This is a genomic window from Microcoleus sp. B5-D4 (assembly GCF_036705145.1).
Classification (GTDB): domain Bacteria; phylum Cyanobacteriota; class Cyanobacteriia; order Cyanobacteriales; family Microcoleaceae; genus Microcoleus.
Genome location: NZ_JAUBTV010000001.1, coordinates 111,997 through 169,667 on the forward strand (window position 1 = coordinate 111,997; position 57,671 = coordinate 169,667).

The 57,671-nt window shown below is 46.6% G+C and carries 48 protein-coding genes and 1 riboswitch; of the genes, 18 read left to right on the forward strand and 30 right to left on the reverse strand.

All coding sequences use genetic code 11. The features are described from left to right. Positions 1–263, reverse strand: a 263-nt coding sequence (locus QUB10_RS00440; protein ID WP_333198488.1) for a hypothetical protein, incomplete at its 3' end; no start/stop codon positions are given. On the opposite strand from QUB10_RS00440, the gene QUB10_RS00445 reads away from it, so the two are divergent. Next, positions 250–3,465, forward strand: a complete 3,216-nt coding sequence (locus QUB10_RS00445; RefSeq protein ID WP_333198490.1) for a Calx-beta domain-containing protein — start codon at positions 250–252, stop codon at positions 3,463–3,465. The two genes, QUB10_RS00440 and QUB10_RS00445, sit on opposite strands and share 14 nt — an antisense overlap. A 271-nt stretch (positions 3,466–3,736) precedes the next feature. Here the strand turns inward: QUB10_RS00445 and dprA are convergent, their stop codons facing one another. From dprA to QUB10_RS00460, 3 genes are all read right to left on the reverse strand, one after another. Next, the gene (dprA, locus tag QUB10_RS00450) at positions 3,737–4,888 is read right to left on the reverse strand and encodes a DNA-processing protein DprA (RefSeq protein WP_333198492.1); all 1,152 of its coding nucleotides are present in this window, start codon (positions 4,886–4,888) and stop codon (positions 3,737–3,739) included. 246 nt (positions 4,889–5,134) lie between these two features. After that, on the reverse strand, positions 5,135–5,788 hold the full coding sequence (locus QUB10_RS00455; protein ID WP_333198494.1) for a YdcF family protein: 654 nt from the start codon (positions 5,786–5,788) through the stop codon (positions 5,135–5,137). 102 nt (positions 5,789–5,890) lie between these two features. Beyond that, positions 5,891–6,538, reverse strand: a complete 648-nt coding sequence (locus QUB10_RS00460) for a DUF2301 domain-containing membrane protein (protein WP_333198496.1) — start codon at positions 6,536–6,538, stop codon at positions 5,891–5,893. Positions 6,539–6,617: 79 nt separating this feature from the next. Here QUB10_RS00460 and QUB10_RS00465 point away from each other — a divergent pair, with 79 nt between their 5' ends. Continuing rightward, positions 6,618–7,295 carry a calcium-binding protein gene (locus QUB10_RS00465; RefSeq protein ID WP_333198498.1) on the forward strand — a complete coding sequence of 226 codons (678 nt, stop codon included), beginning with the start codon at positions 6,618–6,620 and terminating at the stop codon, positions 7,293–7,295. Between the two features lie 199 nt (positions 7,296–7,494). Here QUB10_RS00465 and QUB10_RS00470 read toward each other — a convergent pair whose 3' ends face one another. Together QUB10_RS00470 and QUB10_RS00475 are read right to left on the reverse strand one after the other, a co-directional pair. Further along, positions 7,495–8,250, reverse strand: a complete 756-nt coding sequence (locus QUB10_RS00470; RefSeq protein WP_333198500.1) for a DUF561 domain-containing protein — start codon at positions 8,248–8,250, stop codon at positions 7,495–7,497. 233 nt (positions 8,251–8,483) lie between these two features. Further along, entirely contained in the window at positions 8,484–9,344 is an 861-nt protein-coding gene (locus tag QUB10_RS00475) for a creatininase family protein (RefSeq protein WP_333198502.1), read from the reverse strand. 180 nt (positions 9,345–9,524) lie between these two features. Between QUB10_RS00475 and QUB10_RS00480 the strand changes: the two genes are divergently transcribed. Further along, positions 9,525–14,474, forward strand: a complete 4,950-nt coding sequence (locus tag QUB10_RS00480; protein ID WP_333198504.1) for a PAS domain-containing protein — start codon at positions 9,525–9,527, stop codon at positions 14,472–14,474. A 397-nt stretch (positions 14,475–14,871) separates the two neighbouring features. On the opposite strand, the gene QUB10_RS00485 is transcribed toward QUB10_RS00480, so the two are convergent. After that, complete coding sequence (locus QUB10_RS00485; protein ID WP_333139083.1) at positions 14,872–15,183, reverse strand: WGxxGxxG family protein; 312 nt, start codon at positions 15,181–15,183, stop codon at positions 14,872–14,874. Positions 15,184–15,505: 322 nt separating this feature from the next. Here QUB10_RS00485 and QUB10_RS00490 point away from each other — a divergent pair, with 322 nt between their 5' ends. Together QUB10_RS00490 and QUB10_RS00495 are read left to right on the forward strand one after the other, a co-directional pair. Next, positions 15,506–16,150 carry a hypothetical protein gene (locus QUB10_RS00490; RefSeq protein ID WP_333042577.1) on the forward strand — a complete coding sequence of 215 codons (645 nt, stop codon included), beginning with the start codon at positions 15,506–15,508 and terminating at the stop codon, positions 16,148–16,150. 20 nt (positions 16,151–16,170) lie between these two features. Beyond that, the gene (locus tag QUB10_RS00495) at positions 16,171–16,917 is read left to right on the forward strand and encodes a pentapeptide repeat-containing protein (RefSeq protein ID WP_333198506.1); all 747 of its coding nucleotides are present in this window, start codon (positions 16,171–16,173) and stop codon (positions 16,915–16,917) included. A 179-nt stretch (positions 16,918–17,096) separates the two neighbouring features. Here the strand turns inward: QUB10_RS00495 and QUB10_RS00500 are convergent, their stop codons facing one another. Further along, positions 17,097–17,624 carry a hypothetical protein gene (locus tag QUB10_RS00500; protein WP_333198508.1) on the reverse strand — a complete coding sequence of 176 codons (528 nt, stop codon included), beginning with the start codon at positions 17,622–17,624 and terminating at the stop codon, positions 17,097–17,099. 669 nt (positions 17,625–18,293) lie between these two features. Here QUB10_RS00500 and pyrE point away from each other — a divergent pair. From pyrE to QUB10_RS00515, 3 genes are all read left to right on the forward strand, one after another. Next, positions 18,294–18,872, forward strand: coding sequence for an orotate phosphoribosyltransferase (pyrE, locus tag QUB10_RS00505; protein WP_333198510.1), 579 nt, complete (start codon positions 18,294–18,296; stop codon positions 18,870–18,872). A gap of 220 nt (positions 18,873–19,092) precedes the next feature. After that, positions 19,093–20,379, forward strand: coding sequence for a DNA (cytosine-5-)-methyltransferase (gene dcm / locus QUB10_RS00510; RefSeq protein WP_333198512.1), 1,287 nt, complete (start codon positions 19,093–19,095; stop codon positions 20,377–20,379). 318 nt (positions 20,380–20,697) lie between these two features. Next, positions 20,698–21,180, forward strand: a complete 483-nt coding sequence (locus QUB10_RS00515) for a hypothetical protein (RefSeq protein ID WP_333198515.1) — start codon at positions 20,698–20,700, stop codon at positions 21,178–21,180. A 227-nt stretch (positions 21,181–21,407) separates the two neighbouring features. On the opposite strand, the gene QUB10_RS00520 is transcribed toward QUB10_RS00515, so the two are convergent. The 7 genes from QUB10_RS00520 to QUB10_RS00550 form a co-directional block, all read right to left on the reverse strand. Continuing rightward, positions 21,408–22,001, reverse strand: a complete 594-nt coding sequence (locus QUB10_RS00520; protein ID WP_333198516.1) for a Uma2 family endonuclease — start codon at positions 21,999–22,001, stop codon at positions 21,408–21,410. Between the two features lie 158 nt (positions 22,002–22,159). Further along, on the reverse strand, positions 22,160–23,533 hold the full coding sequence (thiC, locus tag QUB10_RS00525) for a phosphomethylpyrimidine synthase ThiC (RefSeq protein WP_333102218.1): 1,374 nt from the start codon (positions 23,531–23,533) through the stop codon (positions 22,160–22,162). Positions 23,534–23,540: 7 nt separating this feature from the next. Continuing rightward, positions 23,541–23,637: riboswitch (TPP riboswitch) on the reverse strand. 187 nt (positions 23,638–23,824) lie between these two features. Beyond that, entirely contained in the window at positions 23,825–24,643 is an 819-nt protein-coding gene (locus QUB10_RS00530; protein WP_333198518.1) for a Uma2 family endonuclease, read from the reverse strand. 245 nt (positions 24,644–24,888) lie between these two features. After that, entirely contained in the window at positions 24,889–25,449 is a 561-nt protein-coding gene (locus tag QUB10_RS00535; protein ID WP_333198520.1) for a Uma2 family endonuclease, read from the reverse strand. 319 nt (positions 25,450–25,768) lie between these two features. Beyond that, a complete protein-coding gene (locus tag QUB10_RS00540; RefSeq protein ID WP_333198522.1) occupies positions 25,769–28,045 on the reverse strand; it encodes a tetratricopeptide repeat protein in 2,277 nt (758 codons plus the stop codon). A 204-nt stretch (positions 28,046–28,249) separates the two neighbouring features. Then, the gene (locus tag QUB10_RS00545; protein WP_333198524.1) at positions 28,250–29,122 is read right to left on the reverse strand and encodes a 6-carboxytetrahydropterin synthase; all 873 of its coding nucleotides are present in this window, start codon (positions 29,120–29,122) and stop codon (positions 28,250–28,252) included. 99 nt (positions 29,123–29,221) lie between these two features. After that, the gene (locus QUB10_RS00550; protein ID WP_333198526.1) at positions 29,222–29,455 is read right to left on the reverse strand and encodes a hypothetical protein; all 234 of its coding nucleotides are present in this window, start codon (positions 29,453–29,455) and stop codon (positions 29,222–29,224) included. 108 nt (positions 29,456–29,563) lie between these two features. On the opposite strand from QUB10_RS00550, the gene QUB10_RS00555 reads away from it, so the two are divergent. Next, positions 29,564–31,063 (forward strand): cyclic nucleotide-binding domain-containing protein, encoded by a 1,500-nt coding sequence (locus tag QUB10_RS00555; RefSeq protein ID WP_333198528.1) that lies wholly within the window; start codon positions 29,564–29,566, stop codon positions 31,061–31,063. Between the two features lie 254 nt (positions 31,064–31,317). On the opposite strand, the gene QUB10_RS00560 is transcribed toward QUB10_RS00555, so the two are convergent. From QUB10_RS00560 to QUB10_RS00590, 7 genes are all read right to left on the reverse strand, one after another. Further along, a complete protein-coding gene (locus QUB10_RS00560; protein ID WP_333198530.1) occupies positions 31,318–31,998 on the reverse strand; it encodes a DnaJ domain-containing protein in 681 nt (226 codons plus the stop codon). Positions 31,999–32,318: 320 nt separating this feature from the next. Further along, positions 32,319–32,474 (reverse strand): hypothetical protein, encoded by a 156-nt coding sequence (locus tag QUB10_RS00565; protein ID WP_333198532.1) that lies wholly within the window; start codon positions 32,472–32,474, stop codon positions 32,319–32,321. Between the two features lie 81 nt (positions 32,475–32,555). Further along, the gene (gene cysK, locus QUB10_RS00570) at positions 32,556–33,518 is read right to left on the reverse strand and encodes a cysteine synthase A (RefSeq protein WP_333198534.1); all 963 of its coding nucleotides are present in this window, start codon (positions 33,516–33,518) and stop codon (positions 32,556–32,558) included. A 58-nt stretch (positions 33,519–33,576) separates the two neighbouring features. Continuing rightward, positions 33,577–34,017 carry an Rrf2 family transcriptional regulator gene (locus QUB10_RS00575; RefSeq protein WP_242716025.1) on the reverse strand — a complete coding sequence of 147 codons (441 nt, stop codon included), beginning with the start codon at positions 34,015–34,017 and terminating at the stop codon, positions 33,577–33,579. A 398-nt stretch (positions 34,018–34,415) separates the two neighbouring features. Next, a complete protein-coding gene (locus tag QUB10_RS00580; RefSeq protein WP_333198536.1) occupies positions 34,416–36,614 on the reverse strand; it encodes an iron uptake porin in 2,199 nt (732 codons plus the stop codon). A 292-nt stretch (positions 36,615–36,906) separates the two neighbouring features. Further along, entirely contained in the window at positions 36,907–38,559 is a 1,653-nt protein-coding gene (locus QUB10_RS00585; RefSeq protein WP_333198538.1) for an HD domain-containing phosphohydrolase, read from the reverse strand. Between the two features lie 141 nt (positions 38,560–38,700). Beyond that, on the reverse strand, positions 38,701–38,982 hold the full coding sequence (locus tag QUB10_RS00590) for a 4a-hydroxytetrahydrobiopterin dehydratase (RefSeq protein ID WP_333198540.1): 282 nt from the start codon (positions 38,980–38,982) through the stop codon (positions 38,701–38,703). 493 nt (positions 38,983–39,475) lie between these two features. Here QUB10_RS00590 and QUB10_RS00595 point away from each other — a divergent pair, with 493 nt between their 5' ends. Further along, a complete protein-coding gene (locus QUB10_RS00595) occupies positions 39,476–39,748 on the forward strand; it encodes a hypothetical protein (protein WP_333198542.1) in 273 nt (90 codons plus the stop codon). 135 nt (positions 39,749–39,883) lie between these two features. Here QUB10_RS00595 and psbD read toward each other — a convergent pair whose 3' ends face one another. Further along, entirely contained in the window at positions 39,884–40,942 is a 1,059-nt protein-coding gene (psbD, locus tag QUB10_RS00600; RefSeq protein ID WP_333055206.1) for a photosystem II D2 protein (photosystem q(a) protein), read from the reverse strand. Positions 40,943–42,006: 1,064 nt separating this feature from the next. Then, on the reverse strand, positions 42,007–44,025 hold the full coding sequence (locus QUB10_RS00605) for an NB-ARC domain-containing protein (protein ID WP_333198544.1): 2,019 nt from the start codon (positions 44,023–44,025) through the stop codon (positions 42,007–42,009). 314 nt (positions 44,026–44,339) lie between these two features. Between QUB10_RS00605 and QUB10_RS00610 the strand changes: the two genes are divergently transcribed. The 3 genes from QUB10_RS00610 to QUB10_RS00620 all read left to right on the forward strand — a co-directional run bounded on the left by QUB10_RS00610 (position 44,340) and on the right by QUB10_RS00620 (position 51,527). Further along, entirely contained in the window at positions 44,340–45,530 is a 1,191-nt protein-coding gene (locus QUB10_RS00610) for a patatin-like phospholipase family protein (RefSeq protein ID WP_333198546.1), read from the forward strand. 290 nt (positions 45,531–45,820) lie between these two features. Continuing rightward, positions 45,821–49,681 (forward strand): ELWxxDGT repeat protein, encoded by a 3,861-nt coding sequence (locus QUB10_RS00615; protein WP_333198548.1) that lies wholly within the window; start codon positions 45,821–45,823, stop codon positions 49,679–49,681. Positions 49,682–49,826: 145 nt separating this feature from the next. Next, positions 49,827–51,527 carry a calcium-binding protein gene (locus tag QUB10_RS00620; protein WP_333198550.1) on the forward strand — a complete coding sequence of 567 codons (1,701 nt, stop codon included), beginning with the start codon at positions 49,827–49,829 and terminating at the stop codon, positions 51,525–51,527. Between the two features lie 31 nt (positions 51,528–51,558). On the opposite strand, the gene QUB10_RS00625 is transcribed toward QUB10_RS00620, so the two are convergent. Further along, the gene (locus tag QUB10_RS00625; protein WP_333102243.1) at positions 51,559–51,690 is read right to left on the reverse strand and encodes a hypothetical protein; all 132 of its coding nucleotides are present in this window, start codon (positions 51,688–51,690) and stop codon (positions 51,559–51,561) included. A 221-nt stretch (positions 51,691–51,911) separates the two neighbouring features. Here QUB10_RS00625 and QUB10_RS00630 point away from each other — a divergent pair, with 221 nt between their 5' ends. Then, a complete protein-coding gene (locus QUB10_RS00630) occupies positions 51,912–52,181 on the forward strand; it encodes a hypothetical protein (protein WP_190663726.1) in 270 nt (89 codons plus the stop codon). 23 nt (positions 52,182–52,204) lie between these two features. Continuing rightward, positions 52,205–52,876 carry an ABC transporter ATP-binding protein gene (locus QUB10_RS00635; protein ID WP_333171476.1) on the forward strand — a complete coding sequence of 224 codons (672 nt, stop codon included), beginning with the start codon at positions 52,205–52,207 and terminating at the stop codon, positions 52,874–52,876. A gap of 99 nt (positions 52,877–52,975) precedes the next feature. Here the strand turns inward: QUB10_RS00635 and QUB10_RS00640 are convergent, their stop codons facing one another. Further along, positions 52,976–53,764: a DUF4058 family protein gene (locus QUB10_RS00640; protein WP_333198553.1), complete on the reverse strand. Its 789-nt coding sequence runs from the start codon at positions 53,762–53,764 to the stop codon at positions 52,976–52,978. Between the two features lie 153 nt (positions 53,765–53,917). Beyond that, positions 53,918–54,160: a hypothetical protein gene (locus tag QUB10_RS00645; RefSeq protein ID WP_333198555.1), complete on the reverse strand. Its 243-nt coding sequence runs from the start codon at positions 54,158–54,160 to the stop codon at positions 53,918–53,920. Positions 54,161–54,290: 130 nt separating this feature from the next. Here QUB10_RS00645 and QUB10_RS00650 point away from each other — a divergent pair, with 130 nt between their 5' ends. From QUB10_RS00650 to QUB10_RS00660, 3 genes are read left to right on the forward strand one after another with little or no spacing between them, the layout of a single operon-like run. After that, complete coding sequence (locus QUB10_RS00650) at positions 54,291–54,503, forward strand: helix-turn-helix transcriptional regulator (RefSeq protein ID WP_333198557.1); 213 nt, start codon at positions 54,291–54,293, stop codon at positions 54,501–54,503. Between the two features lie 20 nt (positions 54,504–54,523). Beyond that, the gene (locus QUB10_RS00655) at positions 54,524–54,736 is read left to right on the forward strand and encodes a helix-turn-helix transcriptional regulator (protein ID WP_333198559.1); all 213 of its coding nucleotides are present in this window, start codon (positions 54,524–54,526) and stop codon (positions 54,734–54,736) included. Between the two features lie 20 nt (positions 54,737–54,756). Further along, a complete protein-coding gene (locus QUB10_RS00660) occupies positions 54,757–54,969 on the forward strand; it encodes a helix-turn-helix transcriptional regulator (RefSeq protein WP_333198561.1) in 213 nt (70 codons plus the stop codon). Positions 54,970–55,106: 137 nt separating this feature from the next. Here QUB10_RS00660 and QUB10_RS00665 read toward each other — a convergent pair whose 3' ends face one another. From QUB10_RS00665 to QUB10_RS00670, 3 genes are all read right to left on the reverse strand, one after another. Then, a complete protein-coding gene (locus tag QUB10_RS00665) occupies positions 55,107–55,589 on the reverse strand; it encodes a DUF6887 family protein (RefSeq protein ID WP_333055213.1) in 483 nt (160 codons plus the stop codon). Between the two features lie 16 nt (positions 55,590–55,605). After that, complete coding sequence (locus QUB10_RS34175; RefSeq protein WP_445243058.1) at positions 55,606–55,806, reverse strand: DUF6888 family protein; 201 nt, start codon at positions 55,804–55,806, stop codon at positions 55,606–55,608. A 252-nt stretch (positions 55,807–56,058) separates the two neighbouring features. Beyond that, complete coding sequence (locus QUB10_RS00670; protein WP_333055214.1) at positions 56,059–57,567, reverse strand: UbiD family decarboxylase; 1,509 nt, start codon at positions 57,565–57,567, stop codon at positions 56,059–56,061. Between the last annotated feature and the right edge of the window lie 104 nt (positions 57,568–57,671).

Genomic DNA, 57,671 nt, shown 5'->3' on the forward strand with positions numbered 1-57,671 from the left:
CCGCCGACACCGCCGACACCGCCGACACCGCCGACACCGCCGACACCGACACCGCCGACACCGCCGACACCGCCGACGCCGACACCGCCGACGCCGACACCGCCGACACCGCCGACGCCGACGCCGATAGTTGGAAGTCCTGGCATTGTTATTAGTCCGGCATCGGGATTAGTAACTACAGAAGCAGGTGGCACAGACCAATTCACCATCAGACTCAACAGCCAACCTAATGCTGATGTGAGAATTGATTTGCGTAGCAGCAATGAGGCAGAGGGAGTAATTTCAACGGACTCGATTACCTTCAATTCTGCTAATTGGAATCAGTGGCAGACTATTACGATAACGGGTGTGGACGATCGAGTATTTGACTTCGATAAGACTTATCAGATTGTCACTGCCCCTGCTGTGAGTGCGGATAGTAACTACAACGGCCTCAATGCACCGGATGCGACTGTTGTTAACAGGGGTAACACCATACCGCCATCTAACGATCTGCCTCTTGGTGGTCCTAACAACGATCAGATTCTTGGTATTCCCACGGTAATTTTTTCCCCAGCTACTTACCAAGTCAATGAAAGTCGCACAGGAACCGTTCAGAAACAAATTACCCTCACTCGCACTGGGGATCTAAGCAACTTTTCCACGGTGTGGCTAGAACCTCCTACTGGTTCAGCGACTTTGGGAATAGATTGGAACGTTCCCCCCAATTTCTCTCCTGAACTCACATTTAACCCAGGCGAAAATAGCAAAACTTTCACAATTGACATCTTACGGGATGGTCAATTTGAGGGAACAGAAGAAATTGCGTTTCGGATCGCCAATGGGGGGGTTAATGTCAATATCGGCACCCAAAACACTGCTACTTTGCAAATTTTGGATGCTGAGGGGCCTCCTACAATTAATTTCTCCCCAGCTACTTACCAAGTCAATGAAAGTCCCACAGGAATCGTTCAGAAACAAATTACCCTCACTCGCACTGGGAATCTAAACAACTTTTCCAGGGTGTACCTAGAACCTCCTACTGGTTCAGCGACTTACGGAACAGATTGGAACGTTGCCCCCAATTTCTCTCCTGAACTCACCTTTAACCCAGGCGAAAATACCAAAACTTTCACAATTGACATTTTTCCGGATGGTCAATTTGAGGGAACAGAAGAAATTGCGTTTCGGATCACCAATCGGGATAATTCCATTATTGGCACCCAAAACACTGCTACCTTGCAAATTTTCGATGCTGAGGGGCCTCCTACAATTAATTTTTCCGAAGCTACTTACCAAGTCAATGAAAGTCGCACAGGAATCGTTCAGAAACAAATTACCCTCACTCGCACTGGGAATCTAAACAACTTTTCCAGGGTGTACCTAGAACCTCCTACTGGTTCAGCGACTTTCAGAACAGATTGGAACTTTCCCCCCAATTTCTTTCCTGAACTCACATTTAACCCAGGCGAAAATACCAAAACTTTCACAATTGACGTTTTTCCCGATGGTCAGTTTGAGGGAACAGAAGAAATTGCGTTTCGGATCACCAATCGGGATAATTCCATTATTGGCACCCAAAACACTGCCAGTCTGAAAATTATCGATGCTGAATCTATACTCAACAACAATTCGCCGAAGTTGAATAATCCCATCAGCAATCAACGTGATGCCAATCCCCGCAGCGACTTCAGTTTCAGTTTGACTCTTGCTCCAAATACGTTTATTGATCCCGATCCAGGTGACAGCCTCACTTACTCCTACTCCATCAATCTAAATCCGAACTTCCTCCCCCTCTGGCTGACCCTCGACCCCAATACCGGCACCATCATTCCACCCGATTGGCTTAAGTTCGACCCGAATACGCTGACCTTTAGCGTGGATTTCGATGCGCCCAATGTCCCCCCATCATTCTCGTTGCCAATTACGGTGACAGCAACGGACAATGCCGGTGCCACTGCCAGCGACAATTTCAACCTGTTCCGCGATAGCATTCGTGGTCTCGTAATTGACGGTTATATCTCCGGTGCTACTCTCTTCCTAGACGCCAACAAAAACGGCATCCTCGATGCCAACGAACCATCCACCACAACTAACAGCAGCGGTGAGTTTAATCTCAACATCCCCTTCGACATTTTCGACACCAACAACAACGGAGAAATCGACCCATCAGAAGGCAATCTAGTAGCCATAGGAGGCATTGACACCGCCACCGGCTTACCCCTAGAAACACCAGTCACCGCACCACCAGATGCGAGTGTAGTCACCCTCCTAACCACCTTAGTCGCCGACTTAACCGACCAAGGAATTGCACAAGAAGAAGCACAATCTTTAGTCAAAGCCGCCCTTTCTCTCCCCGCTGACATTGACCTAACTAGCTTAGATCCAATAGCAGCTACCAACAACAACATACCGGGCGGCGTCCAAGTCTTAGCAGAAATGGTGAAAGTCCAAAACTTCATCACTCAAACTGCCGCTTTGATTGACGGTGCATCCAGTGCAGCTAGTCACGATATTGTCAAGGCTGTTGTCAGTTCAATTACCAATCAAATTCAATCCGGTACAGTCTTAAACCTCAGCAATGCCGCAGCCTTAGAACCAATCATTCAGCAAGCAGCCACTAAAATCCAGCAAATAGACCCCAGTTTCAACTCTCAACAAGTCAGCCAAATTACATCGCAATCCGCGACAGTAATGGCAACAGCAAATCAACGCATTGATGCGGCTGTCTCCAACCCAACAGGAACATCAATTCCTGAATCACTTGCCCGCCTCCAACAAGTAGCCTTGGGCCCAACCACTCAAGACTTCAAAGAAGTTGGTACCGGAAATAAACCTATTTCCCAGCTAGTTGCTGACAATACTGGTACTGCTTTAGATAGCAGAATTGAAGCTGTAGTATTGCCTGTTGGGATTGCCACTCCTGTTGTCAGCGGCGATGCTGATTTGGGCAGCAATTCCCCGGATGCAATTCTCGGTACAAATGGCGACGATATCCTGACGGGCGACAGCGGGAATAATGTGTTGATGGGGATGAGGGGCAATGATTCCCTCGATGGCGGCATTGGAAATGACTCGGTTTTCGGTGGCAAAGGTAGCGATACAATCCTGGGAAGTAGCGGTGATGATGTCTTATTTGGCAACCGTGGTGCTGACATTTTGAATGGCGATGATGGTAATGATATTCTTTACGGAGGTAAGGGCGATGATTTACTCAATGGCGGTTTGGGACTTGATACTTTGGTAGGAGGAATGGGAGTAGATAAGTTCCTACTCTCTACCAATTCCGGTACTGATACGATTACTGATTTTGAAGTCGGTAAAGACTTGTTAGTATTGGGTAACGGGTTGAGTTTCTCGCAATTGGCAATTGCTCAAGATAGCGGTTCGACTTTAATCCGGTTGGCACAAACAGGGGAGATTTTAGCTTCTCTCAGTGGTGTTTCTGCTAGCAGTATCAGTGCCGTTAATTTCGGGTTGCTTTAAAGGTTCGTAATGAGGACTTTAGTCCTTATTATTCTTCAGTCTCTTAGAGACGGACTTCGTTTGTATATATGCGGTTTCAACCGCTGACTATCAAGGCCTAGATCCCCCCTAACCCCCCTTAAAAAGGGGAGTAGGGGGTGGGACAAGAATCTTCTCAAAGTCCCCCTTCTTAAGGGGGATTTAGGGGGATCTGGCCTCGGCGGTAAACGAGAGATAAAGAGGGTTTTAGACTTAAGTTGACACCAATAGCCTAAACCCTATTACTTACACATCAGCATCGCTGATATCGCATTCCCGGTAACTGCGAAACTAATCCCAACAATTCCAACTGCAAAAGTATACTAGAAACCGTTCCCGCTTCTAATCCCGCTGCTTCCACAATTACATCAAAAGAAATCGGCCCAGATTCGATCGCACTTAACACCTTAGCCAATTCCGGCTCCAACGGCGGCCCTTGCTTCTCAACCGTCGGATTTGGGGGAAATAGCGACAACTGCTCGGCTCTATCCAATTTTGGCATAGCTCCGAGCATTTCCAATAACCTGTCTTCGCTTAACAGTCGATCGCTATTGGGCAGAATCGGATGAGCACCTTTACTCAGCAACTCCAAACAACCAAAAGAACGCTCATCATCCAATCTTGCCGTCAAAACATACACATCTCGGCAAAAATCATTTGCTTGATAAGCAGTAATTAAAGCGCCCGATTTGTGCGGAGCTTCTATCACGATTGTAGCGCGACTTAAGCCAGCAATTATGCGATTTCGGCGGGGAAAATTAGTTCTATTCGGTTGAGTTCCGACCGGATATTCGCTAATTACCAATCCATGCTGCAAAATGCGATCGCACAACCTCTCATTTTGTTTAGGATATACAATATCTACTCCCGTCCCCACCACTGCAAAAGTCCTTCCTCCCGCCTCCAAACAGCCTGTATGAGCCTCTGTATCAATGCCCGCAGCCAATCCCGAAACCACAGTAAAACCGCTTCTAGCCAAAGCCGTACTAAATTTGCGAGTCCACCTTCTGCCGTATTCCGAAGGGCTGCGAGTACCAACTATTGCCACCGTCGGCGTAATTCCTTGATTCTCTTTTACATCAACTAAACCGCGATAATACAACACTGGTGGCGGATTGGGAATTTCCAATAATAAGCGGGGATAATCTGGATCGGCGGGCGTCCAAAAACAGGGGTTTTTTATAAGATGTTTTTCGATAAATTCTTCAGGATTAAGTTGAGTTCGTTCTTGCAAAATAGTTTCAATTATCTGCTTGCTGAACCCTTGGATTCGCATTAAATCTACTGATTGTGCCGTCCAAGCTTCTGCCAAACTCTTGAAATTTTGGTGCAATCTTTGCAACAAAATCGGCCCGATACCGTTAATTTGCGACCATGCCAACCAGTAAGCGCGTTCTTCTAGCAACGAGTTACCCTCAACTTATCTGAGAATAATTTTATCATCTTCGGTTAAATATAGTAGGGAAACGGCACTGCCGTGTCCTCTATTTCTTGGTTAGGGAAACGGCACTGCCGTGGACTGTATTTTCACAGATAGCCTGGTACAGAAATGGCACTGCCGTGTCCTGTATTTACACGGATTTCAAACTGTTATATAAATATTTTTTTACGAACCGCGAAGGGAATTAAGAGAAAGGTTGACAATTACTGGCTAGGTTTTCCAATCTACGAAACGGGCGTAAATATAAGCAATAATTTCTCCGATCACAGTCCGAAAACCTTCGCTCGATTTCCACCATTCTTGTGAGTTGTAATCTTGCGGTTCCGCCGCTATAATCCCGACTTTAATGTCAGGATTCAGCACTTCTTTGAAAACAATCCAACTTCGGCGGGCGTGAGGGCCAAAGGAATAAAGATTAATTGAGTTAACTTTTAAACCTGAAGTAGAAAACCAATCCCGAAGTGCGATCGCCGAAGCAGCAGTGCGGTGTTTGACAACACTCGCTGCTGGTACTGCTACTACTTTGTTTTTATCAAATCCTAGCGCAATACAAGTCGCGGCAGTTAGTGCGGCATAATTTTTATATTCAGCGAGGTAGAAGCCTTTACTTAAAGGAACTCCTGTGGTAATTAATTGGCGGTATTCGCCTTTTTTGAATTCGGCGATCGCACTTTCGATCGCATAATCGGGCAACCAGCCTTCGACAACCAATATATCTGCTTTAATCGGCGCATTTACCGCCAAAAACGGATGGATATTTGTAATAATTAAGAGCATTAAAATTATCAACCCCGCGCTTGCAATTACCCAACCTTCCCTAGTAATTGCCCAGATTTCTCGACGACGGATTAAACGAATTCTCATTTTAGAGCAATAGGAAGTTCGGCAACGGATTATGTAACGGATGAAAGGGAAAGGGATCACTAAAAGTGTCCAATTCCCTATGCCCCATGCCCCATTCCCAAATTATTGGTGTTTCAGATACTCAAAAACGCTTTTATCCCCGATATCCTGCGGCATCGGTTGAAAAAACTTACGCACAGCAAAGATGATAAACAAAGCGGCCAAAATAGCCAGCAAAAACTGTTCATTTTCCGCTGACAAAAATCCGAAAATATGTCCTAAAATTAAGAGAGGAACTCCCGGAGTCAAAAACTTGGTTTCTAGGCGGTTGAAGCAGAAAGCTTCTTTAAAATAAATACCATTTAAGGCGGCAAAAGTAAAACCAATTCCCCACAACGTGGCGGGATGTTCGTACACTGCTAAAGCTAGAGGTTGGCTGCTTTGTAGGGCGACAAACAGTGCTGCCGCGCCACCGATCGCCCAAAACACCTGTAGTGTTCGGTGTAGCGCAATCATGTAAATGTGAATAGTTGCCAAGCTGACGCCTAAAGCTATCCAGAAACAAGCAAAAACAGGCGTTAAAGCTTGGATTGCGATCGGGTTGTCGCCCTGTTGCAACACCAGAGTAGTGCCGATCGCAAAACACAGCGCCGCCACCCCCAATCCGGCGCGGTAAATCACCACTCCCGTGCGATCGTTTTGAGTAATCGTAAATTCGCCGAATTGTCCTTGATAGACTGGCGATTCATCAGGTGATTTCAGTAGTTGCATTACAGCTTCCTCCTATCAGACACAATGTACTTCTGCCAAGATATACTTTATTGATAAACCGATCCAGCGAGACCGAGCGATGCCTAAATTTAACAAGCCTAAACTTAACCAGCCTAAAGTTAACAAGTCTAAAGTTAACAAGTCTAAAGTGGACGATCGCCCCGATCAAAGCCAATCCCTTCCTTCACAATCCCAACTTCCTCCAGTTCAGCTTGATGAAACCATTGTAGCAGGCAGAAGACCGAAACCGCTAAACGACTTCCAGCACCTCCTGGAGGAATTATCCGAATTGAGATCGGGGTTCGATCCAGAAATGTTAGCGCATCTAGACAAAAATATCCCCTTTAATACCAAGCAATTTGAAACTAAAATCAGCAAAATTTTAGCTTCTAAAAATATTGATTCTACTCTGAAAAATTCAGTCAAATATCTAGAGTACATCAAGCAAAATATTCAACTTCCCTGCCACGTTACCGGCATAGAAGAGTTTGAATGGGAGGAAGAATATACAATGGGTTATGGCAGCAAAAAAGAATATGCAAGACTCAAAAAAACTCAAGCTTCTTATACTGATAGATTCACAATTAATCGGTTAGATGATTTTGTGATTCAGGAAGAAGGCATATTTGTGGAAGTGCAGCGCGTCAGCGATCGCCAAAAGTTTATGTTGCCTTTATTCGAGTTAGAATCAGTTGATGCAAGTTCCCCAAACAATCAGTTATTAGATGATTATGCCGTGTGGTGTATCAATTATTAAGGAAGAGTGGAACAGTGGAAAAGTGGGGGAGAGGAAGAGGGGAAGAGTGGAAGAGTGGGAGAAGGGGAGAGTAGAAGAAGGGGAAAAATATTCCTTCTTCCTTCTTCCTTCTTCCATCGGACTGACATCCGTTACATCCGTTACATCCGTTACATCCGTTACATCCGTTACATAATCCGTTGCCGAACTTCCTTCTTAATTAAATGGAAGCTGGCAAGTGCGATCGCGAAACCAAAGCCAAAGCTTCAACCAAACTGCGAACAGCCGCAATCATCGCCACTTCGCTATTAAGTTGGCTAACAGCAGAACCGACACCAACACCAGCAGCGCCGGCTCCAATAGCGAGGGGTGCAGTGACGCTGGAGATACCGGAAGCGCAGAGTACGGGGACGGATACGGCGCGGGAAATTTCAAAGGCTGCAGCCAAAGTAGGCGCTGCTTTTTCAATTAATCCCAATGTGCCGGCGTGAATTGGTTGAGCGCTAGTACCACCTTCGGTTTGAATGATGTTAGCGCCAGCTTTGACTAATTCAATTGCTAATTGCACTTGTTTGTCGAGTGCCAAAATGTGGGGAACTGTCACAGAAAGAGTGATGTGTGGAAATAACGATCGAGTTTCGCGAGTCAACTGCAAAACTTCCTCAGCTTCAAAGCGGCGGCCTTCTGCGTAGAAAGCATCAAAGTTACCAATTTCAATCAAATCAGCGCCAGCTTCTACCGCAGCCACAAACTTTTCCGGTTCCACCGCCGATACACAAATTGGCAAATTTGTCAACTGTTTTGCCATCAATACCAAATCTCGATCGGCAGCAATATCGACAAAGGAAGCACCGCCGAGATCCGCTGCTTTGACGACAGCCGCAACGTTGGCGGCATCAAAATTATTTAAACCGCTGATAATTTTCAGGGCGCGACCTTGCTCAAAAGCGCGCTGCAATTTAGAATTTACACTCATCGTTAGTTTTCCAACTCAAAAAATTTCTTAGACTCATTTTGACACGAATTAGAACAAATTTTAATTTTTAATTCTTAATAGCGGTAAGGTGCAACCTCAGCACCCTACATAAGTCGATTATGCCTCCAGGACTGTATTTTTTATTTTTATAGCAACCGCCCAGACAGTTAGAACGTTCTTAATTCCTGCAACTATTGTTGTGACTGCATTTCCACATCGATATTCTTCCCTCTTCATTCTTCCATCGGACTGACATCCGTGACATCCGTGACATCCGTTACAGAATCCGTTGCCGAACTTCCCGGCTGGCGAAATTTGTAAACATCTTTGATAACATGTGCCCAGCCGTCAGAGAGAGATTCGAGAATACGAGCTCCCTTTTCTTTCGTCGCCGCCGTCGCATCGCCCAACACACCGCTTTGTGTCAACTCTCGCGTCAGCCAAGCAAAAGGCAAATTCCCTTCCATACTCAGCAAACTGTCTGTTGGTAAACCCTGCGGGTACTCGCAAACTGCGAATTCCATTTTCACCTGCGATGGTAAAATTGACAACATCAAACTCGTTTCTGCATCACCCGCGTGAATTCCAAACTCCAACTCCTTCGCAGTTAATAATTCAGCAGCCACATTCGGAACCCGCCAAACAAACAGCGGAAAAACCGAAAAATCCTGATATTTTTGATGAATATCCCGCGCCGCAATTTCCACTACCTGCGGCTGTCCGCCGTGACCATTCATTAACACTAATTTCCGAAATCCTGCCCGATAAATACTGTCTGCAATTTCAGTTATTACTGCTAAAACTGTCTGAACACTGAGCATAATTGTACCGGGAAAATGGCAGTGTTCGTTCGACTTGCCATAGTACAAAGGCGGCAAAGCATAGGCGGGAATATTTGCGTCTAACTTTGCCAGGGCTTTGCCTGTCACTGCTGTGCTAATTGCCGCATCTACAATTAAAGGCAAATGGGGGCCGTGCTGTTCGATCGCACCTAGCGGCAGAATTATCACAGTATTTTCCTTATCCAGCATAGACTGAATTTCTGTCCAAGTCAGATATGGAAAAAAGCGCGATGCGGGAATAAAATTGTGCATATTGTAGCGACAAGAGCATAGACAACCAAGGCAATTAACTAGCCTGAAAATTAAAAAGTAATTCCCAAGATAGATCACATCTTCTGTCTGTCGGTAGATAATATAATATAGCAGATGCTTTAATAGCGCGCTGATATACGCTCGCCAGCTCAGACAGAAAGACGTAGAGATGACTAATTGATGGAAGCTTGGCAAACCCCACAAACTAATTTAACCGACATTCCGATCGCCGATGAACTGTCGCGCCGCATCCCTCGATCGCACGATCAAAAAGCAGAAAACCGAGCGCTGCAAACGCTGGCTAGACAATTGGCAACCTCACCCCACACCCTGCTCAAAACACTGGTGGCGATCGCTCAAGATTTGTGCGACGCAGGAAGCGTCGGAGTCTGCTTACTAGAAGAAAATGGCAGTTGCGAACAAATCTTTCGGTGGGAGGCATTGGCGGGAGCGTGGGAAGCCGCAGAACACACAAACACACCCCGCACATTGCGTTTGTCGGGAGCAGGTCTCGATCGCCAAACTCCCCAGCTTTACTTCGCTCCCGAACAATACTTCACCGACTTGCAACAGCTAGAATTGCCGATCGCCGAAGCGTTAGTTGTGCCAATGCAAGCAGAAAATCAAACGCTGGGGGCAATATGGATTGTATCTCACGATGCCGATCGCCAGTTCGATGCCGAAGACTTGCGGATTGCGATCTGCCTAGCAGACTTTGCCGTTGCCGCCCTACAAATCGATCGCGCCAATCAAACCAAAGAAGCTTTGTTCGATCGCGCAGAACGCTGGCAGCTAGCCTGTGCCGGCAACAACGACGGCATTTGGGATTACAACCTGCAAACAAATTGCCAGATTCTGAGCGATCGCTGTTTAGAGATTTTGGAACGTCGGCCCGAAGAAGTCAAGGAGTTCAGCCAATTTTTGAGCTACATTCATCCCGATGATGTGGAGAGAATGCAAAGCAATTGGCAGCAACACTTGGATCGAGAAACCTCACATTACTGCGGAGAGTACCGCGTTCGCTGTCCTGACGGGCGCTACAAATGGATTTTAGCCAGAGGGCGAGCAATTTGGGACGAGTCAGGCAATCCCCTGCGGGCCGTAGGTTCCCTGACAGATATCACGGATCGCAAACAAACTGAAATTGCCTTAAAACAAAGCGAAGAACGTTTGAGCGTCGCCATCGAAGGCTCAGGCATGGCAACCTGGGATTTTGACGTGCGAACACATCGAGTAATTTGGTCGGCGACCCATTTCAGCATTTTGGGCTGCGAACAGACACCGGGCGGCGAAGCAAGCGCGGATGTGTGGGAAAAGTGCGTGCATCCAGACGACTTAAAGCAAGTCATGCAAGCAGCCAAAACAGCTCGCCAAACGAGATCGCTCTACTCCCCCGAATACCGGATCATCCGGGCCGATAACGGAGAAATCCGCTGGTTGAGAGCGTTCGGGCGCTATCTCTACGACGCTGCAGGCGAAGCAGTGCGGTTTATCGGAGTATTATTTGATGCTACCGATCGCAAAAAAGCCGAACTCGCTTTGGAAGAAAGCAACAACCGCTTTCAGTTAGCTACAAGAGCGATCGACGGCATGGTGTTTGAGTGGGATTTGGCAGCAAACTCAGTTTACCGTTCCGAGGGATTGTGCTCGATCGTCGGTGTCTGCCCAGAGGATGCACCCGCAACAGCAGAGTGGTGGAGAGAACGCATCCATCCCGTCGATTTGGCACGCATCCAAGCCGGGGGGCAATCAATCTTGACTATTCCCGATCGCTATGAAATCGAGTACCGAGTTCAGCACGAAGACGGGCGCTGGATCGAGGTTTCGGAGCGCGGCTGTTTGATCCGCAACCAGCAAGGTGAAGCGACCAAAATAGTCGGCTTCACCAGCGACATTACCCAGCGCAAACAAGCAGAAGCAGCACTGCGCGATCGTGAAACCCACCTGCAGTTGATTCTCGACAGCGCCAAAGACTATGCCATCTTCACCCTCGACATCGGCGGACACATTACCACTTGGAACGCAGGGGCCGAGAGAGTGCTGGGCTATTCCGAAGCTGAAATCGTCGGGCAGCACGGACGAATCATCTTCACCCCAGAAGACTCAGCAGCCCGAATGCCGGAAGCAGAAATGCACATCGCCCTGACTCAGGGAAAGGCAGAAAACGAGCGCTGGCACCTCCGCAAAGATGGCAGCCGCTTTTGGGGCAGCGGGCTGGTGATGCCCCTGCGCGACGCAGCCGGCGAGGTGCAAGGTTTCCTGAAAATCATGCAGGACAAAACCGAGCGCCGGCAAATAGAAGAAGCACTGCGGCACAGCGAAAATCTCTACCGCACCCTCGCCGATGGCGTCCCGGAATTAATGTGGATCAACACCGCCGACGGCAGGTTAGAGTTTTGCAACCAACACTGGACAACCTACACGGGCATGATGCCAGAATTGCCGCTGCCTGCACCGGTGCTGCAATTATTTCATCCTGATGATCTGCCAGCAGTTGTGGGGACGCGCACTCCTGCGATGGAAGCAGGGGAAGCCTACGAATTCGAGTGTCGGGTACGCAGGTTTGATGGTAATTACCGCTGGCATCTAGCGCGACTTGTTCCCGTCAAAGACAGGAAGGGAAAGGTGGTGCAATGGGCTGGGATTGGCATTGATATTGACGATCGCAAACGAGCCGAAGAAAGCTTAGCAGAAAGCGACCGCCGCTTCCGCTTCTTGGCTGAGTCGCTGCCCCACCTGATTTGGAACGTAAGTTCCGCCGGGGAAATTCGCTTTACCAATCAACAACAATGGTTGGAATATCTGGGAATGTCTTACGAGGAAGCCGTTCAAAGCAATTGGGAATCCCTAGTCCCGCCCTCGGATTTGGCAGAATCTTGGGCCCGCTGGGAAGAATGTCAAATCACCGGAGAAGTTTATCAACTTGAGCTGCGCCTGCGGCGGGCAGCAGACCAGATGGAACGCTGGCATTTGTCCCGCGCCGTGCCAATTCGCGACGCAGGGGGCGAAATTGTCGAGTGGATCGGCACGAATACTGATATTCACGATCGCAAACAAGCCCAACTCAACGAGCAGTTTCTCTCTGATCTCGAAGTCCGCTTGCGGCAGCGCTTCAACCCCGCAGAAATGTTGTCGGAAGCCATGAACTGTCTGGGAGAATATTTAAAAGTCGATCGCTGCATCTGGCACGAAATCGATGTAGAAGCCGATCGGGCAATTGTCCGGCAAGACTGGCACCAGTCCGACCTCGCCAGCACCGTCGGCACCTATCAAATCTCAGACTTTAAGACCCCAGAACTGAAAGCTCTCTCTATAGCAGGTCAAACACTTGTCATCTCAGATATCGCTAATGACCGCCATACAGCGCATTTATTCGATAACTACGGTGCCGTGTCGATTCGTGCTTTGGTCGATGTTCCCTGCCTTCAGGAAGGGCGCTGGGTGGCTCTTTTGCTGGTGACATCAAAGGTGGTTCGGCACTGGCGGCCCGATGAAGTTTGGCTGATGCAAGAAGTGGTGGCTCGCCTCTGGGTGGTGATCCTGCACGCGCGAGCCCTGCATGAGCTGCACGAAAGCGAGGCTCGGTTCCGCGCTCTAGCTGACAACATCGCTCAGTTGGCCTGGATCACAGATCCCACTGGCGGGAGTTTATGGTATAACCAGCGCTGGTTTGAGTACACGGGCCGGGCGCTAGAAGAAATGCTAGGCTGGGGCTGGCAACTGGTACACCACCCGGAACACCTCGATCGCGTTGTCGAAAAATTTAGGCGCTGCATTGAAACAGGGGAACTCTGGGAAGATACTTTCCCCTTGCGCGGCAAAGACGGATCGTACCGCTGGTTTCTCTCCCGCGCCGTGGCGATCCGCGACGATCAAGGCAAGGTACTGCGCTGGTGTGGCACCAACACCGATATTACCGATCAAAAAGTTGCAGAAGCGGAACGGGAACGCCTTCTAGCACGGGAAAAGGCAGCGCGGGAAGAAGCAGAACAGGCTAACCGCATCAAAGACGAATTTTTGGCTGTTTTGTCCCACGAATTGCGGACTCCCTTAAACCCGATTGTGGGGTGGACGAAGCTGCTGCGATCGAACATTTTGACACCGGAAAAGCAGCGTTACGCCTTAGAGACGATCGAGCGCAACGCCAAACTGCAAACCCAGCTTATCGAAGATTTGCTCGACGTGTCGGGGATTCTGCAAGGCAAGGTCAGCTTGAATATTGCACCTGTGGATTTAGCCGAGGTAATCGGCGCTGCTATTGAAACGGTGCGTCTGGCGGCCCAAGTCAAGTCGATTCAAATCAGCACTCAATTTGCACCGAATCTCGGCCCGGTGTTGGGCGATGCGGGCAGACTTCAGCAGGTAGTCTGGAATTTGCTGTCAAATGCCGTCAAGTTCACCCCGCCATCCGGCAAAATCGCAGTTGTTCTCGATCGGGTGGACACCTTGGCCCAAATTACTGTAACTGATACGGGAAAAGGTATCGAACCTGATTTTCTGCCCTATGTATTCGACTACTTCCGGCAAGCTGACAGTACGATGACGCGCAAGTTTGGCGGATTGGGTTTAGGATTGGCGATCGTCCGCCATCTCGTCGAACTCCACGGCGGCACAGTGAAATCCGACAGTCCCGGCGAAGGACAAGGTGCAACCTTGACTGTCAGGATACCTCTGATGCCCATCCCATCTCAGACAAGTCCTGCGGGAACTGCGTCGCCGGGCCAATCCTTCAATTTGAGCGGTATCAAGGTGTTAGCGGTGGATGATGATGCCGATGCGCTAGATTTAGTTGTTTTTCTGCTTGAGGATTGTGGGGCAAGCGTTACAGCAGTTTCTAACGCGGCCGATGCCTTGGCGGTTTTAACTGAGTCTGTGCCGGATTTGCTGTTGAGCGATATAGGAATGCCCGATACCAACGGTTATCTGTTGCTGCGGCAGGTGCGGGCTCTGGCGCCTGACAAAGGGGGACTGGTTCCGGCGATCGCCCTCACGGCTTATGCTGGAGAAATTGACTATCAGCAGGCCCTGGCTGCGGGGTTCCAGCGACACATTTGTAAGCCTTTAGACCCCGACAAGTTGGTGCAGGCGATTGGGGAGGTACTCGATCGATCGGGCAAAAACATTATTTAAGCTTTTTTTGTGTCTGAAAAGTCTTTATTTAATGAACCGCGAAGGCGCTAAGAACTTGAAGGAAAAAAGGAAGAAGAAAGGAAGAATTTAATAATCTCAATTCCGGTTAAATCTGAGATATGGCACCATTGTCAATCAGCGTTTTATTGACGGGCTAGGAGCAATGGCGCACAATAAAATTCACTTTTTGTGGAACAGGCCGAAAAGCCTGTTCATAAAAAACTTATTGACAATGGTGTAACATCTCAGATCTAACCAATTTTATGGTCGTTCGATCGCGCATCATCTCCAATAAAAAAACCTCACAGAGGGAGGTTTTTTGATGATTATTGGTACTGATCGGACAGGTTAAAACATCCTGTCCCTGCGTGATGCCCACAGCCCTAAGACTCGATTCTTAGCGGTAGTCAGTGCGGACTGCTGGGTCGCGATCGGCTGTTGTAGTGGTATAGCGGACATTTTCTTCACGTTTTTTGGGTATTAAACCTAACAAGCCAGATAAGCCGAGTAAGCCCAACCATCCCCAATCAAAATCGCGATCGCTTTCAGCATTGTAGACATCGGAGCGAGGAGTGGTGGTGGTTGTAGTGTTGTTAGTACCGCCAGTTGTATCTGTCTGAGCTGAAGCAGGCAGATGAGCTGGTGCTATGGCTAAACCAGCAGCTATAATACCTGCACCGATTGCTTTGGATAAATCAGAACGTTTCATAATTCAAATGCTCTCTGTTGGCTAAAATCTTTAACTATCACAACTATATCGATTGGCTTTTAAATTTAAATCCACCTCTAGCAGTAAACATTGTTAGGTTCTACGTATAACTAGAGATTGATATCAAATTTTTAGCGGGCGCACAAAATATAAGATTGCTCGCGGAGGCACTCCGGCACTAGAAATCGCGGGTCTGGCACCTCACTCGGTTATGAGGCACTCCGGCAGTCCCGACAATAGACAAGGTGTTGTTTACAAAAAAAGGTAAACTCAGATATTGCACAGATAAGTGTTGGAACTCGATCGACGGAGATAAAAACTTTTGGGTATAGAGCTACGCAGCTACGTATTTCTAGACAACTTGCAGCCGCAGCACGCAGCATACATCGGCACCATCGCCGCCGGATTCTTGCCGCTGCCGGGGGATGCGTCGCTGTGGATAGAAATCTCCCCCGGTATCGAAATTAACCGAATTACCGATGTCGCCCTCAAATCTGCCTCCGTGCGCCCAGGAGTGCAGATAGTCGAACGCTTGTACGGCCTTCTGGAAGTACACTCGGGCCAGCAGGGGGAAACGCGGGCCGCAGGCAAAGCAATTCTAGAATTCATGGGAGTCCGCAGAGAAGAAGGTATCAAACCGCGAGTGATTTCCAGTCAAATTATTCGCAACATTGACCCCCACCAAACACAATTAATCAACCGCACCCGCCGCGGACAGTTGCTGCTGGCGGGACAAACGCTTTACGTATTAGAAGTAGAACCGGCGGCCTATGCAGCGCTGGCGGCCAATGAAGCAGAAAAAGGCGCATCTATTAACATCTTAGAGGTTCAGGCTGTAGGCAGTTTCGGACGGCTGTACCTCGGCGGCGCAGAACGAGATATTATAGCAGGTTCCCAGGCAGCAATTGCGGCGGTGGAAAATGTGACGGGTCGAGAAAATCCAACAATTTTTGGTCGCAAGGAATAGCCGTTAAAGGAGATGCAATTATGGCAAATACACAGCATTTAGCGCTGTTAAAAAAAGGTGCAGTTACTTGGATTGAATGGAGAACTCTCAACCCAAATATAGAACCGGATATCAGCGAAGCTAACCTCGCGGAAGCAAATCTCAGAGGTGCACATCTTTGGCGCTCGAACCTTTTTAAAACAGATTTGTTTAAGGCTAAATTAATTGCGGCAAACCTCGCCGAATCTAATTTTAGTTTAGCAAATCTTGCCAGAGCGCAACTGCTCGAAGCTAATTTAATTAAAGCTAATTTAACTGGAACTAACCTCGGAGCAGCAGACATCAGGGGAGCTGATTTGAGCGGTGCTAATTTAATTGGCGCTGACCTCACCGCTGCTAATCTCCAACAAACCGATTTCGCAGATGCGAATTTAATCGGTGCGGTGATGTTTCGAGTTAATGCGATGGGCGCGAACCTCAACTGTGCTAATCTCAGTCAAGCTAATCTGACTCAAGCCGAATTGATTGAAGCACATTGCTATGCAGCTAATTTCTCTAAAGCTAACCTCGGAGAATCTCACTTCACTGGAGCATATCTTTTCCGGGCAAATCTCAGTTTTGCACAGTTGAGCGCGGCAGATTTCCGGTGGGCAAACCTTGGCAAAGCTGATTTGAGAGGGGCGAATTTGACCGGGGCAAATCTTAGGGGAGCGAACTTGGCGGGAGCGATTTTGGGGGAAGCTATTTTGAAAGGAACAATCATGCCTGACGGCAGCATTGTTCGATAAATATTGGATAATATTTAGTCCTGTAAAATAACCGCGATAGTTAAAAGAAAGCCAGTGGCGCGTTTACCGAAAGGATTGCCAAAACATGAATTTTTGGGGCGGGTTCAGACTTTCTCTCTAATACAAATCCGAGATGAGAGTAAACCCGCCTCGGCTCAAAACTCGCAACTGTCGATCGATTAATTTTTGCCAGGGGGCGATACTTGATAAAGTCCTCTAACGGGCCCTTGATCAGTCGGTGAACCTTCCTGCTGTGTTGGAAGTGTAAACTGATCTTGGAGTCCGGCGGGAGTGGGGAAACAGCCGCTCGGTTGAGGTGCTAGCTGGCAAGCTGGAGGCAGTGCCATGATTGAGGCATCGAAGGGATTGACGGCATCTGGGACGCGCAGAATCGGATCGCTGGAAACTTGCCGCTGCATTACTCGTCGGTAGAAGCCGTTGACGCGACTAGCATCCCGCTCAATTTCTTTTTCGGGAAAGGCAACGACGCCGCTGGGGGAACCGATGCCTAAATAGTCGCCCAAGTAACCTTGCAAGCTGACGTTGTGGTAAAAGTCTCCTGAAGCTTGAAAAAATTGTCGGTTGAAGTCGTCGGCAATCGGGTGAAATCGCTCGGTTTGTGCTTGAGCTGGTTTGACGGATGCCAGTGCGGCAGAGGCGACAGCGAGAATCAACGCGCCGCTTAGGCTTTTTAATTTTTGACTCATATATTTGGGCCTCCTTAATTAATTCCGATTCCACTTTGACACTCCCTGACCTAAAGGACAGGGATTCTTAATTCAGCGATTGACCTTAAAATGTTGCGTCCTTTCGGCAATCCTTAAACTTTTCAACCGTGCAATTGCACCAATTGACGAGCTTAACTCACAACCACCCCAGAGGGTCTATCTCCAAAAGCGTACTAGGATACGAACCTAGAGTTCGGGTGTGCCCCACCCTACTTGATTGAAACAAATTATTGATTTTCTGGTGGGTGAGAATGCGTTGATTCCCCAGCTCTGTTTTACAAGGTTTTCGCTACCCTTCTTTTTGCTTTTAAAAAGCTTTCAGGTTCGAGGGTGCCGACTAAAAGCCGCTTCACAACCGCCCACCTTGGGAATTACAACCATGTGTATTCTATCAAAAAGCCGTCAAGCGATTTTAGATTTTAGATTTTAGATTTTAGAATTGAAGCATTGACCCCACGGATAAATACGTTCGGCAAGTTTCATCGGAGACAGGTTTTTTATTTCTGGGTCCTGAGTTGGCGCGTTGGAATGAATCCGGGGGCTTTTATCCTGGATGCCTTCGGTCAAGCGAAAGACGGGATTTTCAACCCAATTTTTTGATAAACTGATTATCGGCGGATTATTTGTGTTTTTTATAGGGTGTGAGTTATGGATGCTGCGGATTTAAAGGTGTTGCGCGATCGACTTCTAGATTTGTTGTGCGAGTTTGCTTATCGTGAAGGCGATTTTGTGCTGTCTTCGGGGCAGAAAAGTTCTTATTACATTAACTGTAAACCGGTGACGCTGCACGCTGAAGGTGCTTTGGCAACGGGACGTTTGCTGTTGTCGATGTTGTCGTCGGATGTCCAAGCTGTGGGCGGTTTGACTTTGGGTGCTGACCCGATTGTAACTGCTGTGAGTGTGGTTTCGGCTTTGGGCGATCGACCTATACCAGCTTTAATTGTCAGAAAGGAGACGAAGGGACACGGGACAATGGCGTATATTGAGGGGCCACTGTTGCCAGAGGGCACGAATGTGGCGGTTTTGGAGGATGTGGTGACGACGGGTAAGTCAGCGATGCAGGCGGTGGAACGGTTGCGCGGTGCGGGTTATAAGGTCGATCGTATTTTGTCTCTGATTGACAGGGAGCAAGGTGGAGGGGAATTATATCGCGAGGCAGGATTGGATTTTAAAGCCATTTTTACGATTAAGGATCTTAAAGAATGGATTAAGCTGAGGCGCATCTAAATTTGACAATCAAATTCGAGCAAATTCTTGTGGGGAGTAGGGGTTGGGCGTCCCGCCCGCCCAAAAATACAATTTAGATGCGTAACAGCTTAGTAGCAAAAAATAGCAGTTTGTGCGATTCCCCTCGTTACCAGGTTCTACCTGATAACGCAGATATTTTCGCTCTGGCTCATGTTAACAATGGTGCAAGATATCAATCTTAACCAGCGAGTTTAAGGCTATGAAAACCATCCGTTTTATTGACTTATTCTCAGGAATAGGCGGCATGAGATTAGCCTTGGAATCCGCCGCTCATTCCTTGAATCTAAAAACTGAATGCGTATTAAGCAGCGAAATCAATCCCGACGCTCAATTAGTTTACCAGAAAAACTTTGCGGACACACCTTTAGGCGACATCCGACTAATTGACAAACTCCCTGACCATGAAATTTTACTAGCGGGATTTCCTTGTCAGTCTTTCTCCTATGCTGGCAAAAAAGAGGGATTTGGAGACACCAGAGGCACCCTATTTTTTGAGATTGCAAGGTTAATTGATACCTTTAAACCTCAAGCATTTATTTTCGAGAACGTGCGGGGGCTTGTCAGCCACGACGGCGGCAGAACCCTCGAAACTATTAAGGGCGAAATCAAAAGCCGAGGTTACAGCTTCGATTATTTTTTGCTCAACAGCTCTAACTTTAGCTTACCTCAGAACCGTGTCCGAGTTTACCTAGTAGGAATTTTAAATGCTTCGCCCCAATTTAAGCTAATTACCGACGTAGGCCCAAAAGATTCGCATTCCTCTAGTCATCAACAGCTATCGTTATTTTCCCCGTTAAGTCAACCTGTTAGAGTTGCCGATATTTTGGAAGACAATCCAGATCCAAAATATGATTGTTCGCCAGAATTTGTTAATGCCTTGAAACAAATAGTTAACAATGATTTCAGCCGACTGCACGGTAGGCGGCTAATTGACTATCGCGGTGGCAATTCGATTCATTCTTGGGAACTGGGTTTGCGAGGCGAGTGCAGTTTAGACGAAATTGAATTAATGAATCTTTTTATCTTGAAAAGGCGCAATAAAGAATTTGGAGCTGACCAAGATGGCAAGCTATTAACTAAAGAGCAAATAGCTACTTTTTTTGCTCATCCCAATCTCGATGAAATGCTAGATTCCTTGGTAACAAAAAAATACCTGCAACGGAACAACAATCAATACAAACCTGTATCCGGTAACTTTTCCTTTGAAGTCTATAAATTTCTCGATCCGCAGAAAATTTCTGTAACAATTGTTGCCAGTGATGCTAATAGATTAGGAGTTTACTCTCATAACCGAGTCCGCAGGATTACTCCCCGCGAGGCGGCGCGGTTACAAGGTTTTGCCGATAGTTTTATTCTGCATCCTAATGATGATAAAGCTTATCATCAACTGGGTAATAGTGTAAGTATTAATGTAGTTAAAGCTGTTGCTCTAGAAGTTATCCAGAATGTTTTGTGCTCTACCAAACAAAAAGTTAGCGCCTGGTGAATTGGAAGGGTGAGCCGAGTATTTCCGCCCACCATATCAACTAGCTTTGCGCTACAGGTTCCTTAGCCAAAAACTTCTCTAATTCCGCCAAAGCATCGGCATCAACCTTAGATCGGTGTTTTATTGAAGGGAAATATAAACTCTGCTCGCTCTAATTTTATCAAAATCAGCTCAGGTACTGGGACCACAAAGGAAAATAAACTTTTCGGTGCTAAACAAGCGCAAGCTTTCAGGTTCAGAATCTCTACCAATCGACTGATTTTAGCAGAGGGAAATTATAACCTGAGTGAGATATTAACTAGAGAAGATTGTTTTAAAATGTTAGATGACGCGCACGGAGAAGCAGTAATGATTTTACCTGCATCTATTAAAAGGAAATGGAAACTACTGGCAACAGCCTTTATTTGTCCTCTGACACTAATTGGTGTTGGCATTCAGCAACAACCGCTTCAAGCACAACAAAATCCATCTAAGACTAATGTTGCTGCTTTGCCAGATGGTATTTACCTGTACGGAGATTCGCCACAGCCCAACCAAGTTCTTCAAAACTATATTGTGTTTCAACGCCAGAACGATCGCGTCGTTGGTGCAATCTACGCGCCGCGATCGGACTTTGCGTGCTTCACTGGTAAAATTGAGGGAAATACACTGTACGGGAAGGCAATCTCAGCCGGAAAAGTTCAAACAATTGAAGTCAATACTCAGCTAACAAATCTGCATTCTATCCGCACAATTAGCTCAAACGATCGCCGCATTCTTTCAACGTGCAAAGATACAGCGCGAGCTAACATCTCCAGGTAAATCTTTTACCTAGCTAAAATGGTGCATGAGGCTGGCGGTGCGTTACACGGCGTTAACGCACCCTACAAATTGAAAATTTCTCGTTACCAGGCAGAGCATGGTAATAAATATCTTGGTAAGTATTAATGTGGTTGAATCTGTTGGTCTAGAAGTAATCCAGAAGTGCTTATCCTCTGCAAAGCAATTGGCTTTGAAAAATGCAGTTTAATCAGCATCAAGCAGCAAATTTATTGTTCTGCGGTTGAGGAAGTGCGATCGCCCGCACCGAATATCCAGTCCACACTGACTGTAAAATCAGGAAATGCGATCGGTGCCACCTCTTGACCAGGGTACAAGTTTAGTATTAAACTATAACCGTTTGGTGTTGGCTGGCGGTAAACTTCCAAGCAGTTTTCAAGTAAATTAACCAGCCAAACCTCTTGAATGAGCGATCGGGCATAAATAGGAATTTTGATATTTCTGTCATTATCCACTGTACTGTCAGCGACTTCTACCAAAAGTAACACTTCTGAGGGAACTGGATGTGCTGTCTCGTAATCATCATCGCGAAATTGGAGCAATACTACATCAGGTTGCGGTTCAGTACGTTCGCTTAACAAAACAGGGTTTTGGACATCAACAATAACTCTATCTTCTGGTAATCGGTGAAAAAGTCGGTTAAGTCGTCTCACAGCAGTTGCGTGACGAGTTCCAATAGCAGCCATTTGAATAATTTCTCCTTCAATGAGTTCGACGCGCTCAGCTTCAGAAAGAATCCCTGTCTCACCCATTAAATGATATTCTTTCACCGTAAAAAGGCGTTTTTGAAGTTGAACGGACATCGCAATTCTCCTTTTCGGAAACTCCTTTTAATATAACCTTAAGTAAGGTGCGCCATCAGCACGCTAATTTTGAGCGGGCAGGATGCCCGCCCCACAAGAAACGAAACAGCTTGAGGATTAAGTAAGGTGCGCTATCGGCACCCTACGAATTAATCCAATTAGCTTTGGGCTACAGGTTCCTTAGCCAAAAACTTCTCTAATTCTGTCAAAGCATCGGCATCAACCTTAGTCTGCATCGGACAGAACTTAGGCCCGCACATCGAACAGAATTCAGCAGTTTTGTAGATATCCGCCGGCAAAGTTTCGTCGTGATATTCCTTGGCGCGTTCTGGATCTAATGACAGCTCAAATTGACGGTTCCAATCGAAATTGTAACGTGCTTTCGAGAGTTCGTCATCGCGATCGCGCGCACCCGGACGGCCCCGTGCAATATCTGCAGCGTGAGCCGCGATTTTGTAAGCAATCAGCCCGTTTCGGACATCCTCAGCATTCGGCAATCCTAAGTGTTCCTTCGGCGTCACGTAACACAGCATTGCAGTACCGTACCAACCAGCCATCGCCGCCCCAATTGCTGAGGTAATGTGGTCGTATCCAGGCGCAATATCTGTCACCAACGGCCCCAAAACATAGAAGGGTGCTTCCGAACATTCCTCCATTTGTTTCTTGACATTAAACTCAATTTGATCCATCGGAACGTGGCCTGGGCCTTCCACCATTACCTGCACATCATGTTCCCAAGCTTTGCGAGTTAATTGTCCCAAAGTTTTGAGTTCAGCTAATTGAGCATCGTCAGAAGCATCGTGAGTGCAACCGGGGCGCAGAGAATCTCCCAAACTAAACGAAACATCATATTTTTTGAAGATTTCAATGATGTCGTTAAAGTGAGTGTAGAGAGGATTTTGTTTGTGGTGATGCAGCATCCACCGCGCCAAAATGCCGCCGCCGCGAGAGACAATCCCAGTCAGGCGATTTTTTACCAACGGCAAATGCTCGATCAAAATTCCGGCGTGAATTGTTTGGTAATCAACACCTTGTTGAGCGTGTTTGTCAATGATGTGAAGAAAGTCATTCGGCGTCAGACTTTCCATATTACCATGAACGCTTTCTAAAGCTTGGTAAATTGGTACAGTACCGATCGGCACTGGTGAAGCTTTGATAATTGTAGTGCGGATTTCATCCAAGTTGCCGCCACCGGTGGACAAGTCCATCACGGTATCAGCGCCGTATTTCACTGCTAGTTTAAGCTTGTCAACTTCTTCTTCCATATTGGAAGAGTTGGGAGATGCACCGATATTAGCATTGACTTTGCATTTAGACGCAATACCGATCGCCATCGGTTCCAAATTCGGGTGATTGATGTTAGCCGGAATAATCATCCGTCCCCGCGCTACTTCCGCGCGGATAAGTTCTGGCGGGAGATTTTCTCGCTTAGCAACAAAGTGCATTTCCTCAGTAATTACACCTTGACGGGCGTAGTGCATTTGAGATACATTGCTCTGGCCCTGACGCTTAGCGATCCATTCGGTACGCATATTTAATTTCCTTGATAAACAGCTTCCCTCCGCTGGTATTACCCAGACTCAGGTTCTAAGGGTGTTTTCTCAGCCCGGATATTCGGGCACCCCTAGCTAAGCTGTTAATAGTAGCACTGATGCCTGTACCAGATGAAGGCAATTAAGGAAATCTTAATATAAACAATGGGGTGAGGAGATCGAAAGTGCGATCGCCCTTTTGGGGCTTCTGATATTTCTGCTGTTTAAAAAGTACACGCCAGCGCAGCTATCCCGAAGGCAATCGCACCCCATTTAACAACCTAAAAACAATCACACCTCATCAGGATTAATCCCCATTTCGCGCAATTTTGCTGCTAGGCGATCGGCGCGTTGTTTTTCTTCCTCCGCGCGAAGGCTTTCTTGTTGTGCGCGCAAACTTTCTCGTTGCGCCCGCAGGCGTTCTTCTCGGGCACGTTCCTCTCCAATTAACAGCAAATTCCCTTCACTATCCCACCAACGCAACCAAGGTAAATTCATCTCATCATATTCACCTTGCCAAATTCCCAACTCAACTCCAAGCTGAGGAATCGGATAGCGACCGCGCTCATTTACACTCATGCGCTGATAGCGATTGTCTTCTAAATGATACATTTCTACAGCCGCTTTTTTCACTTCATAAATGCCGTAGTAAGGCACGCGAATCGCCTGTTCGTAAACCCAAAATTTCCCCACATTTTGTTCTTCGGCTTGACCGGGTTCTGGTGGCGGCGTTCTATCTCGCTCTTGGGCACCGTTCCCCGACACAAATTCCAAAACAATCAGCGGTGCAACGTATTCTTTCCACAACACATAAGAACGTCGCACCTCACCATTTAATAGTGGGGGAACATTCGGCACATAAAACCAATCGGGCGCTTCGGCACCGCGTTCGAGTGGGTCAGTTAAACGCCAATAAATCCCACAATCTTGACCGATGCGATAGCGTCCGTCAGGGTGAAGTTGTTGCAAAATTGGTCGGAGTGAATCAGTGAGAATAATGCTTTGAGGAAGTTCTTGAAAGTTTTTCACAAAAGTACCGTCCGACTCTGGTAATTCAGTGTGATCGGGGAGATGGCTGACTTCCAATTCAAATGATTTGGCAATAGTCATAAAACTTGCGCTGATTTGAGGAATTAAACTTATTATAGTAGAAGGAAGCAGGAAGAAGGAAGAAGCCAAATTTCGCGAGTTACAATTGTTAGGTAAATCAGTAAAGTTTAATAATATTAGTCCTGGACGCACTGCGACCCAAGAAACCGGGTTTTTTAAGAAAATACCGGATTACTGCCTTAAATTTTGGTAAAAAACCCGGTTTCTAACCCTTGATGCGTGAGTCCTAAATATAAAAAATTAGCCTAACCCAATATAAAATCAACGCTCACTTCAAATTCAGGAAAAGCCAGCGGCGCAACTTGTTGACCGCGCCAAAACTTGAGCATTAAACTATAACCGTTTGGGCCTGGCTGACGGTAGACTTCCAAACAATTTTTAACTAAATCTACCAGCCAAACTTCCTGAATGAGCGATCGCGCGTAAATGGATACTTTCACATCTCTGTCATAATCAACCGTACTATCTGAAACCTCAACTAACAGCAAAACTTCAGACGGTACTGGATGGGCTGTGGCGTAGTAATCAGCACGAGGTTGCAGCAATACAACATCCGGTTGAGGTTCAGTGTACTCCGTCAACTGGATAGGGTCTTGGACACCCAAAATAGCAAGATTTTGTGGAATCACGCTAAAACTGCGGATCAGTCGTCGCACACAACTTGCATGACGAGTTCCAATTGCAGCCATTTTAACAATCTCTCCTTCTATCAATTCCACCCGATCGCCCTCCGAGAGAATACCCGCCTCAGTCATCAAATGATATTCTTTTACTGTAAATAACCGTTTTTGAAGCTGAACAGACATATAACTATTCTCCTTGTTTGCAGCTTACCTAAATTTACCATAAAAAAAAACGCCCCAAACAGAGCGGAAAAAAGAGGAAAAATTTAGATAAGAATCCTTAGACAAAAAGCATTTAAATCCCCGCTATTAAGTCTGGTTAAATACTCGTCAACAACGGTAGGGATGCACCTATAAATTTTGAACAACCGGATTGGGACTGAATTTAATAGTCGTAGACGCATAAATACCAAAGAAACCGGGTTTTTACCAGTTTTAAAGGTCGGGATGCAGTATTTTCGCAAAAAACCCGGTTTCTGACCACCCGTGCGTCCAGGACTATTTAAGTCTCTTTTTCACCCGAATCAATTTTGTCTGTATCCTGTTTTAATTCTGATACAATTGCACCTCGATCGCGCCAAGCTTCGGCATTTTCGGGTTTGATGGCAATAGCTCGATCGTAAGCTGCCATTGCTTCCTCATAGCGCTTTAATTCTGACAAAGCGGTACCCAAGTGGTGCCAAGCATCGTAGGAGTCCGGCTTAATAGCAATTGCTTTCTCATAAGCTGCGATCGCTTCTTCATTGCGCTGCAATTTTGCCAAAGATTCGCCTTTACCAAACCAAGCTTGGTAACACTCGGAATTAAGGGTAATTGCTGATTCGTAAGAGCCAATTGCTGCTTCGTGCTGCGACAGTTTGTCGAAAGCTACGCCTCGGTTGTGCCACACTTCAAAATCCTGCGGTTTAAGGGCTATTGCTTTGTCGTAGGATTCGATCGATTCTTGATATCGCTGCAATTTTCCGAGCACAGCGGCTCTATTGTACCAAACTTCGTATTTGTCGAGCCGGATGCCGATCGCCCGATCGTAAGAATCAATAGCATCACTGTAGCGGAGTAGTCTCCACAGCATATTGCCTCGATTGTACCAAGTTTCGTATCTGTTGGGATTGAGTTCAAGAGCGCGATCGTAAGATTCGACTGCTGCTGCGTACTGCTGTATTTTGCCCAGCATCGCGCCTCGGTTGTGCCAAATTTCGCTGTCGGTTGCTTTGATAGCGAGGGCGCGATCGTAACTGGCGATCGCTTCTTCGTAATGCTGCAATTGACCCAACAAAGCCGCTATACTGTGCCAACAACCGTATTTTCGAGATTCGCTCAAACTTGCTCGCTCGTAACAGGCGATCGCCTCTTCGTACTTCTGCAATTTGCCCAGCAAACTCGCTTTATTATACCATGCTTCGTAGTTATCCGGTTTAATTAATATTGCTTGGTCGTAACAGGCGAGTGCTTCTTCCAGGCGCTGCAATTTTACTAACACATTTCCGCGCCAATACCAAGCCTCATGCAAAAATTTATTCGCTAAAACAGCTTTTTCCAAGCAAACTAATGCTTCATCATAATTGCCTTGAAAATAAAGCCCTTCGGCTTGCTTGATATAATCGTCAGCAATCAAATTTTCGTTGCTAGCAGGTGCAGTTTGCGAATTTTGGGAATTGTTTAAGGCCGGTTGAGGGGAGATTTTGAGAGCTTCTTTGGCAACAACTGCGGGAACTTGGGAAATTTCTTGAACTATTTGAGATTTTTTCTCGTCAACTTCTTTCAGCAAAACTTGCAGGTGCATGATAAATTGAGATTTGAGAGTCTCAATTTGCTCGACGGAAGATTTGGAAAGTTCAGTTTCTCTAGTTAAAAAATCAAGGGATTGTTTAGCTGCACCCATTTGCGCTTCTAATTCATCCTTCAACTTTTGAGTCAGTTGGCTAGAATTTCTGAGCTCGGATTCCAATACACCAATGCCCTGCAATCGTTTATTGGCATCAGCCACCAACTGTTTGATTATCAGCCGTCGCATCATCCAAAAAAAGGCAATTGTGACTGGTGGAAATACAGTACCAAGAATTAGTAAAATATTGAGCAGAGTTATGGTACTATTAAAACCATATCCAGATTCAGAACTGCCACTAGACGGGGAGATAAAAGCGAAAACCTCCCGAACTTGAGGATTGCTTTCAACCCCGGTTTCGATTAATTTAGCTAGCCAGGTTTCTTGTAAAGATTTTGTTATTTCATCGCCGGATGCAGCCGGAGGATTCGCCTTGGTTTTTGCACTAGCAGATAAATCCGGCTGAGCGGCCGCTACCAGTAAACCTGTCGGCGATTTTACAGCAATTCGCGGGGAAAATTGTTCGTGGGCGATCGTCTCAGGCTCGCTAATTGGCTCAGCCCGACGAGATACGGTAGTATTTGGGAAAAATTGTTCGTGAGCGATCGTCTCAGGCTCGCTAATTGACTCCGCCCGACGGGATACGGTAGTATTTGGGGAAAATTGTTCGTAGGCGATCGTCTCAGGCTCGCTAATTGACTCCGCCCGACGCGATTCAGTATTATTTACCGCATCAACAAAGTTGCTAGCCTGCGGTGTCTCAGGAGAAATAGGATGTGCAGCAGGATTGGCGCTAGTATTAGCAGTTAAATTGTGGGATGCGAGGGCAGCCAGAGTCAAGAGAGCTACATTTGAGACGCGCATAAACGTCAACTCATTTAGGAGAAATTGGTGCTTGGTTGTCAGCGATCGGGCGATCGACCTCATAGTCTCAGCAGTTAGAATAGCTGACATGAGGAATGCTGACTTACTATCTCCCAAATACGCGCGCCGCCTGACTTTTCAGGAAAAGTGTCAATAATTCTGGCTGTGGAACTTTTGTCCAAAAATATATTCTCGCGCCTAATCCGGTTGAATAACCCTCGAAATCATCGGGGCGGGTTTACCAATCTGCACAATTAGCCCAATATCCGGGTGAACCCGACCCGATTTTCAGCTCTAAACCTTAGCTAAAATCGCTTCCGGCTGCTGACGTTCAGCCGCCACTTCCTCTAAATCAGCGCCGAAAATTTCACAGCTATTATTCGGACTTTCAATCAGCTTAATTTTGTGCAACTGGGCGCCCAATTCCTGAACGGGCGATCGCAACAATTGCCCGATCCGAACTGCAATATTCTCTGCAGTCGGCACAACGTTCTCAAAATAAGCAATATCCTTATTTAAAAAAGTGTGATCGAACGGTTCAACAACATAATCGTCAATAGCTTTTTGCAAAGCTCCCAAATCAGCAATCATGCCAGTCCGCGCATCAATTTCCCCTTTAACAGTCACCTCTAAATGATAATTGTGACCGTGACCGTTGGGACGAGCACATTTGCCGTAAACTTCCGAGTTTTCTTCAAAGCTCAAATCGGGACGAGCCAACCGATGGGCGGCGCTAAAATGAGTGGACAAAGTTAGATAAGCTTCCATTCCGTTTCCTAAATATTCAGCCCAAAGTTCGGGATGTTCAAACAATTGAATTTTGCTCAGAGGTAAATGAGGGGCTAGCCGCAGCCAAATTTGCCGTGCTATGTTTTCGGTAGTTGGCAGAGTCTGCTCAAATTCCGGCCACGCTTCGTTGAGAAAGGAAAAATCGAGATCCTTGGTAACTTCCCGCTTGATGACGTGTTTGACATCAGACAAGTTGAGCACCATGCCGTACTCGTCGAGTTCTCCTATCATGGAAACGTAAAGGACGTAATTGTGTCCGTGTCCCGGTGCGCGGGCAGTTGGGCCAAACCGCTCAAAGTTCTCGGCTTCGCTTAACTCCGGCAGCCAGTACCGGTGACTCGCCGAAAACTGTGCCCGACGATTGATGATGCACTGCATAAAAGTCAAGTAGGGTAAGCTTGTTAAGTTCTGTAAAGGACTCGCTTCTTAAGGATAAACTAATTTTTGCTGGAATTTTTCAAGAATTTGAGGGTGCTGTCAATGAATTTCTACCAATTTTCCAGATATTGGCAACAAGTCGCCGATCGATCGAGCCGCCCGGCCCATTTTACACCACAACACAGATATCCGGCCGAAAATACCGCTACAAAATAGTTTTTCGCCATCATTTGCTAACTCATCAGTTACGAGCATTTGAGAAAGTACGCGCGTGCGGATATATCCGGTTCGCGAAGCGGGCCCGTTGCGGTAGGGAATCGACCTTTTTGCCACACAGGACACTCCACAGTTGGAGTTTTTCGCCTAAGCTCTGCAATAGTTAGCCGTTGGCCGTTCAGTTGCGCTCAAAACTAATCACCAATTACCCATTACCCAATATTAATGAATTCGATTACTGCACGAGCCGATCGCTTTTTTGAACATTTTTCGGGTGCGATGACAACCCCGCTATTCTATATCGGGGACACTCATCTGTCCATCAGTGCGATCGTCAAACTGATAGTTTTAGCTATATTTGCCTTCATTATAGCTCGTTTCATCAGTGAAGGAATCAAGCGCAGCCTGCTAGTTCGGATGGGATTGGATCGCGGCAGTCGAGAAGCAATTTCCACCATCATTAGCTATATTTTAGCAACGCTTGGCTGTATATTCGTCCTGCAAGGTGCCGGCATCAACCTCAGTTCTCTCACGGTTTTAGCGGGCGTTGTCGGCATTGGTTTCGGCTTCGGCTTGCAAAATCTAGCCAGCAACTTTATCAGCGGCCTCACCCTGCTATTTGAACACCAAATTAGAGTAGGAGACTTTATTGAAATAGACAAGTTATTAGGAACAGTAGAAACAATTTCGATCCGTTCTACAATAATTAAAACAATTGACGGTCTATTTGTAATCATACCCAACATTAAGTTTGTCGAAACTAACATTATTAACTGGAGTTACAAAGACCCCAGATGCCGCATCCACATCCCCGTCGGCGTTGCTTACGGCTCTGACCCAGTAATAGTTACGGAAGCGCTGTTAATTGCGGCGCGGATGGAATCGAATGTCTTGTCCCATCCTTCTCCTAAAGTATGGTTTTGCGGTTTTGGAGATAACGCTTTAAATTTTGAACTTTTAGTTTGGATTGACCAGCCACAGGAAAGCGATGCCATTAAAAGTGCAGTGAATTTTTTAATAGATTACGAATTTCGCCACCGAAATATCGAAATTCCCTTTCCCCAGCGGGATTTGTGGCTGCGAAACCCGCAAGAGTTAACTCAATTTTTTCACAATAACAAAGACGATAATTCTAACGGAAATTTTTTTCCGCAGAATGCCACACATTCAGCAGAACTCAAATCTAATTCCACCGTTTATGACCATAAAAAGTCAGGGCCTAAATCGCCGAATAATTGGACGCTCCGAGATTTGTTGCGGCGAGTAACTTATTTTGAACAGTGTACGGATTTAGAACTGCGACAGTTAATTGAATACGGCTACCGACAACTGTTTCCAGCGGGACAGGTGGTATGTAAGGAAAATGACCCTGGCGACTCTTTTTATATTATTCTTTCGGGTACTGTAGAAGTTCTTTCTCAAAAAGCCGGTCAGTATATTGCTACTCTTCATGAGGGCGAGTTTTTTGGGGAAATATCTTTGCTGTTGGGTACTCCGAGAACGGCGACTGTTAAAACTAGCGAAGATGCTATTTTGTTTGTGGTGGAACGTCACGATTTACAAAAACTTTTAAGAGAACAACCTAATTTAGCTGATCAGATTGCTCAAAAATTGTCGGAACGCCAGCAAGCTTTGAGAGATTTGGGATTGTTGGATGGCGACTCTCTGGGACAAACTCCTTTTATTAAAATTCGCAAGCGAATTCAAGTTCTTTTTGGAATTTGAAAAAAGGAAGAGGGAAGTTCGGCAGCGGATTCTGTAACGGATGTAACGGATGTAACGGATGTAACGGATGTCCGTCGGAATAAGGAAGAGGGAAGAGGGAACAATGGGAGCATCTCATATTTGTAAAAACACTTCTTCTGGCTCCTTCCTTCTTCCTTCTTGCTCTTTCCTCCTGGCTCCTGGCTCCTGGCTCCTAACTCCAATTTCTAGCTTGCCTGCTTTCATTGAGAGGCTCCCGGAACAATCTGCTTTTTTTAACTTTTAATTTTTAATTCGTCCTGCGCTTCCCGCCGCAGTCTAGCGGCAATTCTAAACAGTTCTTGACCGGTGTGCAAGTGGCGATCGTCATAATTGAGCGTAAATAGCTGCAATTCTTCTATTCCGTCTCCGACTTGATTGATGCAGTAGTAGAGATGGGCCGCAACTCCGGCTACATTAGATGGATTGGGCATCGATGTAAAAAAGTTATGAGCTTTTTTGAGAAACTCGCGGCTGGTTTCGATATAAAGTTGAAACTTTTCTATCAGTTCGTCATCAAACGGATCTGCTGACAATTCGTCTATTTCTTTTTTAAGTGGCTTCAAGATGCTGGTAAGCATTCTATTGACTGGTTTGTATACTTTAATCAGCCACTGTTCCATTAGTTCATCCGCGTCCCTTGCTGTTTGTGTTTGCTGGCGGCTGACGTTTGGTGCGACTGGTGATTGCTGTTTGGTTTGCTCGGAAAATTGGCGATCGTAAGATTGTCTGTGCTGGGCGTCTCCTAATATTTCATAGGCTGCATTGAGGCGGACAATCTCTTCGTGACCCGCTGTGTCGCTGCGGCTGTCTGGATGAAATAATTTGACTAAACGGCGGTATGCTTGTTTAATCTCGGCTTGTGTTGCGGTTGGGCTAATCTTTAGGGTTTTGTAGTGATTGGTAACGGAAGACACGCTGTTATTTCCTTGAAATCTGGATTATCTGTGAGAAAGTGCTTGACAAAAATATCATTTTTTGCTAATATTTTAAGTTTTTATCTGATATAAATGTCAATAATTGCCAGTAAAAAACCTCAGTTTTCAACTTATCATAAATCTATTTTAGAAAAACATTGAGGCTTTGGAAGTGGTAAGCCGATCGAGATTGAGGACTCCTATAGCGCTGCTCCCGCCAACTGTTAGCCCTTCTTTTCTTTGCTCTTCCTTCGCCACAAAAGCGCTCAGCGCCCGCTTCGCTAACACGCCGAAAGCGGTTAGTTCAAAAAAAAGCTCCTTCAGAAATTCGGCATCATATCAAATCCGGTAGCATCGGAATTATTCCTCTCTGTATTCTCTCCCTCTGCGTTCTCTGCGCCCTCTGCGGTTAAATCATTCCGATGCAACCGGAAACGATATCGATCGCGATCGAGAAAGCTACAATCTATCGCCATTCTTTAATCTACTAAAAAGCCAAGCAGAGCGTACAGTCTACGCCCTGCCCTGTGTTTCTGCGACTTGGGCCGGAGGCTAGCCTAGTTGAGGGCCATCGCCAAATTGAGTTCTGGATCTTGGAACAAGGGAGTGCTCAAATAGCGTTCGCCGAAGCTAGGCTGAATCATCACAATCAATTTCCCTGCATTTTCGGGACGCTTGCCGACTTTCACCGCCGCACATAGTGCCGCACCGCTGGAAATACCGGACAAAAGTCCTTCTTCTCTGGCCAAGCGACGGCCATAGGCGATCGCCTCGTCATCGGTAACAACTATAATTTCGTCGATCGAATCCACATTCAGCACCGGCGGCACAAAACCAGCGCCGATACCTTGAATTTTGTGAGGCCCTGGCTTTCCGCCCGACAGTATCTGACTATTAGCCGGCTCAACGGCGATCGCCTTAAACTCGGGTTTCCGGGACTTAATCACCTCTGCCACACCCGTAATCGTACCGCCAGTGCCGACTCCTGCAATCAGGAAATCCACCTCGCCGTCTGTATCTTCCCAAATTTCCTCAGCCGTTGTCGAACGGTGAACCTGGGGGTTTGCTGGATTCCGAAACTGCTGCAACATATACGCATTGGGAGTTTTGTCCACAATCTCTTGAGCGCGGCGGATGCAGCCACTCATGCCCTCAATTCCGGGAGTCAGTTCTAGTTGAGCTCCGTAAGCTCGCAGCATCGATCGGCGTTCGGTGCTCATCGTATCCGGCATGGTCAAAATCAACTGGTAGCCCTTAGCCGCGGCCACCATTGCCAGAGCAATTCCGGTATTGCCAGAAGTCGGTTCCACTAAAACCGTTTTGCCTGGACTAATCAGCCCTTCGGCCTCTGCTTGATTGACCATATTGACACCGATGCGGTCTTTCACCGATGCTGCCGGATTCATGCCTTCGAGTTTTACCACAATCCGAGCCACGCAGCCTTCGGCTTGGGGAATGCGGTTGAGTTGCACCAGGGGCGTCCGCCCTACCAATTCTGTAATGTCGCCAGCAATACGCATAATCTTTGTCAGTTTGTGGTTGAAAGTAAATCTTAATTCCTAGTTGGTAATATTTTAACTAGATGTAATACATGATATCGAGCTGCCGTCTGCCATTGCGCTTTTCGCACAGATCCTGTAGCGTGTATTTTTGCAACACTGAGTTGGCAATCGATCGAGCTTCTTGCCAAACTTCCCAAATCACCGCACTTTCTACAGTTTGAGCAGGCGAGTCTTTTTCAGATCGATCGAACTCTGAGCCTTCGAGGCAGTTGATAATTTCTAGGAGTGTAATTTTCCAGGGTTCCCTGGCCAAGATATAACCTCCCTTAGCTCCTCGCTGGCTGCGAATCAGCCCGCAGCGTCTCATGGTAGCCAGCAACTGTTCCAAATATCGATCGGGAATATTTTGCTGAGCCGCTATCTGGCGAATTTGCAGAGGCTCGCCTTCTTCGTAGCAATCGGCAAGCTCCAGCAAAGCTAAGATTGCGTATTCGCTTTTACAGGAGAGTTCTACCATAATTGCTTCCAATACCAGAATTATCGACTCCGAAGTCAGATTTTAAAATTCTCCTCAATGTTGAGTTCCAAATTCTAACTCCTAACTTTACCTTTTATTATACCCCGGTTTTCCACTGAACTTAATCGACTTTCATCACTTCATCGTTGGAACGATCGGCAATCTGAACCCAACAAACCCAGTTTCTCGTTTCAACTCCCTCCCCTTCCACTACTGTCTTACCTCAAGAAACTGGTTGTCTGCCTCTATGACTGATAATTTTTAATTTTTAATATATTCTTGGCGCCCCCTTCCTGCCGCAAACAAAAAAGCCCTGCGCTAGGCAGGGCTAAACTTGGCCTTTAGAGTGGCCAGCAGAGAGGTTATGTTATAACCTCCCTGCCTCCTCTAACCCGCTCTTAGAACGTGAAAGTAGTTCTCAGAGTACCAATGATGATGTCATCATTACGGTCATCTTGATTAGGATTTGTCACCCAAATCACGCCCGGAGTAACAGAAATGTTGTCAGAGAGCTGAAACTTGTAGAACCCTTCGACGTGATAGGAATCATCGTTGCGGAAGCTCCGCAAACTGCTTGCAGCTTCAAGTTTATCCAAGTAAGGCTCACGACCTACCACGAACCCTAGCAAGTTGCCTTCTTTCCCTAAATCGGGCAAAGCCAAGGTAACAGCGTAGTTCCAGATTCTCGCATCGCCGATGCCGAGAATGCGGGCATTGGTTAAACCAGCCCAGCCACCAAGGATAAATCTCGGGCTCAGTCGCAACGAAGCCTGAGCACCGTAGGAGTTGCTGACAACTTTGCGAGCATTGAAGCCCTCAAAGCCCTCGCTCAAACCGTTGAGAGAATTAGCCACGCCGGTACCTGTGAAACCGCCGAGACTGCCTGGCCCATTCGATAAAGCATTGTCAAACCCAAAGTTACCTCTGCTAAAGTAACCGTGGTTGTAGTTGAATGCAACTTGCAAGTTGCGTCCGGGGGTAAAAGTCAACTGACCCATCGCCGCGTAGTCGCCGTTCGTCAAGCCTGCACCCCTAGCCGGACTGGCTGCATTTGACGCCAAATAACCGAACGACAGAGAAGTCGGGCCGAACACGCCGCCCAGCAAGCCCCTGCCACCGAAGGCATAGTCAAAGCCGATACCTGCGCCACCGCCCAAACGATAAATCGGGTTCCGCTGTCCAAAGGTGCTCAATGACCCGTTACCGCCGTCAAAGTCTTCAAAATAAGGGTTGACAGTCGGCATAATGTCGTCCCAAACGCCAGCGTTGGCTATCAGGCTAACGTTCAGTCGCTGACCGACTGGGAACTTGTACAGCAAGGTGTCGAGGGCAACAACGTTGTCGGTTCTGCCGACAAAATTCCAAGTTTGAGTGCCTTCGCTTGTAGCCCCAAGGTTAAATCTTTGACCGTTGCCGACTTGAAGCCTGGTCAGCAGCAAGTCTCGGCCGGTGAAGCTCGTATTTAAATTGAGACGCACCCGCTGTTGGAAGACAGCTTCGTTATTGTTGCTGCCGATTCTTTCGCCGTCTCTGCCAAAAACGCTAACGTCGCTACTAAAGTCGTCGCTGAGGGCGAAAATAGCTTCCCCAGTCAGCTTGGTAGTGGTGGAGAATTGGTTGGCTTCGAGTTCGGATGTCCGAGCTTCCAGAGCATCGACGCGACCGCGCAGGGTTGCCAGTTCCGCTGCAAATTCTTCTTGGAGCCGTTGGAGGGCTGCCAAGTCATCTCTCGTAGCGAAGTTGCCCGTGCCGCCTCTAATTAGCTCGCTCACCTTGTCTAAGCAAGCATTTAAACCGGCTGCGAATTCGTAGCGGGTCATTGCTCGGTTGCCGCGGAAAGTTCCGTCGGGATAACCGGCAATACAGCCGTAGCGCTCGACTAGGGATTGCAGTGCTTGGAAGGCCCAGTCTGTGGGCCGCACGTCTGAAAGTTGGGAAACAGAGGTAACTTGACCTTGAGTTTCGCCACCGGCAGCACCTTCGCTGCTGTACTGGTTGAGCTGTTCTAATGTGGCGGCTGGGTTTTGCTCTTGTGGTGCGGCAGTTTGGGCTAAAGATTCAGCCGGTTGTGGCAAACTTTGTTGGGCCGACTCTGCCACTGCCGGGGCTGGAGTTTCTAATTGAACTGCACCGATTTGCTCTGGGAGAGCGGTAGCTGCCGGGGCTGGAATTTCTAGTTGGGCTGCCGGGGCAGAATTTTCTACTGGTTGAGCGACTGTTGGCTCAACTGCGGCTAAAGATTCACTTGTCGGTTGTGATGCTGCTTGGGGTTCTACCTCAGCAGGGGCTGTGTTGGCTCCGACGATCGCACTTTCAGTTGCAGGCGTGGCCAAATCTGCCATCGCTGCCTGGGTTTCGCTGCCAGCGGCTTGGGAAATTTCTTCTACTGGCTCGGAGGCTGCAGTTGTTTCGGAAACAGCAGCTAAAGCATTTACTTTCGCTTCGGAGGTTTCAGCGGTTTCAGCTTTGGCGACAGCGGGATTGAGCGCATCAGCAGCCTGCTGAGCGTCTGCTGCCATCGCGCTCGAAGAAACTACTAGGGTAGCTCCTAAGACTGCTGGGCTGATTAGTAAGTAACTCCACAAAAATTTCGACATATTCACTCTCATCCTCACACCGATTACAGAGAAACTTTTCTAGTCTTCTATGTGGTCAGTCGTTGCTCAACTAGCATACTCTAAAAAAAGACCTAAAATTCACTTTTTCTTTTGATTCTTTCGGGCTGACCGAGTATATAGATGTGACTGACGGCTGCAGAGAGCCTGTTTTTTAACCTGTACTCAAAGGCGTCAAAACCAGACCCGGCTTGGGCTGTGGATTGATTTGACGGATGACACTAGATAGCGCCCGATCGCCTATTTACTTTTTAGCACAGCACGCCCGACTCGTCTAGGCTGATTCGACTTTAACATCCAAGCTGTGTCCGAGAACGCTAAAGACTTGGCGGTTATCGAACAGTTCTAACAAATCCGCGTTTATTTTATTGTGAGCTGCTTCTTGCCGCAAAATTTTCATCGCTGCCTCTGTTCGCAGAGCTCGCTTGTAGGGGCGATCGCCTGCTGTCAGGGCGTCGTAAATATCGGCGATCGTCATCAATTGTGCTTGAATTGGAATTTCTGACTTGTTTAAACCTCGCGGATAGCCTGTGCCATCGAGTTTTTCGTGATGTCCGTAGGCAATGTCTGGAACATTTTTTAAATCTTTTGTCCAAGGAATTTGTTTCAGAAACTCGTAAGTGTGAGTTACGTGAAATTCTATTGACGATCGTTCTTCCGGCGTCAGGTTGCCCCTCGACACCATCAATTGCAAGATCTCGTCTGGGTTCAGCAGAGGTTTCTTTGCCCCATCTATATCTCTGTAAGTTTGTCGAGCAATCTCTCGCAGTTGAGCTAGGGGTTCTGCTGCCAAAATGTGAGGCTCGTTTGCCTCTAGCAGCACTTCCCAGTATTCTGCTAATCGGGTTTTCGCCTCTGCTAGCTTAGTGTCTAGCTGTTCGATTTCCTGGCATTGAGCGCACTCTTTCTCCTGGCTTGGGTGTTTTCGGTAAGCCGAATGCTCCAGCAAGTATTTATATTTAGACTGGACGCATTCCATTTCCATCGTCCGTTGAGCTAAGCCAAAGCGGTGGCGAATGATTTCTAGCTGTGCGGGGTAGAGCTTTTTCTGTTTGGTCAAAACTGCTTCGGGCACTCCTATTTTGCCAAAATCGTGCAGCAGGGCGGCGTAGCGAAGTTCTTGAATTTGGCGGTTGTTAAAGTAAATAGAGCGCAGTCCTCCGCTGCTGACGCTGTTTACTTCTTCTGAAAGGCGTACTGTCAGGGCTGCTACTCGTTCTGAATGGCCGTAGGTACAGGGGTCTCTGGCTTCTATGACTTGCACCGAGGCTTTGACGAAGCCCTCGAACAAATGTTCTATGCTGTCTTGGAGTTGATTGCGCTCGATCGAGATTGCTGCTTGAGAAGCGAGCGAGCGAACTATCCTTTCTTCCCACTCCGAATACTGCTGCGTCGCTTCCCAGGCATTGTCTGCTGTCAGCACCGTATCTGCCTTTGTTTTGCGGTTGATCAGTTGCAGTACACCTATTGTCTCCCCCTGTCGGTTTTGCATCGGCAGTACCATTACCGAGCAAGTGCGGTAATTAATATCCCTGTCAAAACTGGTATCTAGCCGGTAGGGTACGCCGGGGGGTAAGTCGTAGGCATCAGACAGGTTCAAACTTTGACCGGTAATTGCCACGTATCCCGCCAAGCTTTTGTCTGTCAGTGGCAGGGCAAACTCTTTAAACGACAGGCTGGGTTTAGAAGCGTTTTGGGCTACCTTGAACAGCAGCTTAGATTTTTCGTCGCTGTGATCTACTAAGTAAACACTGCCAGCATCGCTGTAGGTAATTTCTCTACTTTTGGATAAAATTAAGTTTAACAAGTCGCCCAAATCTTGGGCGCTCGACAGAGCAGCGCCAATATCTAAAAGCTTTTCTATCAGATGGGTTTTTTCTGCCGCAGCAGACTCGTTCTTGAACTCTGGCTTTTCAAATACGATCATGGTCGGATGATGGGGAATAGCCTTTTATACATTGAACGTTTGGCCTCTCGACTTTTTAGCACCCGATTCTCACCCCCAGTCGATTTTTTATTGGCCAGCTTTCCGCCAGCGGGGCCTGTTGTTGCGCCAACGGACACTCTTTTAATCTAGCGTAGAAATCTCTTGGGCTAGCGCAAAGTCTTTCTCAGTTAAGCCTCCGGCATCATGAGTTGTCAAGTTAAGTGTAACTTTGTTATAGGAAATTTCTATGTCGGGGTGATGTGCTGCGGCTTCTGAGGGGGCGACCAACTTATTCACAAAGGCGATCGCTTCGATAAAATCTTTAAATAAACGGGTACAGCGGAGTTGCTTGCCTTCAACCGTCCAGCCTGACAATTGACTGGCGCGCTCTTGAATTTCAGTATTGTTAATTAGGTCAGCCATAATTTTTTTTCTTTGGAATTAGCAATGGCAGATTAACTGCCCACCTGTAGAAAACCTGACCAAAAACTATCCGCTCTCACCAATAGTGTTGAGCCTCAAGTTTTAATACTCAAGATTTAACACTATTTGAGGTGAGAGCGGTCTAGCGGGTCTTCAGATTAGAACCTGACTGCCGGGAGAATCCCTAGCTCAGCCTGGTTCCCCGTGGAAGTCGTTTCCCGTTGGAGACGACGGCTGACTGCTAGTGAGCGGCCCCGGCGCACAGCCGGTAGTTTCCAATCTGATGACCCATGCGTTTACTACTTTCTATCATGGGCATCACCTCCAGGTTTAGCTAAATGGCTTTATATTGGAACGCACATCACCTAAATACAAGATTTAAGGTGATGATTTGTGCGCTAGCCATTGCCAGCGTTACCAGAAGAACTTGCGTTCTGAGTATCGTTCTAGTATTCACAATTATTAGAATAACACAAGGAATTAGAAGTGGGGGATGCAAATTGAGATTTTTGTAAGATTGGGTGAAATTACTGCTGCTGCAAGCTCTTTGTTCGATCTCTACAGCAAGCGGGCGATCGTAGTTTTAGCCATTTGCCCATATTTTCTTCAGAATCCGGGCTGTGCGGTTATCAGGTGCATGGCCACTCTGGGGGCTGGGAAAGGTCGATCGATTTCTTGCCAGATAGCAGAGTTCACCCGATATCAAGACACAGGTTGTTCTAGCTACAGGCAGAGTTTGTTTTTGTACAAAATCAACTTTTTTTAGGGCGCTAATGCGATCGAATCCTGCAAACAAAAAGCTCCTGCCTGGTGGCGGGAGCTTTTTAAGGATTAAGGGTAAAGCCTAAACTGCTTTATCTTACCCTTTTAAAAGGTTGGAAATTTTGATATTTCGCGCTGATTACAGAGCGTTACCGCGAGGCAGAACTTCTTCAGGGAAGATGAAGTTTTCGTGGGGTTGGTCTGTCGGAGCCATCCAAGCACGAATGCCTTCGTTAAGCAGAATGTTCTTAGTGTAGAACGTTTCAAACTCAGGATCTTCAGCAGCGCGTAATTCTTGTGATACGAAGTCATAGGCGCGCAGGTTTAATGCCAAACCGACAATGCCAATGGAGCTCATCCACAAGCCTGTGACAGGTACGAACAGCATGAAGAAGTGCAACCAGCGCTTGTTGGAGAAGGCAATTCCGAAGATTTGCGACCAAAAACGGTTGGCTGTAACCATCGAGTAGGTTTCTTCTGACTGAGTTGGGTTGAAGGCGCGGAAGGTGTTTGAGCCTTCGCCGTCTTCAAACAAGGTGTTTTCTACGGTTGCACCGTGGATGGCGCACAACAGCGCACCGCCCAAGATGCCTGCAACGCCCATCATGTGGAAGGGGTTGAGCGTCCAGTTGTGGAAGCCTTGCAGGAATAACAAAAAGCGGAAAATTGCTGCGACGCCGAAACTGGGGGCGAAGAACCAGCCTGATTGACCCAAGGGGTAAAGCAGGAACACCGAAACAAACACGGCGATGGGGCCGGTGAATGCTAGGGCGTTGTAGGGACGGATGCCTACCAAACGGGCGATTTCAATCTGACGCAGGCAAAAGCCGATCAGTGCGAAGGCGCCGTGGAGGGCGACAAATGTCCACAGCCCACCGAGTTGGAACCAGCGGGTGAAGTCCCACTGTGCTTCGGGGCCCCACAGGAACAGCAGGGAGTGTCCGAGGCTGTTGGCTGGGGTGGAGACTGCTACGGTGAGGAAGTTGGCTCCTTCGAGGTAGGAGCTTGCCAAACCGTGGGTGTACCAAGATGTGACGAAGGTGGTGCCTGTTAACCAGCCACCGATGGCTAGGTAGGCGCAGGGGAATAGCAGGATGCCAGACCAGCCTACGAAGACGAAGCGATCGCGTTTGAGCCAGTCGTCGAGGACATCAAATATGCCTCTTTCGGTCTGGGCGCGTCCGACTGCGATTGTCATTACGCAAATCTCCAAATGGATATAATTACAACGGACGTTGTTCTAGTCACAACTTCTCACCTCATAGCTCTGCTGTAGCATAAAATGAGTGGATTGTGAATATAATTTACGTTTCTTTACCGCTGATGATGATTATAAAGGGAAATCTTTACAATAGCAAGAGCGAATTTTAAGTTTTGAGTAAGTTGGTAGTTCTGACGGGCAAGGCAATAGATCAACTGGGTTTCGGAGCTCAGGGCAATTGCTCAAAGCCGGAAAATGATTGAGCAACCGGGTTTCTCTCTCAATCAAGTATGAGAGAATCCGGGTTTCTGAGCGATCGGCCGATCGCTCAAAGCCGGAAAATGATTGAGCAACCGGGTTTCTCTCTCAATCGAGTATGAGAGAATCCGGGTTTCTGAGCGTTCGGCCGATCGCTCAAAGCCGGAAAATGATTGAGCAAGCGGGTTTCTCTCTCAATCAAGTATGAGAGAATCCGGGTTTCTGAGCTCAGGGCAATTGCTGAGCATGAAAATGATTGAGAAACCGCTGGTTAAAAACTAGAGATTGCTAGCGATCGACATTTTGAGTGAATTTAGCACCCAGAGGCTAAACGGCAAGCCCCCTATTCCCTCAACCTAGTGGGGAATTACTTTTGTCAATCAAAATCCGCCTCAATGATTCAACAAAAATGTTGTCTTGGCTGTCATATTCGGTAAAGAACTGCTTACGATTGGGCGTTTTACGATTTGGCGTTTGCGGTGGCTTTACCTGTAATCATTTTAGGTTAAATCCTATAAATTTAACTAGGTTTATCACAAACGGTTACGAGCCCGCAAGACTTAGGAACTGTCACAAGCGCTTTAGGGTAGTCTAGCCCCACAGCATTACCCACCAACTAAACGATAAACATCGGAACATCTGGACGTTTTAGTTGCCAACTTAAATAAGCTGTGGAGCATTTAAACCAGTAACGAGGCTAGTAGGGTGCGTCAGAAGCGAACCCTTACGCTGAAACGGAAAACCTTAGATGCTGACGCACCTTACGCAAGTCCTTTAAATGCCGAACAGCTTAATTGGGCAGCTTACTCGACAGCACCTAAAGCTTTTAGCAAGGATTTTTGCCCTTGAGTTAAACCTGTAACGCCCTTGATATTCATGCCTTCATAAATTCTTGAAGGGGAGAGAGTTTTGCCATACTTCTGCATTTCAACCGTTGAAAATTCAATCGTTTGTTCGCGGTCATCTCTAACTAAATTATGACTATTTTCTATGGGTTTACTAAAAACCGATTTGGCCACATTAGATCCAGAAAAGTTTACTTGGGACAGATTAACACCCCTCATATCTGCTTGCCAAATAGTGATATCAGAAAAATCAGCGCCCGTTAAATCGAGTTGAAGTTGACATAATAAATTGAAGATATTACCAGCCCCATATCCGGGTGCTAGACCCTGCTCTGCTAATTTGATTAAAATGTAATTGAGTTTTTCGGCTAAGTTTTCGGTGGTGTTGTACGTAACTAGGAGTCGGGAAATTAAAGGCGTAACAATGGCGCTAATTTGATTTTTTCTGACCGACTCTTCGGCTGTAGCTTTAATCAGAGCATAGTTTTGAAGAAAAGGAAACAAGGAACAAGAAAATGTAGAACTATTGCACTCTTCTATAGTAATTTCTTGGTAGAGTTGCTCAATTATTTTTTCTGTGATATAATCTCGGATTAATGGCTGCTGAGTGAAGCCAAAAATACTTTTTTCCGGGACTTGAATTGCGGCTTTTTCAATGAGAGAGCGCCACTGGAGAGATTCTAAGCTTTCTAATAATTCTGCCTGGAAAACTGGCGGGACGATATCATTTAGAAGTTCTGTAGGCAAAACTGGTTCTCGGTTAATGGCTAACCAGTAAATAATTTGTTTCTCTATCGGAGATAAGCGATTAAATTGTTCATCTAACCAAAGGCGAATGCCATTAAAAATAGTTTCTTCTTGTTCAAAGAAATCTCGAATATTTCCCGAAAATAAATCTTGTATGGAACTCGCTGCTATTTTTAAAGCTATAGGATTACCTTGGTAGCATTTTATTAGTTCCGCTTCTTCAGCAGGGGTTCCTATTAAAGACTTAAGTTTGAGGATTTCCTTGGCTGCGACTGGTGCTAAACCTTGCAGTTGCAAGAATCGGACGGGTAAAGTTGATCCGGTTAAAGATGCAATTTCTCTCGGTTTTTCTCGGCTGACAATTAGCACGCAACTTTGGTGATTGGTTTCAGCAATTTGTCTCAGAAGTTGGCTGTAGTTAGAGAATCCGTCGCGGTAAGTGCCTGCATAGCTACCACTCTGGAAAAGGAAGTCTAAATCATCAAGGATAATCAGACACCGATGCTGCTGTAAATACTTGATAAGAAGAGAGATGCGTTCGCCTACAACCTGGGGTAAATCGGGATTTTGATCCTTTGATAAAAATTGGAGAAGTTTAGCTAATTCTTCTGGTAAAGGTGAACTATCTCGCAGGCTTTTCCAGATGACAAATTCAAAGTGACTTTGAATTTTTTCTGCTAACTTTACCGATAAAGCAGTTTTGCCAATCCCGCCCATACCGATCAGGGTAATTAAGCGGCAACGATCTTCTAAAATCCAATGTTTAAGGGTAGCTAATTCTTGGCTACGCCCGTAGAAAATAGAAACGTCGATCGCCTCTGATAAATTGTGGTGGGTTTTTGTTATTAGGGAAGGATTTAGGAAGGCGATCGCTTGTTCCTCTGGATAACGTTTTAAGCCCAAAGCTTCCCAAAGGTGACAATTAGCCCAACAATCGGGCAAATTTGGTGATGTGGTTTTCGGTGTTTTATCTGGAGAGGGGCGTGTACATGATTCAAGGATTGAGTGAATATTGCGTTTTGTGACTTGAGTTCCCAATGCCAAAGAAATTGTTCGCCATAATTGGGAACCGATATCTTTTAAGTAGTCGGCATCGTATCCTGATGTATCCGCCATGTTTTGATAAGACTGTCCTTGCCAAGATTGGCGGAATACTAGGTCTTGAACGTCGTTTAAGTGGCCTGGTTTGAGTAGGGTGTCTAAAATTGCTAAGGCTTCTTCGAGAGTCATTAGCTGTGACTGTAAAACAGTGACTAAGTAATTACTCTTATAGACTATCACTTTTTCTGACTATTGTTACTTTTTTTTACTTTGTTTATCAAATCTTCATATAAAGTTCTGGCCTTTTCTGACTTTTTCCCACTGTGGAGGTTGAGGTGAGAAGGTTATTGTGTAACTACGAACTAAAGGACTCGTGAGCATCAGGTAAGTCTGAAAAAAATCTGTAAATTGCCAACTATGTAACACCTTCTCTTATCACGAACACTTTGGAAATTAGTATCGAGTCACTAAATTAACAACCTATCATTCAGAGAGGAACTGAAATGTTCACCCATAAACCTCTACAATCTCCATACAATATTCTTTCTTTTGACGGTGGCGTAATTCGTGGTCTTTTAACGGCGGTTTTGCTAGAAAAGCTAGAAGAAGAGCTACAGGCAAAGAATCCCGAAAAGGAATTAAAAGATTACTTTGATATCATTGCCGGAACTTCTTCTGGAAGTATCATTGCTTGCGGAATCGCTAGTGGATTTTCAGCCCAGAGGATTAAGAGTTTTTTTCAGGAATATGGACTCAAAATTTTCCCACCCTTAAAAGAAACTTTGACCAGCTTAATTTGGCGGTTAGTCAATACAGAGATGGATTTCAGTGAATTTGACACTTTTAATATCCTTTCTCAAAACCGTGAAGATGCCAAGAAATTTATGACTCAACCCGTCTATGACGGAAAAGGTTTGGAAGATGTACTCCAGCATATATTTGGCTACGAGGAATTTGGTGAGTTGCCACAATTAGTGATCGTGCCAAGCTACGATGTCTATAATAACGATGCTGTAATCTTCAAAAACAACAAAGAAGAGTTTAAAACGATGCCTGTGTGGGAAATTTGTAGGGCATCCGCCGCCGCACCTGTTGCTTTTCCTGCTCACGTCACGCACAATCAGGGATTCCTTAAATCTATTAAATTGAAGGAAAATAAAGCTGAAGAAGCAGGGGAAGAACCAATCATAAAAGTCCCCGTTCAAGGCATCCCTTTGATTGATGGTGGTGTTGTTGCCAATAACCCTGTGCTTTGTGCTATCGCAGAGTGTCGCAAACAATATAACACATTTCCTTCTGTAGTCGCTTCTTTTGGTTCGGGTTGGACTTTGAATCGGATTACAGTTCGAGAAGCTCAAGGTTGGGGTAGCTTGAATTGGGGAAGCGTGCTAAGGAATATCCCTTTGATGGATGTATTTTCTGATGGTTCAAGCGATGCTACGGATTATATTGCTAAACAATTGCTACTTGAGGGAGAGAGTGAATATTTCCGCTTTCAACCACTTCTGAAAAAGAATGTTAGTGCTTTTAGTGCCGCTCCCGATAATCTCGATTTATTGGTTGAGATAGCAGAACAATTCCTTAAAACTAAGGAATGCAAGGAGGATATGAAAAAGCTTGTTGAGTCTCTGACATCGCATCATTCCTTATTCCATTCTATGCGGGAGGTAATTCCTCATTTGAGTCAATCGTAAGATTGCTATTAAGTCAAGCTTACGGATCAAAACATAGAAACCGGGTTTTTTACGAAAATACTTCGTTGCGACCCACAGATTCAGTAAAAATCCGGTTTCTTTAGTCAATATTGATGCTGATTTAGAGAAATTGAAGCATCATTCGGTTCAAACTTTTAGAACTTACGTACTCACACAATATCTCCTTATAGTCGGCTTCTGGTGAGATACCAAAAGCCTAGTTACTACCTTGGTCATTGCCCTGAATGCGTAAGTCCTAGACTTAACAAACAATAAAAAAGGTGACTACTATGAACAAGCAAATTATTTTCGTTGACTCCTCTGTACAAGACTATCAAAGCCTGATCCAAGGTATAGATAGCGCTCAAATTGTGATTTTAAATAAAAATTTGAGCGGCATCACACAAATTACTAATGCCTTAGCCAATCAAAAAGATATTGAAGCGATACATATCCTTTCACACGGGGCTCCGGGTATCCTCTATCTCGGTAATACCCAACTGAGTCTGGATACTCTGAACCTATACGCCCACCAATTACAACAGTGGGGAACAACAGGAAGCCTCATCTTCCTTTATGGGTGTTCCGTTGCGGCGGGAGACGCGGGCGCAGAATTTATCGAAAAATTACACCAACTCAGCGGTGCAGCTATCAGTGCGAATCCCAACCCCACCGGGAATGCGGCCAAAGGCGGCACCTGGTCACTCACTTATCAGTACCCTGGAGGCTCTTTTTTCCCTGACTCGCTAACTCCCTTCAGTGCTCAAGCCTTGGCGACTTACTCTGGCTTATTAGGTTTCAAGGTATTGAAAGATATCAGCCCAGGGCTAGCTGATTCATCCCCTTCCAGCCTCACGATCGTAAATGGTAACTTGTATTTCATTGCCAACACCACCAATGGTCTTGAGTTGTGGAAAAGTGATGGGACAGCCGCCGGCACCGTCTTGGTCAAAGACATCAACTCAGGGGTAGGTAGTTCATTCCCATCCAGCTATTCCAACCTCACGAACGTGAACGGCACCTTGTATTTCACTGCCAATGACGGTACCAATGGTAATGAGTTGTGGAAAAGTGATGGGACAGCCGCCGGTACTGTCTTGGTCAAAGATATCAACCCAGGGACAGGTGGTTCAGGCCCTCAATACCTCGCGAACGTGAATGGCACCTTGTATTTCAGCGTCGAGAAAGGCACCAATGGTGGTTATGAGTTGTGGAAAAGTGATGGGACAGCCGACGGTACCCTCTTGCTCAAAGATCTCGGTTTAAATTCATTCCCTCAATACCTCACGAACGTAAATGGCACGTTGTATTTAAGTGCCCGTTACGCCAACACCAAAGACGGCATCTATGGTGATGAGTTGTTGAAAAGTGATGGGACCGCTGTCGGTACCGTCTGGGTTAAAGACATCAAGCCAGGGGATGTTACTTCAAACCCCTATGAACTCACGAACGTAAATGGCACCTTGTATTTCAGTGGCTATGACGGCACCCATGGTCAAGAGTTGTGGAAAAGTGATGGGACAGCCGCTGGTACCGTCTTGGTCAAAGACATCGACCCAGGAACAGCGACTCTTCATCCATCATCGCGGCCTCAGTCTTTCACGAACGTGAACGGCACCTTGTATTTCACTGCCGATGACGGCACCAATGGTAATGAGTTGTGGAAAAGTGATGGGACAGCCGCTGGCACCGTCCTGGTCAAAGACATCAACCCAGGGGTAAATTCAGGTCTTAGCCGTTATGATACCAATTTTACGAACGTGAACGGCACCGTGTATTTTGGTGCCGATGACGGCACTAATGGTGGTTATGAATTATGGAAAAGTGATGGGACAGCCGCTGGCACTGTCTTGGTTAAAGACATCAACCCAGGGACAAGTGGTTTAGTCTTGCACCCCCACATCGAGAATGTCAACGGCACATTGTATTTCGCTGCCGATGACGGCACCAATGGTTATGAGTTGTGGAAAAGTGATGGGACAACCGCAGGTACCGTCTTGGTTAAAGACATCAGGCCAGGGGATGTTACTTCACTCCTTCAAAACCTCACGAACGTAAATGGTAAATTGTATTTCACTGCCAATGACGGCATCAATGGTGATGAGTTGTGGAGTCTCTCCCCCGCCGTCATCACCCAAGTCTCCTCTACCACCGCTGATGCACTCTACAAAGTCGGCCAAGACATCAACATTACGGTAAAATTTGACGAACCTGTAACCGTTACAGCCATTCCTCAACTGCAACTGAAAACCGGTACAACCAATCAATTCGCTACCTACCTAAGCGGTAGCGCCACTGATACCCTCACCTTTAAATACACAGTCCAAAGTGGAGATAAGAGTCCTGACCTAGAATACTTGGCCACTAACTCCCTCACCCTCAATAGCGGTACCATTAAAGATAGTGAGGGACTCGATGCTAATTTAACCCTTCCCGTCTTGGGTTCAGCCCAATCCCTTGGGGGGACTAAAGCCCTTGTCATTGATACTATAGCCCCCGCCATTACCAGTGTCAGCCTACCCGCGAACAAAACCTACATAGTTGGAGAAAACCTCGACTTCACCGTTACCTTCTCCGAAGCCGTCACCATCACTGGCGGTGCAAACTTACCCATTACCCTAGATACTGGGGGCGCTGTCAACGCGACCCTTAATGGTACAGGAGCATCGGCCACCACCCATACCTTCCGTTATACTGTTGCCTCTGGCACCTTAGATACCGACGGCATCACAGTTGGCACAGCCTTATCCTTACCCACCGGTGCTACCATTGAAAATGCCAGCAACACCAAAGCTACCTTAACCTTCAGCAGCGGCAGCACCACAGGCGTATTAGTTGATGGTGTTGTTCCCGCAGTACCCACCTTCACGACTACGACTGGCACCACTAAAAGTACCACTCCAACTCTGGCGGGGACTGCCGAAGCCAATAGTACCGTGAAAATCTTACAAGGTACAACTGAACTCGGCACTACGACAGCGGATGCTTCGGGTAAGTGGAGTTTTACACCTTCTACTGCCTTAACTGAAGGTACTTACGCCTTTACAGCCACAGCCACCGATGCCGAAGGTAATACATCTAGTGCCGCGAGTGCAGTCAATCTGACAATAGATGCAACAGTACCTCCAGTACCCACCTTCACGACTACGACTGGCACCACTAAAATTACCACTCCAACTCTGGCGGGGACTGCCGAAGCCAATAGTACCGTGAAAATCTTGCAAGGTACAACTGAACTCGGCACTACGACAGCGGATGCTTCGGGTAAGTGGAGTTTTACACCTACAAAAACTTTAGCCGATGGCAATTATGCCTTTACTGCCATAGCTACTGACGCAGCAGGTAATATATCTAGTGCTTCGAGTGCAGTTAATCTGATTGTAAATACCGCACCAACTGCCCCACCATCAGTAACGGTAGTACCCTTAGTAACACCAACGGCAACAGTAGAAATTAACACGCCATCAATCAGTCTAATAGATCGTGGAGAACCAACTAATTTCCCACAAAATCAAGTTGTAGATGACCGATATTTACTGGCAGATGATGATGACCGCAGTATCCCACAATCAGCCTTTGGTCAACCGATATTTGCCTTATCAGGTAATGATAATTTGACCGGAAGTGACGGTAATGACACGATTCATGGTAACAAAGGTGCTGATACCATTGATGGTGGTAATGGTAACGATCAATTATTTGGCGGGAAACATTCCGATCAATTATCTGGTGGCAATGGTGATAACGTATTGAGTGGTAATAATGAGAATGACACTCTCACCGGTGGCGAGGGTAATGATACCATAAATGGTGGCAAGGAAAATGATGTCTTACTTGGTGGCAATGGCGATGATGAGGTATGGGGAGATAAAGGATTTGATGTGCTTACAGGTGGCGCAGGAAAGGATAACTTTGTCTTAGACTTTACTGCTATTAATGCTAATGAAGCTGATTTTATTACTGACTTTAGTTCTGAAGATAAAATTAAGTTAGTTGGTGTTAATTACAGTCAATTAACTTTTGAGTCAGTGAATATCATCTTAGATGGATCTGCGGCTGTAGGTTCAACGGCAATTAAATCGGGGGATAACTATTTAGGATTGGTTTACAACGTGAATCAATCTGCTCTGAATAGTGGTTCTTTCTTGTAAAATTCGCAGGAATTATGGCAAGAAACCGGGTTTCTCTAAAAGATGTTTGCTTTCTCAACTAGATATCTACCAGGAAACCCGTTTTCTCGCCTCTTAGAAAAATATCATTCATTTCAATAAAATTTAATTTTTTAGGTAAACTAAAATGACCACTTCTGATACAAAAACGGGTCGGTTGGATAACAATGACTTTCTGTTTCCAGCTAGGTATATCGGCGGCTATACCTGGCTTGATGAATATGACTTAAATACAGATGCAATCGGGCAAGGAATCACACTTGCTCTGGATGCTACAGATCAAAGCAAATTTGACACATTCTTAGAAATTATAGATGCCAATACGGGTAAGGTTCTTGCTGATAATGACGATGAGGGTGGTATTAGTACAAACTCATTGATTGCGCCTGGTCAGCCTTCCCAAAGTGGCGATATATTTGACATTTCAACAATTCCTGATTCTTTGACAATTGACGGCACTACCAAGTACAAAGTGCGCGTCTTTAGCGTAGATTCTGTTACCGACCTATTGTCTACTTATCCCTACACTTTACAGGCCAGCGTTCCTAATGGTAATGTCAGTTTAGTTCCAAGAGGTAGCAACTTTAGCAGCCCTCTAACGGGCAGTACCGTTGCATTAACTGGTAAATTGGAGGTCAACAAAGACTTTACTTTTCCAGGTATAGGTGGTAACACACTTGCTGATGAATTTCTCGTAAGTACATCACTCGACAACGAACCGCTCAAAATTTCCCTTAGCAGTACAACAATAGGCTTTGACCCTTTCGTAGCAGTCATCAGCCCTAAGAATCCCGAAATTTTTGTCTCAGATAATAACAGCGGCGGCGGTTTGAACTCACAGCTTACTGTTCCGCGCGCAGGTATTGATTACAGAATCCGCGTCAGCAGTAACACTACATTTCCCAATTCCACAGCTTCTGCTGCTGATTACAGTTTACAGGTCAGTGTTGCTCAAGGTAGCGTCACATTAACTCCTCGGAGTGGCGAAACTCTGCAATTAGGGCGCGGTGGTGGAAAAGTACCCGACGCTTCCACATTGCCAGATATTTCTAATGGGGGAACATCGCCACAGATTTTCGGTACACCTGTAGATATCGCAACACCGACAATTAATGCCCCCGGCTCAGGCAATCCTACTGGGCAATCAGCAAACACTGTTACGGGTCTATTTTACAACCTCTCAGACAGTAAGGATGATATTTTGCTGTTCTCACTGCCCTCGACGGCTACTGGCAAACAAATCTTAGCCCTATCTGGCAGCGATAAAATTACTGGCACCAGCGGCGCTGATACGGTTAACGGAATGCAAGGAGCCGATACAATTGACGGAGGCGCGGGTAATGACAGTTTATCCGGCGGTAAAGAGTCAGATTCCCTTGAAGGTGGTGCTGGCAACGACCAAATATTAGGCAACAATGACAACGATACTCTTACCGGAGGAGAAGGCAATGATACTATCCGGGGCGGTAAAGAGAAAGATAGCCTGACTGGTGGTGGTGGCGATGACTTTCTCTATGGCGATCGCCATCAAGATTTTCTCACCGGTGGCGATGGAAACGATACATTTGTCTTAGCTGGGGGACAGATAGCAGCGCTCAGTTTAACAGATGCAGATGTGATTACAGACTTCAAGACTGGGGACAAAATTGGTCTCACCGACGGGAGTACATTTGGCGGCCTCTCCTTTGAAAATGTCAGTTTGACTCTGACTGGACAACCTGCTGTCAATTCTATAGCAATTAAAGTTAAAGCCGACTCCAGTTATTTGGGTATCGTTCAAGGGGTAGCGCAAAGCGCTTTGACGGCAAATGCTTTTGTTATTCTGTAGCATGGGCTTTGTCCACTCTATTTGAGTGAAATTAATCGCGATCGCCTTTGAGTTTGAGAGGAGGCGATCGCACTTGTATTCTTCCTGTTCGAGGGGCGATCGCACTCATCACCGTGTGCCAGTTGCGTCCATGACCACGAATTTCAAAGGTGGTACCCGCCACGTGATTTATCCGTGGGATCAATCCAAAATCTAAAATCTAAAATCCTCAAGCCCCCGAATTGATCTCGCGCAAGTCAATCCAAAATCTAAAATCTAAAATCTAAAATCGAATGACTGTCCTCATCTTCCCCACCCCCCCATCTTTTCCATCCCATCATCCTCTTCTGCTCCTCAGCACCTATACTTAAAATTGGGATCTTACAGTTAATTTTTTTAAACCGAATGTTCAGCATTGACATCATTGTGAAAAATACGCCCGTCTCGCTGTCGGTGCAGCGGAAGTTGGAGGAAGACGCTGAGACTGTTTACCAGCAGGTACTGGCGGCGATTCGCAACTCCCAACCGCAAATTTTGGAACTCACCTGCGAGAAAAATCCTGAGAAAAAGGTGGCTGTACTCAGCAGCGAGATTTCTGGGGTGGTGGTTTCTCAGAAATCGGGGGCGTCATCTACAGGCAGATCCCCTGGTTTTGTCTCGATGACAGCAGAATGAGGGCTGGGGGTGTTGGTGCCGATATGAGCCAGTCAGCCGTTGCTGTGCGGGATTTGGGTTTTTGCTGGCCGTCGGGCGATCGAGTGTTGCAAGGTTGCTCTCTGGATGTACCCAAGGGCGAGTTTTGGATGCTTTTGGGCACTAACGGCAGTGGCAAGTCTACGCTGTTGAGGCTGATGGCTGGGCTGCTGCACCCCCAGTCGGGGGAAATTGACCTGAGTGGGCGGGTGGGTTTTGTGTTTCAAAACCCCGATCACCAATTGGTTATGCCGACGGTGGGTGCGGATGTGGCTTTTGGTTTGGTGGAGGAAAAGCTTTCTAACGTTCAGGTGCGGGAGAGGGTGGCGGAGGCTTTGGAGGCTGTGAATTTGCTGGATTTGCAGCGGCGGCCGATTTATGCTTTGAGTGGGGGCCAGAAGCAGCGAATTGCTCTTGCTGGGGCGATCGCCCGTCACTGCGAAATTCTGCTGTTGGATGAACCGACGGCTTTGTTAGATCCAGATTCTCAGTTGGATTTGGTGGCCGCGGTGCAGCGGTTGGTGAAAAATCGCGGGATTACGGCTTTGTGGGTGACTCACCGTTTGGATGAGTTGAATTATTGTGATGGGGCTTTTTTGTTGGAAAAGGGCCAAGTTGTCGATCGCGGAGATCCGGCGCGTTTGAAGCAGCGGTTGATGCAAAGCCAAGATGTTTAGCCCTCAAGCAATTTAAGAATTAAGTCACTTGGCGATTGAAATCGCTTCTACAAAAACGAAGTCTGCCTCCGCAGACTAAAAGCATAGCTGCACGCCAAATTAATCTCGCAATCCTCGATCGCGCAACCAAGCATCTGCCCAAATTGTATCGGCCTCTGACAGCGGTGGTATGACTTCCCAGTTGCGATAATCTATCTTGAGGTCGTAACTTGCTATGTCGTAAATTTGAGTGAATAATTCCTGCAAATTGATTATAGGTTCGGTATCGCCCGATCGCAGTGGCAAAGGAAAGGTAGGCAGCGGGTTCTGCACGTTAAAAGCATACAAATCTGCTCTGGGACGGCGATTTCCCCGACACACCAAAACGCTATAGTGGCTTTCAATGTCATTGCCAATAACTGGCATTTTTTGACCGCGCCGCAATAAATCTATTTCAATTAAATGAGTGCGGCTACCTAAAATTTCTTCTCGCTTTTCTTCGTACATTTGTCGTCCTTTTCCTGTGCGCTTATTGCTAGGCGAGAGGATTTCAATCAGGGTGATTAGTTCTTGGTTTCCTCTTTCTCTAATTTCTAAATAGCCTTCCCGAACCTGGTAGGGCATGGGAATATTTACTGTTAACGGTTGTGTTGGTGGCGCTGCAACGGCTACGTTTGATGTTATTAATTCGGTTGTAGTTCTTGGCTGAATTACGTTTACATCAGGAATGCCAATTGATAAATTGTCGTCAGCGGTTTCATAGATTCTCACTTCCAATGAGACTAAATACTTAGGACGAAGTTGGGGAGACAAAAATCTGAAAATTTCACTAATTAACAAGTGATGTAGGGCTGGCCAGAGTTCGGGATGCTCTAAATACGGGTCCATACCAGGAAAGGGAGATGGCATTGATGTGACTCCTTGACTTAAGTCTATTTACAGTTTAGCAATGTTGTTTTGGGAAAATTAGGGCCGATCGCACTTCCTGTCAAATAGAATAATTCCTATTTGTGGAAGGGCGATTCCCTACGGGATAGCTCCGCTTCACGCACTTTTCAACAATTAAACTTCGAGCGGCAATTGTGTTTGAATTGGAACGCTGTTTTCATCCAACACAGACACCGCATTTACGAACACAATTGTATGCGGGACTGCGGGCATTAAGCGGCGCAGTGCATTGAGGTAAGATTCGGCATCTCTTCGGCGGGCGAAACGGGCGACTGTTAACCGCTGACACTTGGGGAGGTGGCGAATTAGATGCCAAGGTTGAAGTCGATCGCGATATGTCGATTGTTTTGGTATCATAGGAAAATCCTTCCCACTTTTGTGGGTGGTGAATGAAAGGCGATCGCTCTAGATTTCTCAGGTCCGAGGGCGATCGCTTATTTGATAATCACAAGTTTATGATACGTTCGTATCAACTGTCAAGTGCAAGATGGGTCTAATTCGGTTGCGGGTTCGAGAACTAGCTGAGGAGAAGGGTTGGACGCTTAAAGAAGTTTCTGAGCGATCGGGCATTCCTTACAGTACCGTTAGGAGTTATGCCCATTCTCCCAAGCTGGCAACGGTAGATTACACAGCTTTAAACAAAATGGCTCGCGTGTTTGATGTTGCGATCGAAGATTTAGTGGAGATATTGGAAGAGTAGGCTGATTTATCGTTGGGAATATGGGACGAATTAGGCTGCGAGTTCGAGAATTTGCTCAAGAGAAGGGTTGGAATATGACAGAAGTCTCTAAAAGAACAGGTATTCCATATACCACTATCATTACTTATGCCAATTCTCCAGGTATGGCAACTGTAGATTACACAGCTTTGGACAAGATGGCCCGTGCGTTCGATATTGCGATCGAAGATTTAGTTGAGATTTTGGAACAGTAAACTGATTTGTCAGCGAGAAGATGGGGTTAATTCGGTTGCGAGTTCGAGAACTAGCCCAGGAAAAGGGTTGGACGCTGAAAGAAGTCTCTGACAGAACGGGAATTCCCTACAGCACGGTTAAAAAATACGCCCAAGCTCCCAAAATGGCAACGGTGGACTACACGGCTTTGCAGAAACTTGCTGCTGTCTTCGATGTGATGGTGGAAGATTTGGTTGAGGTTTTGGAAAATTAAGCTTAGGACTTACGCACGGGTGGTCAGAAACCGGGTTTTTGCGGGAATACTTCGTTACAGCCCGCAGATTTTGCAAAAAACCCGGTTTCTCTGACGAAGCGCATAAGTCCCGATCGCACTCAATTCGATCGCCCATTCTAAAAATCGCAAAAATCTTCAATTCCGGCACGAATTGCCAAAAGTGCGATCGACCCTGCCAGTCTTGATGGTAAGCTGGTGGTTGACGCTAAAAATTGGGCGATCGCACTTATCAGAGCCTCAATTTCTTTTTCTAAGTTTTCCTGCAACTTCTGTTCGACTTCTAATTCAATTTGCGATCGAAGTTTTGCCTCAATTTCCCGTTCTAATGTTTGGCGTAATCGATCCTCCTGTGCTTTTTCCCGTTGTTGTTGTTTTTCGCGATCGATTTCAGCTCTTTTCTTAATTGCTTCCTCAGCGATGCGAATATTTTCTTCAATGGGTACACCTTCAGGAGTACACATCTGCCCGTACCATGTCGCTTGTGAATCTGGGGGATTACGGCGACCAAAAAATATCTGAATCGCTTCATCATCATGCCGATGCGATAGCACGTAAGCTTTTAATTCGGATCTGCTCATTTCATCAAAGTTCGGTTTCATCCAAAAACCTCCAAAGTCAATTACTAGATACGATTACTTGCAGATCATCACTTACGAAAATATACACTTCTGTGGTTTGAGCATTAAAACGGAATAGTTGAATATCTCGGTAGTAGCTAGAGAACATCTGGCAGACGCGCAGACAGGCTTGGGCTTGTTCGTCAGTGGGATTAATCTGAAGTTCCTCAATTGTGGCACAAACTTTTGAATATAATATAACTTACGCATAGGAACCCAGAAACCGGGTTTTTTCGAGAAGACTTCTTGACAGTGCAAAGACTCGGTAAAAACCCGGTTTCTTTGTCGGAGTGCGTAAATCCCGATCGCATTAAAAAGAGGTAGCTTGCGATTTTTAGTTGGTGGGGGCGGGTTTTTTAGATTGTCTATCTGTGTCATAAAGGGTTGGAAAAACCCGCCACCACAGGTCGATCGAGGATGTGCGATATGTCAGATTTTACGGTTAATTCCCCTACTTCATCTCATAACCAAACAAATTCGGATCGACTTCTCCCAAATTCAAATCAGCCAAACCATACTCAGCCCAACGCCTTTCTACCATCGCCGCCACATCCGGATCTGACTCCAAAACTTCCCCCCATTCGTGATCCGTTTCCGGCGGCATCTTCGTAGTAGCATCAATCCCCATTCTGCCTCCCAAACCAATCTTTTCACTGGCAAAATCTAACGTATCAAAAGGCGTATTCGGCAGAATAAATACATCCCGCACCGGATCGACTTTAGAACTAATTGCCCAAACTACTTGACGCGGGTCGCGAATGTTGATACTTTTATCGACAACAATCACAAACTTAGTGTAAGTAAACTGCGGTAAAGCACTCCAAAATGCTAAAGCAGCCCTGCGCGCTTGACCGGGATATGCTTTATCGATCGAGATAATTGCCGCCTTATAACTCAGCGCTTCCATCGGTAAGAAGAAATCGACAATTTCCGATACTTGCTGCCGCAAAATAGGGGTATAAATACGGTTAAGCGCGATCGCCATCATTGCTTCTTCTTTCGGCGGCCGCCCGCTAAATGTGGTCAGATAAATCGGGTCTTTGCGGTGCGTCATGCAGTGGAACCGCACCAACGGCGAATCTTCGACACCGCCGTAATAACCCATGTGATCGCCGAAGGGCCCGTCGGGCAGAACTTCCCCCGGCGTAATCGTTCCTTCTAACACAATTTCCGAGTCCGCCGGTACTTCCAAATCTACGGTTTTGCACTTCGCCAATTGCACGCCGGAACCGCCGTAAAGTCCGGCAAATAACCATTCCGATAAATCTACAGGAATTGGGGTTGCTGCGGCGAGAATGATTAAAGGATCGACTCCCAGGGCGATCGCAACTTCCAACTTTTTACCAGCCTGCGCCGCTTTCCGCAAGTGCCGCGCGCCGCCCCGCACCGATAACCAGTGTACAGTCATCGTGTTTTTTGACTGCAACTGCAACCTATAAACCCCCACATTCGGCGTGCCCGTTTCGCAATCTTTGGTAATTACCAAACCCAGGGTGATAATTTTGCCCGCATCTCCCGGATAAGGGCGAATCATCGGGATTTTGTTCAAATCCAGCCCTTCTCCCTCAATTACCACTTGCTGACAAGCTGGGAAAAAGTCGCGCCCCGGTTTGGCTTTCACTACGTCAAACAGGACTTTGCCGAATTCTATCGCTTGGGAAATCTTTTTCGGCGGTTTTGGCTGTTGCAGCATTCCCAGTTTTTTGCCGAGCTCTTCTAGTTCGATCGGCTTTTCCATGTTCATCGCCCAGCAAACGCGCTCTTCCGTACCCAACAGGTTGATTGCAACGGGGAATTCGGCCCCTTTGACGTTTTCAAACAGCAGTCCAGGGCCGCCTTTTTGCAGCATTTGATTGGAAATTTCGGCAATTTCGAGGTCGGAATCGACTAAGGCACTAATTCGGCGCAGTTGTCCCCGTTCTTCGAGTAGTTTGAGGAATCCCCGCAAGTCTCTAGCCATTTTTTTAAGAATTGTTAACGTTCTTTTGTTATTATGAGCCGATCGACTGCCACAAGTTAAACTGCGATGATAAGTTAATCAAAAATTCCCGATACTCGTTCGAT

Bases quoted from the DNA above. Each gene is read 5' to 3' on its own strand.
- QUB10_RS00455 (WP_333198494.1), bottom strand. From the start codon at position 5,788: ATGAGAATTCGTTTAATCCGTCGTCGAGAAATCTGGGCAATTACTAGG.
- QUB10_RS00460 (WP_333198496.1), bottom strand. From the start codon at position 6,538: ATGCAACTACTGAAATCACCTGATGAATCGCCAGTCTATCAAGGACAA.
- QUB10_RS00465 (WP_333198498.1), top strand. From the start codon at position 6,618: ATGCCTAAATTTAACAAGCCTAAACTTAACCAGCCTAAAGTTAACAAG.
- QUB10_RS00470 (WP_333198500.1), bottom strand. From the start codon at position 8,250: ATGAGTGTAAATTCTAAATTGCAGCGCGCTTTTGAGCAAGGTCGCGCC.
- QUB10_RS00475 (WP_333198502.1), bottom strand. From the start codon at position 9,344: ATGCACAATTTTATTCCCGCATCGCGCTTTTTTCCATATCTGACTTGG.
- QUB10_RS00480 (WP_333198504.1), top strand. From the start codon at position 9,525: ATGGAAGCTTGGCAAACCCCACAAACTAATTTAACCGACATTCCGATC.
- QUB10_RS00485 (WP_333139083.1), bottom strand. From the start codon at position 15,183: ATGAAACGTTCTGATTTATCCAAAGCAATCGGTGCAGGTATTATAGCT.
- QUB10_RS00495 (WP_333198506.1), top strand. From the start codon at position 16,171: ATGGCAAATACACAGCATTTAGCGCTGTTAAAAAAAGGTGCAGTTACT.
- QUB10_RS00500 (WP_333198508.1), bottom strand. From the start codon at position 17,624: ATGAGTCAAAAATTAAAAAGCCTAAGCGGCGCGTTGATTCTCGCTGTC.
- pyrE (WP_333198510.1), top strand. From the start codon at position 18,294: ATGGATGCTGCGGATTTAAAGGTGTTGCGCGATCGACTTCTAGATTTG.
- dcm (WP_333198512.1), top strand. From the start codon at position 19,093: ATGAAAACCATCCGTTTTATTGACTTATTCTCAGGAATAGGCGGCATG.
- QUB10_RS00515 (WP_333198515.1), top strand. From the start codon at position 20,698: ATGTTAGATGACGCGCACGGAGAAGCAGTAATGATTTTACCTGCATCT.
- QUB10_RS00520 (WP_333198516.1), bottom strand. From the start codon at position 22,001: ATGTCCGTTCAACTTCAAAAACGCCTTTTTACGGTGAAAGAATATCAT.
- thiC (WP_333102218.1), bottom strand. From the start codon at position 23,533: ATGCGTACCGAATGGATCGCTAAGCGTCAGGGCCAGAGCAATGTATCT.
- QUB10_RS00530 (WP_333198518.1), bottom strand. From the start codon at position 24,643: ATGACTATTGCCAAATCATTTGAATTGGAAGTCAGCCATCTCCCCGAT.
- QUB10_RS00535 (WP_333198520.1), bottom strand. From the start codon at position 25,449: ATGTCTGTTCAGCTTCAAAAACGGTTATTTACAGTAAAAGAATATCAT.
- QUB10_RS00540 (WP_333198522.1), bottom strand. From the start codon at position 28,045: ATGTCAGCTATTCTAACTGCTGAGACTATGAGGTCGATCGCCCGATCG.
- QUB10_RS00545 (WP_333198524.1), bottom strand. From the start codon at position 29,122: ATGCAGTGCATCATCAATCGTCGGGCACAGTTTTCGGCGAGTCACCGG.
- QUB10_RS00555 (WP_333198528.1), top strand. From the start codon at position 29,564: ATGAATTCGATTACTGCACGAGCCGATCGCTTTTTTGAACATTTTTCG.
- QUB10_RS00565 (WP_333198532.1), bottom strand. From the start codon at position 32,474: ATGGCGATAGATTGTAGCTTTCTCGATCGCGATCGATATCGTTTCCGG.
- cysK (WP_333198534.1), bottom strand. From the start codon at position 33,518: ATGCGTATTGCTGGCGACATTACAGAATTGGTAGGGCGGACGCCCCTG.
- QUB10_RS00575 (WP_242716025.1), bottom strand. From the start codon at position 34,017: ATGGTAGAACTCTCCTGTAAAAGCGAATACGCAATCTTAGCTTTGCTG.
- QUB10_RS00580 (WP_333198536.1), bottom strand. From the start codon at position 36,614: ATGTCGAAATTTTTGTGGAGTTACTTACTAATCAGCCCAGCAGTCTTA.
- QUB10_RS00585 (WP_333198538.1), bottom strand. From the start codon at position 38,559: ATGATCGTATTTGAAAAGCCAGAGTTCAAGAACGAGTCTGCTGCGGCA.
- QUB10_RS00590 (WP_333198540.1), bottom strand. From the start codon at position 38,982: ATGGCTGACCTAATTAACAATACTGAAATTCAAGAGCGCGCCAGTCAA.
- QUB10_RS00595 (WP_333198542.1), top strand. From the start codon at position 39,476: ATGCAAATTGAGATTTTTGTAAGATTGGGTGAAATTACTGCTGCTGCA.
- psbD (WP_333055206.1), bottom strand. From the start codon at position 40,942: ATGACAATCGCAGTCGGACGCGCCCAGACCGAAAGAGGCATATTTGAT.
- QUB10_RS00605 (WP_333198544.1), bottom strand. From the start codon at position 44,025: ATGACTCTCGAAGAAGCCTTAGCAATTTTAGACACCCTACTCAAACCA.
- QUB10_RS00610 (WP_333198546.1), top strand. From the start codon at position 44,340: ATGTTCACCCATAAACCTCTACAATCTCCATACAATATTCTTTCTTTT.
- QUB10_RS00615 (WP_333198548.1), top strand. From the start codon at position 45,821: ATGAACAAGCAAATTATTTTCGTTGACTCCTCTGTACAAGACTATCAA.
- QUB10_RS00620 (WP_333198550.1), top strand. From the start codon at position 49,827: ATGACCACTTCTGATACAAAAACGGGTCGGTTGGATAACAATGACTTT.
- QUB10_RS00630 (WP_190663726.1), top strand. From the start codon at position 51,912: ATGTTCAGCATTGACATCATTGTGAAAAATACGCCCGTCTCGCTGTCG.
- QUB10_RS00635 (WP_333171476.1), top strand. From the start codon at position 52,205: ATGAGCCAGTCAGCCGTTGCTGTGCGGGATTTGGGTTTTTGCTGGCCG.
- QUB10_RS00640 (WP_333198553.1), bottom strand. From the start codon at position 53,764: ATGCCATCTCCCTTTCCTGGTATGGACCCGTATTTAGAGCATCCCGAA.
- QUB10_RS00645 (WP_333198555.1), bottom strand. From the start codon at position 54,160: ATGATACCAAAACAATCGACATATCGCGATCGACTTCAACCTTGGCAT.
- QUB10_RS00650 (WP_333198557.1), top strand. From the start codon at position 54,291: ATGGGTCTAATTCGGTTGCGGGTTCGAGAACTAGCTGAGGAGAAGGGT.
- QUB10_RS00655 (WP_333198559.1), top strand. From the start codon at position 54,524: ATGGGACGAATTAGGCTGCGAGTTCGAGAATTTGCTCAAGAGAAGGGT.
- QUB10_RS00660 (WP_333198561.1), top strand. From the start codon at position 54,757: ATGGGGTTAATTCGGTTGCGAGTTCGAGAACTAGCCCAGGAAAAGGGT.
- QUB10_RS00665 (WP_333055213.1), bottom strand. From the start codon at position 55,589: ATGAAACCGAACTTTGATGAAATGAGCAGATCCGAATTAAAAGCTTAC.
- QUB10_RS00670 (WP_333055214.1), bottom strand. From the start codon at position 57,567: ATGGCTAGAGACTTGCGGGGATTCCTCAAACTACTCGAAGAACGGGGA.